Annotated in this window: 54 protein-coding genes and 2 other annotated features (1 of these 56 running past the window's edge); of the genes, 7 read left to right on the top strand and 47 right to left on the bottom strand. The window is 34.1% G+C overall.

Translation table 11 applies throughout. The annotated features are described in order from the left end of the window. The 9 genes from ABH961_RS04990 to ABH961_RS04950 all read right to left on the bottom strand — a co-directional run. On the bottom strand, positions 1-114 hold the 5' end (the start) of the coding sequence (locus tag ABH961_RS04990; RefSeq protein WP_098079467.1) for a response regulator transcription factor. It extends 576 nt beyond the left edge of the window; only the first 114 of its 690 coding nucleotides appear in the window; its start codon is at positions 112-114; the stop codon falls past the left edge of the window. 13 nt (positions 115-127) lie between these two features. Next, the gene (locus tag ABH961_RS04985; protein WP_046955000.1) at positions 128-1,375 is read right to left on the bottom strand and encodes a hypothetical protein; all 1,248 of its coding nucleotides are present in this window, start codon (positions 1,373-1,375) and stop codon (positions 128-130) included. A gap of 164 nt (positions 1,376-1,539) precedes the next feature. Next, complete coding sequence (locus ABH961_RS04980; RefSeq protein WP_000093639.1) at positions 1,540-2,541, bottom strand: LCP family protein; 1,002 nt, start codon at positions 2,539-2,541, stop codon at positions 1,540-1,542. 283 nt (positions 2,542-2,824) lie between these two features. Next, positions 2,825-5,128, bottom strand: coding sequence for a glycoside hydrolase (locus ABH961_RS04975; protein WP_404518983.1), 2,304 nt, complete (start codon positions 5,126-5,128; stop codon positions 2,825-2,827). A 213-nt stretch (positions 5,129-5,341) separates the two neighbouring features. Continuing rightward, positions 5,342-5,551: a DUF6366 family protein gene (locus tag ABH961_RS04970; RefSeq protein ID WP_098079463.1), complete on the bottom strand. Its 210-nt coding sequence runs from the start codon at positions 5,549-5,551 to the stop codon at positions 5,342-5,344. A gap of 112 nt (positions 5,552-5,663) precedes the next feature. Then, positions 5,664-6,557: a homoserine kinase gene (thrB, locus tag ABH961_RS04965; protein WP_098079461.1), complete on the bottom strand. Its 894-nt coding sequence runs from the start codon at positions 6,555-6,557 to the stop codon at positions 5,664-5,666. Beyond that, positions 6,554-7,612, bottom strand: a complete 1,059-nt coding sequence (gene thrC, locus ABH961_RS04960; protein ID WP_000276442.1) for a threonine synthase — start codon at positions 7,610-7,612, stop codon at positions 6,554-6,556. The genes thrB and thrC overlap by 4 nt, the downstream gene beginning before the upstream one ends. Further along, complete coding sequence (locus ABH961_RS04955) at positions 7,605-8,900, bottom strand: homoserine dehydrogenase (RefSeq protein WP_048543197.1); 1,296 nt, start codon at positions 8,898-8,900, stop codon at positions 7,605-7,607. Before ABH961_RS04955 ends, thrC begins: the two co-directional genes overlap by 8 nt. 154 nt (positions 8,901-9,054) lie before the next feature. Next, positions 9,055-9,288 (bottom strand) — a binding site (T-box leader). 115 nt (positions 9,289-9,403) lie between these two features. Beyond that, positions 9,404-9,635: a binding site (T-box leader), on the bottom strand. Between the two features lie 234 nt (positions 9,636-9,869). Continuing rightward, a complete protein-coding gene (locus ABH961_RS04950) occupies positions 9,870-10,508 on the bottom strand; it encodes a pyridoxamine 5'-phosphate oxidase family protein (protein ID WP_098642828.1) in 639 nt (212 codons plus the stop codon). 81 nt (positions 10,509-10,589) lie between these two features. On the opposite strand from ABH961_RS04950, the gene ABH961_RS04945 reads away from it, so the two are divergent. Continuing rightward, the gene (locus tag ABH961_RS04945; protein WP_048543199.1) at positions 10,590-11,198 is read left to right on the top strand and encodes an NUDIX hydrolase; all 609 of its coding nucleotides are present in this window, start codon (positions 10,590-10,592) and stop codon (positions 11,196-11,198) included. An 88-nt stretch (positions 11,199-11,286) separates the two neighbouring features. On the opposite strand, the gene ABH961_RS04940 is transcribed toward ABH961_RS04945, so the two are convergent. The 4 genes from ABH961_RS04940 to ABH961_RS04925 form a co-directional block, all read right to left on the bottom strand. Further along, complete coding sequence (locus tag ABH961_RS04940) at positions 11,287-12,114, bottom strand: peptidoglycan-N-acetylglucosamine deacetylase (RefSeq protein ID WP_048543200.1); 828 nt, start codon at positions 12,112-12,114, stop codon at positions 11,287-11,289. A gap of 117 nt (positions 12,115-12,231) precedes the next feature. After that, positions 12,232-13,104: an aminoglycoside 6-adenylyltransferase gene (locus ABH961_RS04935; protein ID WP_404518979.1), complete on the bottom strand. Its 873-nt coding sequence runs from the start codon at positions 13,102-13,104 to the stop codon at positions 12,232-12,234. A 131-nt stretch (positions 13,105-13,235) separates the two neighbouring features. Beyond that, positions 13,236-13,907 (bottom strand): O-methyltransferase, encoded by a 672-nt coding sequence (locus ABH961_RS04930; RefSeq protein ID WP_098642830.1) that lies wholly within the window; start codon positions 13,905-13,907, stop codon positions 13,236-13,238. Between the two features lie 149 nt (positions 13,908-14,056). Then, positions 14,057-14,776 (bottom strand): 3-ketoacyl-ACP reductase, encoded by a 720-nt coding sequence (locus ABH961_RS04925; RefSeq protein WP_000818985.1) that lies wholly within the window; start codon positions 14,774-14,776, stop codon positions 14,057-14,059. A 199-nt stretch (positions 14,777-14,975) separates the two neighbouring features. On the opposite strand from ABH961_RS04925, the gene ABH961_RS04920 reads away from it, so the two are divergent. Beyond that, positions 14,976-15,563: a DUF3139 domain-containing protein gene (locus ABH961_RS04920; RefSeq protein WP_048543204.1), complete on the top strand. Its 588-nt coding sequence runs from the start codon at positions 14,976-14,978 to the stop codon at positions 15,561-15,563. Positions 15,564-15,587: 24 nt separating this feature from the next. Here ABH961_RS04920 and hitS read toward each other — a convergent pair whose 3' ends face one another. The 3 genes from hitS to ABH961_RS04905 form a co-directional block, all read right to left on the bottom strand. Next, positions 15,588-16,661 (bottom strand): envelope stress sensor histidine kinase HitS, encoded by a 1,074-nt coding sequence (gene hitS, locus ABH961_RS04915; protein ID WP_404518977.1) that lies wholly within the window; start codon positions 16,659-16,661, stop codon positions 15,588-15,590. Next, the gene (gene hitR / locus ABH961_RS04910) at positions 16,658-17,335 is read right to left on the bottom strand and encodes an envelope stress response regulator transcription factor HitR (protein WP_048543206.1); all 678 of its coding nucleotides are present in this window, start codon (positions 17,333-17,335) and stop codon (positions 16,658-16,660) included. The genes hitS and hitR overlap by 4 nt, the downstream gene beginning before the upstream one ends. An 88-nt stretch (positions 17,336-17,423) precedes the next feature. After that, on the bottom strand, positions 17,424-19,184 hold the full coding sequence (locus tag ABH961_RS04905; RefSeq protein WP_404518975.1) for an ABC transporter ATP-binding protein: 1,761 nt from the start codon (positions 19,182-19,184) through the stop codon (positions 17,424-17,426). Positions 19,185-19,424: 240 nt separating this feature from the next. Here ABH961_RS04905 and ABH961_RS04900 point away from each other — a divergent pair, with 240 nt between their 5' ends. Next, positions 19,425-20,189 (top strand): alpha/beta fold hydrolase, encoded by a 765-nt coding sequence (locus ABH961_RS04900; protein ID WP_088063066.1) that lies wholly within the window; start codon positions 19,425-19,427, stop codon positions 20,187-20,189. 98 nt (positions 20,190-20,287) lie between these two features. Here ABH961_RS04900 and entFM read toward each other — a convergent pair whose 3' ends face one another. Continuing rightward, positions 20,288-21,568 (bottom strand): enterotoxin EntFM, encoded by a 1,281-nt coding sequence (gene entFM, locus ABH961_RS04895; RefSeq protein WP_000755539.1) that lies wholly within the window; start codon positions 21,566-21,568, stop codon positions 20,288-20,290. A gap of 710 nt (positions 21,569-22,278) precedes the next feature. Between entFM and ABH961_RS04890 the strand changes: the two genes are divergently transcribed. Beyond that, the gene (locus ABH961_RS04890; protein WP_048543210.1) at positions 22,279-22,449 is read left to right on the top strand and encodes a hypothetical protein; all 171 of its coding nucleotides are present in this window, start codon (positions 22,279-22,281) and stop codon (positions 22,447-22,449) included. Between the two features lie 41 nt (positions 22,450-22,490). Here ABH961_RS04890 and ABH961_RS04885 read toward each other — a convergent pair whose 3' ends face one another. Both ABH961_RS04885 and ABH961_RS04880 read right to left on the bottom strand, forming a co-directional pair. Continuing rightward, positions 22,491-23,093: a nitroreductase family protein gene (locus ABH961_RS04885; protein ID WP_404518972.1), complete on the bottom strand. Its 603-nt coding sequence runs from the start codon at positions 23,091-23,093 to the stop codon at positions 22,491-22,493. Positions 23,094-23,338: 245 nt separating this feature from the next. Beyond that, positions 23,339-24,292: a D-alanyl-D-alanine carboxypeptidase family protein gene (locus tag ABH961_RS04880; RefSeq protein WP_098079451.1), complete on the bottom strand. Its 954-nt coding sequence runs from the start codon at positions 24,290-24,292 to the stop codon at positions 23,339-23,341. 187 nt (positions 24,293-24,479) lie between these two features. On the opposite strand from ABH961_RS04880, the gene ABH961_RS04875 reads away from it, so the two are divergent. Further along, positions 24,480-25,481 (top strand): S66 family peptidase, encoded by a 1,002-nt coding sequence (locus ABH961_RS04875; protein WP_098681871.1) that lies wholly within the window; start codon positions 24,480-24,482, stop codon positions 25,479-25,481. Between the two features lie 89 nt (positions 25,482-25,570). Here the strand turns inward: ABH961_RS04875 and ABH961_RS04870 are convergent, their stop codons facing one another. From ABH961_RS04870 to ABH961_RS04800, 15 genes are all read right to left on the bottom strand, one after another. Continuing rightward, positions 25,571-26,017 (bottom strand): DUF6376 family protein, encoded by a 447-nt coding sequence (locus ABH961_RS04870; RefSeq protein ID WP_404518970.1) that lies wholly within the window; start codon positions 26,015-26,017, stop codon positions 25,571-25,573. 89 nt (positions 26,018-26,106) lie between these two features. Further along, entirely contained in the window at positions 26,107-26,328 is a 222-nt protein-coding gene (locus tag ABH961_RS04865) for a hypothetical protein (RefSeq protein WP_098847320.1), read from the bottom strand. Positions 26,329-26,426: 98 nt separating this feature from the next. After that, on the bottom strand, positions 26,427-26,981 hold the full coding sequence (locus tag ABH961_RS04860; RefSeq protein ID WP_404518968.1) for an acyltransferase: 555 nt from the start codon (positions 26,979-26,981) through the stop codon (positions 26,427-26,429). Continuing rightward, on the bottom strand, positions 26,974-28,104 hold the full coding sequence (locus ABH961_RS04855; protein WP_098049242.1) for a DegT/DnrJ/EryC1/StrS aminotransferase family protein: 1,131 nt from the start codon (positions 28,102-28,104) through the stop codon (positions 26,974-26,976). The genes ABH961_RS04860 and ABH961_RS04855 overlap by 8 nt, the downstream gene beginning before the upstream one ends. 19 nt (positions 28,105-28,123) lie before the next feature. Continuing rightward, positions 28,124-30,685: a glycosyltransferase gene (locus ABH961_RS04850; RefSeq protein WP_404518966.1), complete on the bottom strand. Its 2,562-nt coding sequence runs from the start codon at positions 30,683-30,685 to the stop codon at positions 28,124-28,126. A 115-nt stretch (positions 30,686-30,800) separates the two neighbouring features. Next, the gene (locus ABH961_RS04845; RefSeq protein WP_098847318.1) at positions 30,801-31,940 is read right to left on the bottom strand and encodes a hypothetical protein; all 1,140 of its coding nucleotides are present in this window, start codon (positions 31,938-31,940) and stop codon (positions 30,801-30,803) included. Positions 31,941-32,103: 163 nt separating this feature from the next. After that, positions 32,104-33,828, bottom strand: a complete 1,725-nt coding sequence (gene cydC / locus ABH961_RS04840) for a thiol reductant ABC exporter subunit CydC (protein WP_098847317.1) — start codon at positions 33,826-33,828, stop codon at positions 32,104-32,106. A gap of 2 nt (positions 33,829-33,830) precedes the next feature. Further along, complete coding sequence (gene cydD / locus ABH961_RS04835; RefSeq protein WP_048543218.1) at positions 33,831-35,546, bottom strand: thiol reductant ABC exporter subunit CydD; 1,716 nt, start codon at positions 35,544-35,546, stop codon at positions 33,831-33,833. Beyond that, complete coding sequence (cydB, locus tag ABH961_RS04830; RefSeq protein WP_000950075.1) at positions 35,546-36,562, bottom strand: cytochrome d ubiquinol oxidase subunit II; 1,017 nt, start codon at positions 36,560-36,562, stop codon at positions 35,546-35,548. Before cydB ends, cydD begins: the two co-directional genes overlap by 1 nt. Next, positions 36,549-37,952 carry a cytochrome ubiquinol oxidase subunit I gene (cydA, locus tag ABH961_RS04825; protein ID WP_404518964.1) on the bottom strand — a complete coding sequence of 468 codons (1,404 nt, stop codon included), beginning with the start codon at positions 37,950-37,952 and terminating at the stop codon, positions 36,549-36,551. Before cydA ends, cydB begins: the two co-directional genes overlap by 14 nt. Positions 37,953-38,568: 616 nt before the next feature. Next, positions 38,569-39,624 carry an LLM class flavin-dependent oxidoreductase gene (locus ABH961_RS04820; protein WP_098049247.1) on the bottom strand — a complete coding sequence of 352 codons (1,056 nt, stop codon included), beginning with the start codon at positions 39,622-39,624 and terminating at the stop codon, positions 38,569-38,571. Positions 39,625-39,707: 83 nt separating this feature from the next. Further along, the gene (locus tag ABH961_RS04815; RefSeq protein WP_098068217.1) at positions 39,708-40,151 is read right to left on the bottom strand and encodes a MarR family winged helix-turn-helix transcriptional regulator; all 444 of its coding nucleotides are present in this window, start codon (positions 40,149-40,151) and stop codon (positions 39,708-39,710) included. A 153-nt stretch (positions 40,152-40,304) separates the two neighbouring features. Then, a complete protein-coding gene (locus tag ABH961_RS04810; RefSeq protein WP_098122774.1) occupies positions 40,305-40,628 on the bottom strand; it encodes a carboxymuconolactone decarboxylase family protein in 324 nt (107 codons plus the stop codon). 1 nt (position 40,629) lies between these two features. Continuing rightward, positions 40,630-41,037, bottom strand: coding sequence for a tautomerase family protein (locus ABH961_RS04805; RefSeq protein WP_048543222.1), 408 nt, complete (start codon positions 41,035-41,037; stop codon positions 40,630-40,632). Positions 41,038-41,078: 41 nt separating this feature from the next. Beyond that, positions 41,079-41,627, bottom strand: coding sequence for a DUF4865 family protein (locus ABH961_RS04800; protein ID WP_000579910.1), 549 nt, complete (start codon positions 41,625-41,627; stop codon positions 41,079-41,081). A 120-nt stretch (positions 41,628-41,747) separates the two neighbouring features. Here ABH961_RS04800 and ABH961_RS04795 point away from each other — a divergent pair, with 120 nt between their 5' ends. Beyond that, a complete protein-coding gene (locus ABH961_RS04795; protein WP_404518961.1) occupies positions 41,748-42,536 on the top strand; it encodes a LysR family transcriptional regulator in 789 nt (262 codons plus the stop codon). A 92-nt stretch (positions 42,537-42,628) separates the two neighbouring features. Here the strand turns inward: ABH961_RS04795 and ABH961_RS04790 are convergent, their stop codons facing one another. The 11 genes from ABH961_RS04790 to ABH961_RS04740 all read right to left on the bottom strand — a co-directional run bounded on the left by ABH961_RS04790 (position 42,629) and on the right by ABH961_RS04740 (position 53,576). After that, on the bottom strand, positions 42,629-43,582 hold the full coding sequence (locus ABH961_RS04790; protein ID WP_141520038.1) for a branched-chain amino acid ABC transporter permease: 954 nt from the start codon (positions 43,580-43,582) through the stop codon (positions 42,629-42,631). A gap of 49 nt (positions 43,583-43,631) precedes the next feature. Beyond that, a complete protein-coding gene (locus ABH961_RS04785; protein WP_048543225.1) occupies positions 43,632-44,492 on the bottom strand; it encodes a branched-chain amino acid ABC transporter permease in 861 nt (286 codons plus the stop codon). 21 nt (positions 44,493-44,513) lie between these two features. Further along, a complete protein-coding gene (locus ABH961_RS04780; RefSeq protein ID WP_048543226.1) occupies positions 44,514-45,215 on the bottom strand; it encodes a branched-chain amino acid ABC transporter ATP-binding protein in 702 nt (233 codons plus the stop codon). Beyond that, a complete protein-coding gene (locus ABH961_RS04775) occupies positions 45,193-45,966 on the bottom strand; it encodes an ABC transporter ATP-binding protein (protein WP_048543227.1) in 774 nt (257 codons plus the stop codon). Before ABH961_RS04775 ends, ABH961_RS04780 begins: the two co-directional genes overlap by 23 nt. 90 nt (positions 45,967-46,056) lie before the next feature. Further along, positions 46,057-47,274 carry a substrate-binding domain-containing protein gene (locus ABH961_RS04770; RefSeq protein ID WP_098079437.1) on the bottom strand — a complete coding sequence of 406 codons (1,218 nt, stop codon included), beginning with the start codon at positions 47,272-47,274 and terminating at the stop codon, positions 46,057-46,059. A 181-nt stretch (positions 47,275-47,455) separates the two neighbouring features. Beyond that, on the bottom strand, positions 47,456-48,451 hold the full coding sequence (locus ABH961_RS04765; protein ID WP_098642836.1) for a 3-oxoacyl-ACP synthase: 996 nt from the start codon (positions 48,449-48,451) through the stop codon (positions 47,456-47,458). Further along, positions 48,451-48,867, bottom strand: a complete 417-nt coding sequence (locus ABH961_RS04760; protein WP_048543230.1) for a MaoC family dehydratase — start codon at positions 48,865-48,867, stop codon at positions 48,451-48,453. Before ABH961_RS04760 ends, ABH961_RS04765 begins: the two co-directional genes overlap by 1 nt. 4 nt (positions 48,868-48,871) lie before the next feature. Continuing rightward, positions 48,872-50,362: an o-succinylbenzoate--CoA ligase gene (locus ABH961_RS04755; RefSeq protein ID WP_098079433.1), complete on the bottom strand. Its 1,491-nt coding sequence runs from the start codon at positions 50,360-50,362 to the stop codon at positions 48,872-48,874. A gap of 14 nt (positions 50,363-50,376) precedes the next feature. Next, positions 50,377-50,982 (bottom strand): TetR/AcrR family transcriptional regulator, encoded by a 606-nt coding sequence (locus ABH961_RS04750; RefSeq protein WP_141520034.1) that lies wholly within the window; start codon positions 50,980-50,982, stop codon positions 50,377-50,379. 130 nt (positions 50,983-51,112) lie between these two features. Next, entirely contained in the window at positions 51,113-52,036 is a 924-nt protein-coding gene (locus ABH961_RS04745; RefSeq protein ID WP_000754944.1) for a CobW family GTP-binding protein, read from the bottom strand. A 103-nt stretch (positions 52,037-52,139) separates the two neighbouring features. Continuing rightward, entirely contained in the window at positions 52,140-53,576 is a 1,437-nt protein-coding gene (locus ABH961_RS04740) for a flavin monoamine oxidase family protein (RefSeq protein ID WP_098079431.1), read from the bottom strand. A gap of 201 nt (positions 53,577-53,777) precedes the next feature. Between ABH961_RS04740 and ABH961_RS04735 the strand changes: the two genes are divergently transcribed. Then, positions 53,778-54,722 carry an L-lactate dehydrogenase gene (locus ABH961_RS04735; RefSeq protein WP_000715320.1) on the top strand — a complete coding sequence of 315 codons (945 nt, stop codon included), beginning with the start codon at positions 53,778-53,780 and terminating at the stop codon, positions 54,720-54,722. Between the two features lie 85 nt (positions 54,723-54,807). On the opposite strand, the gene ABH961_RS04730 is transcribed toward ABH961_RS04735, so the two are convergent. Then, entirely contained in the window at positions 54,808-55,821 is a 1,014-nt protein-coding gene (locus ABH961_RS04730; RefSeq protein WP_048543233.1) for an AI-2E family transporter, read from the bottom strand. Positions 55,822-55,999: 178 nt separating this feature from the next. After that, complete coding sequence (locus ABH961_RS04725; RefSeq protein ID WP_098642838.1) at positions 56,000-57,610, bottom strand: amidase family protein; 1,611 nt, start codon at positions 57,608-57,610, stop codon at positions 56,000-56,002. Between the last annotated feature and the right edge of the window lie 61 nt (positions 57,611-57,671).

Below are 57,671 nucleotides of genomic sequence, written 5' to 3'. Positions count from 1 at the left end.
TAACGCCTCTTCTCCCGTACTAGCTTCTAACACATAAAATCCAGCACGTTTCAAATTCAAGACGATAAAACTACGAATAGGCATTTCATCTTCTAAAACTAAAATTGTTGGCATAATTTCCACCTCCCTACTCTTGTTGATAATCGGCTAGCGGTTTTACATATGCTTTCACTTTTTCAAAATGTGGTTGTTTCGGTACGGCATATACGTGAGAAGCCGTTTTGACTGCTGCCTCGTATCCTTTTATTTTGAACCATTCTTTCCGTTTAAATATATGAACTTCAAGCCATAGTTCATTTGTCGTAGTATCTATAAATTTTTGAATATCTGATGCTTCTTGCTGAACTGGAACAGTTATTTTTCCAATTAACGCTTGCGGGATTTTGACAAAATAACCTTTCTCTATATTTATATATCTTTCTTCTATCGGTTTAATTTCATCTTCACTCCACTGAATATAACGTTCAAACATCGTACTCTCTCCGTATGATACTTCTTCCCAACCTTTTGGACGCACTGTACGAACAAATTCAATAATGCCGTCTTCATTTATATCTTTGCTTTCGACTACATAATCATTGAATAAATCTTCTTTCCCATCTATAGGTAGTGGCTCATAATGGCCCTTATCAAATTTTGCTACATATGTTATCCCTGAATGAGCACCAACACCTGCGTCAATTACAACCGCCTTTAGTGATTCAGAAATGCGGCCCATTTGTATTCTTTGAATGCTATTTATAAATGGATCGAATGACGCTTCAGATAAAGTCTTAAATTGTTCCATGAACTCAACTGTCAATTTCTCATCTTTTTCATACGTAACAAGACTTATATCTTTCAGTCCATTTTTATTTAAATCCTCTATGAATAACTTCGTATAACTTCGATTATATATTTCCTTCATATCTTCATTTTCTTCCGAAAAAACATACATAACATGTTCTAACGATTCACGACTTACAGAAATTCCGATTAATAACTCTCGCTTCCCGTTCCCTGTAAAATCACCGACTTCAACGATATCTACATCTCCACCATCAAATCTGTGCGTGGACTTTACTTTCCATCCATTTCCGACTTCTTCATATACAGCTAAGTATACGCTATGATCTTCATTCGGCAATTTATAAAATAAGATGGCTTCTTTCTTATTATCTTGTTTAAAATCCATTGACCAAATCATCTGTTTATCTTTATTAGACATTGGAGTAAGCAATCGATAATTTACAGGCAAATCTTTATCTATTTGCTCTTTTAGTTCATTAATCCATTTCTCATTGGCAGGAGCACCCATTAAACTTGTTGGAGCTTCAGACATTTTACATCCAGTCAACATAAAAATGATTCCCATAATGCCTATCCATTTCTGCATATGATATCTTTCCTTATTACAGATTTTCATTATTTTTCTTTACTTTTTGCTTCTCCAATATTCTCATACATATGAGTATAAGTTTTCTAAAATAAAAAATCGTTACAGAAAAGTTACAAATCCATCTCGATAAAAAAAGATTGGCAAAGGCCAATCTTTTTTTATTATTCATTTCGAACTGGTTTTGGTGTTACACCTAAATGCTCATTTAATTTTTTCGAAATATCTTTTACATTTTTTTCGTTTGGAATGTAATAATAAATACCTCCGATACGTTTATCCGTACCTTCTATTTGCATTTTTTCCATTTCTAAATTAGATCCTGCCATATTTTTTGTAATTGCAAGCATATCATCGAAAGTTAAGTTCGTTTTCATATTTTTATCAACCGCATCAAGTAAAGAGCCCATTTTGCTAATTGATTGCACAGACATCGCTTTTTTTGCAATTGCTTCTATTACAAGTTGTTGTCTTTGTCCACGCATTGCGTCACTATCAATTTTACGCGTTCTTGCAAGTGCAAGTGCTTGTTCTCCATTTAAATGTTGGAAGCCTTTTTCTAAATGAATCATACCCGCTTGGTCTTTACTATCTTGCTCTGTGAAAGTAACAGGTACATCAATATCAATACCACCAAGTGAATCGACAATTTGTACGAATGATTCAAAGTTAAACTTCACATAATAATCAACAGGAACATTTAAAAATCTTTCCACCGTATCTCGTGTACTTTCAACACCACCAAATACGTGTGCGTGTGTAATTTTATCTAATTTCTTTCTAGATGGAATATATACACGTGAATCACGCGGAATACTTACTAATTTAACTGATTTATCATCTTTATTAATTGTTGCTAATAAAAGTGCATCTGTGCGAACAGCTTCACCATATTGACTTTTTCGCATTTCACTACCATCTACACCCATAATTAAAATAGAGATGTTATCCTTTAAAGGCTCAACTTCTTTATCACGTTTTGATGATTTATCAATTTGTGCATACGCATCACTTACAACAGCTTTTGCTTTATTATATATTAATGATCCATATCCTACTCCTCCAAAAATAAGTAGGAAAAATGGAATTAAAATGAACCATTTTATTGACCTTCTTTTAGAACGTTTTTTATTGCTTCTCGTATTTTGTTCTAATTCAGAGCTCATCTTCATTCGCCTCTCTTTCTCTTTCCCTAGTATAATGTATGTCTAGTATTCTTCATATTGAATTTCCTTTCAAACACCTTACATTTTTGTAAGGTTACATGATGAATCCAATATGTATTCCATTTCACATTATACTCTCGTGCTTATTTTTGGCAAGTCACTATTTTTCAACTTCAAATATTTAACACTTCGCAACATTCGAAATTATAGATTTATAAATTTATTCGTTTCGAATCCTTCAATTTTCACCTGAAAAATTAGTAATGCAACAATACATTTCATATTATCTCTCAAGCGGTGTATACATTGTTTTCTTCCCATGATTATTAATGAAAGCGGATTTTGCTTTTAGTTTCGTCTTTTCTATTTCTATATCTTCATTCGAGAAATTCACAATAATTTTAATATCTTTTCCATAAGAAGCAGATTGAACTAATTTATCTTCTGACAAATATACAAAGTTCGTCATTTCTTCTTTTACTGCCTTTTCATGAACGTCATTCCAAACTTTCAGGTGCTGTGTAATTTCTTGTTTATGCTTATTCCACTCTACTTCATCTAAATGGTACAACGGAGGAACATTATACAATAATTCGTATAGCATACGGTTCCCTACCTCATCTTTTACTTTCAAACTTCCCCATTCCCAGTGGTGCGTTGTAATTACAGAATCATTGTATACTAATTTATATAATGGTACTGAATATACAGGGTTTAAATACACTTGTTTATATTCTTCTTTTAACGGTACTTGTTTTGCATATTTTTCTGGAACATTTTGATTCGGTGACCAATATCCGCCCACATAATACGGACTTGTTTTATTTTTCCTCATATCTTCATCGTCCCATTTAATAACCGGTGTTTCAATACCGTGAGCAAATGCAATCGTGCTACTTGCAAAGTCATTTCCTCCTTCTGAGCCAACTACCATACTTTTTTCTTGCGCAATATAATCCATTCGTTGCAATCTTGCTTTTAAATCTTGTTCTTGTGTCGTTATATGTTTGGCTGAATAGTCATCATAAATTTCACCTGTTGCATCACAATCAATAAACCATGAATTATATTTAGGTCCATTTTGTAAAATATCGTTCATTCGCTCTTTTACACTAGGAAGAGATAAAGTTGGATTTAACTTTCGCCCTCTACCTAAAAATCCTTGTACTTTTTCTCCATTTTTCTTCGTCACAGTTGCCTCTTCATATAACGATGGATCCTGAAAAGAAGCTGTATTCCAATTTTTATCAGCTTTTTCGTGAATAGAATGATAAGAATCATACGGACCAACTAAATATCCCATTTTCTTAGCTTCTGTCACGAAATCAGGCTGCATATACCCTTGTTCCCAGTTCGGTAACCCAATCCACGCTTTGTCTATTCCTGATTCTTTCATTTTCTTTATAATATCCGTTCCATCTGCGTTACCCCATTTACTTACTTCTTCAATCGCATCACCGAGCGCCGACTTTAATACATGCTTATTTAAGTTATATAACTCCATCTTCGATAAGTGATCTACCCCTTTGTTTAATAACTCACTAGCGTTCTGATCAACCTTTTGAAAAATATCATCTTTATACAATTCCTTCATTGATAATACTTCATTTACATAACGCAAAATAACATTTTTTTGGTACTTATCAATGAAATCTTGTTTACTTACTTGCTCAAAGACACTCAGTTCTCCAGGCTCCGAACTATTCTTTTGAATAAGCCCTTTTATATGACTAAATACAGGACTATTTATTTGCTCTCTTATTTTAGGCCAATTTACGTTACTGTCAGACAAACCATTTTGATTCCAAAAATAAAAATGAGCAGCACCATAAAGTTTTTCAATCTCTTTATTTTTTCTAGCCTTTTCTTGTAATGTTTTAAATTCACCTTTTTGAGCAATATTATCCTTATACAGTTTAGCAATACTGACTGCATCATTATTTGTCACATATAATTGAAATCCATATGCTTTATTTTTATTTATACTCGGGAATTCATGTATAAAATCAAATCCTATTTTCGGATCCGAATGAAATTTCAATTCATTATTAAATATATTGTTCGCAATAAATACAATTGAATATTTCGAACCATTTAACGCAAAAAACTTCATAGAAAATGATTCAGCAAATGAATATGCATCATCCTTTAAAAACTTCTTCCAATTTTCATCATTACTCGGAATTTGCTTACCTTCCCATAACGGAAGTGTATAATTTTCAGCTTGTACTTTCGGCCACGTAAAGCTTTCTGCACCAGTCGACTCCACTTCAATATTTAAGTGATCTTTTTTCTTTTCTAGATGCACTTTTACTTTTTGATCTGGATATTCCCAAGATGTTCGATCCTTGTCTTTTTTTACATTCGACACCTTCATTTTCGGTAACGGCTGTGACGCCTGTTCCTTTACACCATCATGTTCTACAGTTAACATGAAAGTCTCTGGATTTACATCGTAAGTAAACTCTTTATACGTCGCTTTCTTTACTTTAGAATCTTGTACAGCCTTGTTACCTTTTACATCACACCCGACTAAAGTCGAAAATGACATCGTTGTAAGAAGACATATTGCTATCATTTTTTTCATCTTCTGCACCTCCACCACTGAATATACAGGGGCTTTGTTACAGGAATGTGGCAAAAAAATAGAACTAGCATAACGCTAGCTCTATTTTGAGTATTATAAATAAGTGTGTATGAACAACTATAATCTGCTTAAAGTATATGTAGCACAATAACCGTGTTTTTTCATCCCCACTAAATATAAAAGCAAATAATTCATAACTTTAATGTGCATTTCTTAACTAAAAAAATAAGTGTATATAATATAGCCTAAAACTAGCACTAAAATTACTAGCGCTGTACCTTTCCAATTCATACCACCTGTCATATCAACTGGACTACCGCATTCAGCTCTGTTTAATCCATCCTTTAAAGAACCGGTAGGATTATTTTCCAATTCACTTTGCCTTATACGTTCTCTTTTTTCTTCTGGTGACTCTTTCTTCATACGATCACCTCCAAATGAATACACGCTTTACTAAATTATAAATTATTACTTTTCTTTTATATGAAAACTGAAAAGATATTTACAACAAAAAAAGCTAGCAATGCTAGCTTTTTCATAGCCCTATATGTTCTTCTTTATTTACAGAAATTCCTCTATGATCAATTTCTAGCTCGCACACTTTCATAGACGTAAATACTCTCGCTAATTGCTCAGCAATTTCTTGACGCTTATCATATGGCGTTAATATAAAAATGGATGGGCCTGCACCACTAAGCGCTGTGCCGTATGCTCCAAACTCTTTTGCACATTTACGAATTGAGGGTAATAGCGGTACGAGTTCTAAACGATACGGCTCGTGAAAATGATCTCTTTCCATCATTTCACCTACAACTTCCCACTTCTTTTGACAAAACGCAGCTACTAATACGTTGCTGATTGCACTAGCCTTAACTGCTTCATGAAACGGAAACACATCTGGTAATACAGATCGGCTTTCCTCTGTATTTAACTCTTCATTTGGAATAAGAGAAATTACACCTAATTCCTTACTTTCAATTCTTACAACCGAAACATTCTTTCCATCAAGTGCTCCGATTACAGTTCCTCCTAATATAGAAGCCGCAACATTATCTGGATGCCCTTCAAAATTTGTTGCAATTTGAACTTTTTGATCAGTCGTTAAGTTCAAATTGCCAAGTTGATTCGCAAGCTCTATCCCTGCTACAATTGCTGATGCACTACTTCCTAGTCCCCTTGTAAGCGGGATATTACTAGTAACTTCTATTATGTGAGGTGATAAAGAAGGACATACTTTACATGCCGTGCTAACGATTAAATTTTTATCGTCTGTCGGAATTGATTCTTCAAAGGAATGGATTACTTGCCATCTATCAGCTTTTTCTTTTACCACCACATCTAAATATAATGACAAAGCTATTCCTACTGAATCAAATCCTGGTCCAACATTCGCTGTACTAGCAGGAACACGAATACTTAATGGTATCACGACATAATCACCCCTTTAATATGCTCTTTAATTTGTTCTATATTATTTGAAACACTTGCAATGTCTAATGTATTAGAAGAAATTGCGATATCAGGATCTTTCAAGCCGTTTCCAGTTAAAACTGCAACAACTGTCTCTCCTTTTTTGATTTTTCCAGATTGAACATGTTTAATTACACCTGCTAATGAAGCATTTGATCCTGGCTCAGCGAAAACCCCTTCCGTTTTTGCTAATAATCTATACGCATGTAAAATTTCTTCATCTGATACCATATCTATTTCACCGTGAGACTGTTCTGCAGCCTCTACTGCATATGACCAACTTGCGGGGTTACCGATACGAATCGCTGTTGCAATTGTTTCAGGTTCTTCAATGACATGTCCTTTTACAATAGCAGCTGCTCCCTCCGCTTCAAATCCGTGAATTCTTGGCTTCTTATAGCCTTTTTCTTTCTCATATTCACAGAAACCTTTCCAGTACGCTGTAATATTCCCAGCATTCCCAACAGGAATCGCTAAAACATCTGGTGCACTTTGCAACTGGTCACAAATTTCAAATGCTGCTGTCTTTTGCCCTTCAATTCGATAAGGATTCACTGAGTTTACTAATGTAATCGGCTCTTCCGCAGCAATATTTCTTACAGCCTTAAGTGCATCATCAAAATTTCCTTCTATTGAAATGATTTCAGCTCCGTAAGCGACTGCTTGCGCTAATTTTCCATGTGCAATCTTTCCTTCCGGGATTACGATTATACATTTCATTCCAAGGCGTGCCGCGTATGCTGCGGCCGATGCCGAAGTATTACCTGTTGATGCACAAATAATTGCCTCCGAACCTTCTTCTTTCGCCTTCGCAACAGCCATTACCATACCACGATCTTTAAATGAACCTGTCGGATTCGCTCCTTCATACTTACCATATAATTGAATTCCTAATTGTTTTGATATATTTAATAACGGAATAAGTGGTGTATTCCCTTCCATTAAGCTAACATCAGGTGTATTTTCATTGACCGGTAAATAAGAAGCATACTGTTTTAATAATCCTTTATACATATTGTTTTTCCTCCTCAATAATGTAGTAACTGTTTATTTCACTTGCGACATCTTCTATCGCTCCTAAAACTCGTTCAAATTGATACTTTGAAGTTTGATGTGTTACAACAACAACTTCTGCAAGTTCACGATTTAAAGGTAACTGAATAACTTCTTTTAAACTTACAGAATAATTAACGAAACATTCTGTTATTTTCTGTAACATCCCAGGTTCATCTCGTAATGAAATACGTAAGAAATATTTCGAAATGACTTCTTCATCTCCTTGTAACTCGTATGGCTCTGGTTCTTTTAACGCACTTTTATTTTTCGGGACTTGATTCATATTTTTAACGATTGAAATAATATCACTTACTACAGCAGAACCAGTTGGTAACTTCCCAGCTCCAGGCCCGTAAAACATTACTTCTCCTACCGCTTGACCGTGAACATATACTGCATTAAATTCATTATTTACATTTGATAATGGATGATGGCTTGGTAAAAGTGTCGGTTCTACACTTAAATGAATGGCTGACCCTTGTTTCTCTGCTTTACCAATTAATTTCATAGTAAATCCTAACTTTTCAGCCATTTGTAAGTCTTCTTTTTCGACCTTTCGAATCCCTCTTACTTGCACATCATCTAAAGAAACATTCATCGAAAAACCTAAGTTTGCAAGAATGGCTACCTTTCTCGCCGCATCTAACCCATCTACATCCGCTGTTGGATCCGATTCTGCGAAACCTAATTTTTGTGCTTCCTGTAAAGCTTCTTCATACGACCATCCCTTTTGACTCATCTTTGTTAACATGTAATTTGTTGTTCCATTTACAATTCCCATTATTTTTTCAATTTGATCTGAAGCTAATCCGTCTGTTAATCCCCTTAACACCGGAATACCGCCCGCTACACTTGCTTCATAACATAGATCACAATCATTTTCGTTCGCTAATTGAAGAAGTTCTGCACCGTATACAGCCATTAAATCTTTATTTGCTGTTACGACATGTTTCTTATTTCGTAAAGCCTTAACAATATGCTGCTTCGCTTCTTCAATTCCGCCCATTACCTCTACTACAATATCAATATTTGAATCATTTAGAACTTCATCGACATGACTTGTTACTACGATTCCATCAATACAAACATCACGTTCTTTTTCTAAATCACGTACAACGACTGTCTTCACCTTCACTTCATACCCTGTATCAAGTGCAATTTTTTTATAATGTTCTTTCAAAATATGGACAACACCACTTCCGACCGTACCTAATCCTAACACCCCAACATGAATAACGTTATTCATTTTCTAATCTCCTCCTACAATTTTATTTTTTATCTCTATCAATCACCTTGCTCTGCTTTTTAATCATGCAGGTGGTGGTTATTTCCGTACGTACAAATCGTTTCATGTTACTGCACCTCCTTTCAAAGTAATAAAAAAACACACCCATCCCTAGGAAAGGGACGAATGTGTTTTCGTGGTTCCACCCTTGTTCCAATCTAGAAACGCACTTCCTCCTAGATTGCTCAAGTTCAGATAACGGCTGATTCCGTCAATAATTACTAGATTACTCGTTCACTATTGAAGTTCAAAGGTGGTAAAATCATTTCTCGTGTTAGGAAGCTCACACCCTTGACTTCCCTCTCTGTAAACCGTAAAAATGATTTCGTGTCCTTATCGTTACTTTTTCGTTCATGTTTATTTGTTAACTCATTATACTCGCATAAAAAACAAAATCAATAACATTTTTTAATTATTTTAAATTTTCAATCTGTAAATTCATAAAAAAACACATTCATCCCTAGGAAAGGGACGAATGTGTTTTCGTGGTTCCACCCTTGTTCCAATCTAGACGTATTTCTCCCTAGATTGCTCAAGTTCAGATAACGGCTGATTCCGTCAATAATTACTAGATTACTCGTTCACTATTGAAGTTCAAAGGTGGTAAAATCATTTCTCGTGTTAGGAAGCTCACACCCTTGGCTTCCCTCTCTGTAAACCGTAAAAATGATTTCATATCCTTATCGTTACTTTTCGTTCATGTCTATTTGTTAACTTATTATAGTTATCAACTTTTTAAAAAGCAAGCCTATTTTTACTAACTATTTTCAAAATCATTTTTTATTATATTTCACAATAACATTTTACAATTGCCGCCCGATTTACCTATTTTGTTATTTCTTCATTTTGTAAATCCACAGTTCATATATAAATATCCCATTCTAAAATGCGTAAATATCCACCTTACAAAGATATATTAATAAAGTTTTTTTAATACAATCTTTTCGTATAACTTTCTTCTAAAGAACGTGCAACATCTTCTTCTGAAGCATTCACTTTTGCATGCTCCAGCAACATTTTTGCTGCTGAAGGTAACTCTTTTTTATTTAGCCATGACTCTGAATCCCACATTTTTGAACGAATAAAAGCTTTCGCGCAATGAATATAGCATTCCTCTATTTCAACAACAATTCCAAGTAGCGGATTGCGTCCATTTACCTGCATTTTTCGCAAAATTTCTTCGTCGTTTGTTATATACGCTCGGCCATTTATTCTGAGTGTCTCCCCAAGACCTGGAATGAAAAAGATTAATCCTACACGTGGATTGGAAATAATATTCAAAATGGAGTCTATACGACGATTTCCTGGTCTTTCTGGAATGATAATTTTTTTATTATTGAGTACGTATACAAATCCAGGTGCATCTCCTCTCGGCGAGGCGTCACACTCTCCTAATTTATTTGCCGTAGATAATACTAAAAAAGGAGATTTAGACAGAAAGTCTACGCAATGGTGGTCTAATGATGAAATAACTTTTTTTAAAGCTCGTTCACTTGGTTGCCCCAATATTCCCCGTAATTCTTCCTCTGTTGAAATAATCGATTTTATTTTCTTACTTTCTATTCCCACTAATAACGACCCATTTTTCTTTATTTTCCCAAAATTCAATACGATTATTGTATAATAAAATTTGCAGAAAGGGGAATTAAAATGACAGAGTGGTTAACAATATTTGATTCTGAAAGAAATACACTTGGGAAGAAATTACGTGATGAAGTGCACCGTGACGGTGATTGGCACGAAACATTTCATTGTTGGTTTGTAGAAAAAGATGATGAAGATATGTTCTTATATTTCCAATTACGCTCTAAAAATAAAAAAGAAGCTCCATGTATATGGGATATTACTTCAGCTGGACATATTATGCATGATGAAGATGTACAAATTGGTGGCCTTCGTGAAATTGAGGAAGAATTAGGGCTTTCCTTTCAAACTACTGATCTAGCATACAAAGGAATCTTTACAATAGATTATGAAATTTCAAATCTTACGGATCGCGAGTTTTGCCATATGTATTTTCACAATGTCATCAATCCACTTCCATTCGCACCAGGTGAAGAAGTAGATGATGTGATGAAAGTACATGCAACTTCTTTTCTACAACTATTAAAAAGAGAGATTTCATCTTTTACAGCTATTTCTGTTTTAAACAATAAGCCGATAACGATAAAATTTGAAGATATTTATCCATATGATCTTGCATACTATGAATTCGTTGTAGAACAAGGAAAAGAATTACTAAAAAATAATAGTTTATAAACAAAATAGGACTCCCATTTTAAAATACTTGGGAGTCCTATTCTTAATAGTGGATGATTGACAATACCCGACTGATTTAAACTCCACTTCATTTTCTCTCTTTCGATGTTTGAAACATACTTGGCAGCGTTACAAAGCGTGCCCCTTTCGTTTTTAACTGCGGAATAAATTTATCTAGCGCCTCTACAGATCCTTGTAAATGCCCACCTGGGGTTGAATGCTGAAGGATGACACTGCCAGGAAATGAATTCCCTAACACATTATTTGTAATCGTATCAGCGCTTACTCCTTTCCAATCAACCGTATCAACACTCCACTGTACAATCATAAAGTTTTGCTCTGTCGCCCATTTCAATTGATTTTCAAGTATTTCACCGTACGGTGGACGTATAAACTTCGGTGCATAACCAGCTAAACGATTTAATATTTCTTCTGTTTTTATAATTTGATTACGGTACTCAGCATCAGTTACTTTCGCTAAATTCGGATGGCTATACGTATGATTACCAATTACATGCCCTTCATTCGCAATACGTTTTACTACATTCGGATACTTTTCTGCGTTTTCACCAAGCAAGAAGAAAGTCGCCTTCACATTATGTTGTTTTAACTTATCTAAAATTTTCGGCGTAAATTCTAAATCTGGTCCATCATCAAATGTAAGAGCTACTTCCGCTTTATTGTACGGCCCTGAAAATGCGTACGCATATTTTTCGACCCATGAAAATGGTGTCCACGATCCACGCTCATATGCTTTCATTTGTACTGTATAGTTTTGAGGGATATATGCGTATGGCAATGAGCTTATATAGTCTCCATAATAAAATGAGTTATATGGCATATAGGCGTACGAAACATCTCGTTCTAGTCCCCATTCATATGGGGCAAACATTTCTGACGAATAAAAATAATACATGATAAAAACCTCCCTAAAATTTCATATGTGATTCATCTGCACTTTGTTAGAGAAATTATTATTCATGAACAAAAATAAGACTGTCCATAATTTGGACAGTCTTACTGCTTTATACAATTAATAAATCGATGCACTATCTTTCGGCAAAGCTTTTACATGTTTTAAATAGCTCGTCACTCTGTCATCATCACCTTGCGGGTATTGATATCCATATGTGTTAGCAATTTCATTCGCTACTTCCCTAAATAAATTACCCATGATAAAGAATGACTCCCATATGTTTTCATATTCTGCATTAGAAAAAGTTCTTTTAAATTGCTCCCACATATCTTTTTCAATATATTGCTCGAAATGCTTCCCAAACTTTCCTGCATTACCTGTAAAGTCTGTTTTCATACCAATATGCCATTCTAGCATTACGATGAACATATCTCGTACTGGACCATCAAGCATCCCTTTCGCATAAGAAAGTTCTTCTCTCCATAGTCCTTTCCCTACATTCGTACTACACCACCAAAATTCATTACAGCAATCTAAAAACTCTTTTTCTGTAGGCTTTTTTATTAAGTAGTCCCTATCGCTTGCTGGTGGAAATTCGTTAATACAATTATCTTTATCAAGAAGCAGTTTACTTAAACTATCTTGCCCAACGAATATATGTATCAAATCAACGGGAACTAACGTTAAATCAATTCGGTTTCCATCCATAAACTGCATTAAATACGGAAATTTCCCGTCTTCATCTGCTGGAACTAATGACATTTCTTCCGGCATTTGTACAATCATTATTTCTCCAAATCTCTGAATCCAATTATGATTAGACGTAAAAGATTGTATATCATTTACAACATACATAATATCATAGTCTTGAAAACAATCTTTTTTCACATTTGGATTTGCACGTGACCCATTCATGATGACAGCCCGAATTCTTCCATCCTCTTTTGCTGTACTAATAATTAAGTCTAACATTTCTTTTTCAGTTCTCATCTATTCCTAACCTCCAATTTTTATATAAACTTATATTTCCAAGTATGTTGGAGGTCCACGAGCTAGCTGTGTTGTACACGATACATGTTATAATTTTTGAAACATCTTTTTCATCTTTTTACCACCTTTCGTCATTCTTTTACGACTACCATTACAAACCCATCGTATCCTTTACTTCCGACAGTTTGAAGCGCAGTAGCACTTACACGTGGCTCTGCAGCTATTAATTCATAGAAGCGACGTATCCCTTGTACGCGAGGATCGTTACTCGTATTGTCAATAACTTCTCCTTCACGTACTACGTTATCACCAATAATTATAGTACCAGGGCGTGATAGTTTCAGTGCCCATTCAAAATAAGTAGGATTATTTTGTTTATCGGCGTCTATAAAAATAAAATCAAATGGTTCATACTTCTCATTTGCGATTTGCTGTAAAGAATCTAAAGCTAATCCTGTTCGCACTTCAATTCTATTATTCAAATTGGCACGCTCAATATTGCTACGTGCAATTTCAGCATGCTTTTCACTTGCCTCCAATGTAACAACTCTGCCTCCAGTTGGCAATCCCCTTGCAAGCCATATCGTGCTATATCCGCCTAGAGTACCAATTTCCAAAATGTTTCGAGCTCCTTGAATTTGTACTAATAGTTGCAAAAACTTCCCTTGCGTTGACGATACATCATGTGCTGGTAAATTAGCTGCAGCGTTTGCTTGAAGAACTTCTTCTAATGTAGAATCTTTCGGTATTAATACATCACTCACATATTGATCAACAGCCGTCCATTTCTCAATCGTACTCATGTAAATACCATCCCCTTCAATTTCTCAATGCTTTTCTACCATTTACTCTTAATTATACCGAAAATTACGTCTCATACACAAAAAATAAAGAAGGGACATCTACTCCATTACAGAATAAATATCCCTTCTTTTGTTTATGAATTTATCCCTTACGGATTAGTAGACCAAAGTCCTGCTGATTTAATAAATGTACGTTTATTTAATTTCAGCTGCGCTACAATAAACTCTGCAATATCTTCTGCTTGCATTACTTTATCTGGGTTTCCATCAGTTAACCCTAAATCTACAGCCATATCAGTAGCTACTGTACTTGGAGTTAAAGCTGTTACACGAATGTTATGTTTGCGAACTTCCATCGCTAACGATTCTGTTAAGCCAAGAACACCAAATTTAGAAGCGCTATATGCACTTGTTACAGGTGCACCTTTTTGTCCTGCTGTAGATGAAATGTTAATAATATCACCAGATTGTTGTTCAATCATGCTTGGTAAAGCTGCACGAGTTGCATAGTATACACCCATTAAGTTTACTTGAATGATTTTTTCCCAATCAGCAACATCTAGTTCTAAAAACTTACCGAATTTAGAAATACCAGCGTTATTAATTAAAATATCGATAGATCCTAAACCATTTTTTAACGTTTCAATTGCAGTCGTTACCTCTTCATATGAAGATACATCAGCAGTCGCAATAACAGCTTTTACGCCTTCTGCTTCTACTTCTTTCGCTACAGCTTTTAAATTTTCTTCTGAACGAGCTAAAAGACCTACATTTACGCCCTCTTTCGCTAATGCGATCGCTACAGCACGACCAATCCCTCTACCTGCACCTGTAATTAAAGCATTTTTACCTTGTAATAATTCTGCCAAGTATAACACTCCTTAATCGTCTCAGTTGTTTATTATTATATTAAAAGTGTAACTATATTTATGTAAAAAGGCAATGATGCACTTTCATGTGCGTAGGTTACTTGTAGGTAACTATGGAAAGTTTTTATTGATAAGTCTCATGTTTTTGCCATAATTCATGTAAAATAAAAATAAATCCAGCATAGGAGAGTGTATGTGTATGAAAAGAAAAAAATGGTTCTGGTCACTAACTGCAGTCGGACTATGTATCATATCGTTTGCGCTGTACTTTATATTTGGTAATCCACTACATTATAAAGTAATAGAAAAAGATACTAATGAATATCTCCATACTATAAAAGGATATAAGCAAAAAGACATACAAAGCATAACCGGAAAATATACTCCTCTTTATAATATCGGCTATTATGCAGATGTAGTATTTACAAACGAACCTTATTTTACATACTCTTATACGTACGATAATAATAAAAAAATAATACAAGACAACGGGATTTTAGGAAGACATACTGAGTCATTTGAAAACCTTCATTTAAACTGGTCATTGTTTGACGAGTTAGTAGACGGGATTCATACAAACTTGCAAGAAAAAGGTTTAAGTGAACAGAAAGATTATTCTATACGTAACGTTCAATTCATTGATATAGATGATGATAAAAGTGGTGCAGAAGCATACGTTGACTTTACAAAAGATAAAGAATCACATTATTCATACCGTATGAATAACGAAGGAAAAGCTTATCAATATAGTTGCAGTAACGGGAAATGTATTTTTAAAGAGAAATAGTGTTAGAAGAATCTCCTCCTAACACTACTTTTCTTCATATTTAAGAATACAAACAATAAATTCCGTACCATTCCCTTCCTCACTCTCGACTTTTATTTCTCCTTGATGTAGATCGACTACTTTTTTTACTATCGCTAATCCTAAACCACTTCCTCCATACGCACGATTTCGTGAAGAATCAGCTTTAAAAAACCGTTCAAATATATGTTGTTTTTGTTTTTCAGATATACCAATACCCGTGTCACGAATACGTATTTCTACGAATTTCTCATGTTCCTGTAACTGGATTGTAATTGTCCCACCACTTGGAGTAAATTTAATACTATTATGAATTAAATTAATCCAAACTTGACTCATACTTTCTTGGTCAGCAATTATATGCACTTTTTCTAAATCAAGTTCTAATTCAATTTCTTTTTCAGCCCAGAGCGGTTCACTATTTAATACAATTTGCTTTAACTGTTGATCTAATCGATACGTCACTTTTTCTGGTGTATACTCTTCCGATTCTAAAAGAGTTAGTTTCAATAAATTTTGACTTAGTTTGGATAATCTCGTCGTTTCTGTTTCAATAATGGTAAGATAATGCTTTCTTTTTTCCTCGGAAAGATTATCGTCTTGTAGCGCTCTAGCAAAACCTTTTATAGATGTTAATGGTGACTGTATTTCATGTGAAACATTCGATACAAATTCCTGACGCATTTTCTCCATCGCATTCAGTTCATCTGTCATATCATTTATGCTTTTTACGAGCACACCAATTTCTCCATCATACTTCTCTTCATTTCGTATTTTTACGGAGAAGTCTCCTTTTGCAATTTTTTGTATCGGTTCAATAATAGTCCAAATCATTGCCTCTCGCTTCGGTCTCATTAATACTCCAATCAATACCCAAATAAGAACAATAAATACAAAGCCGACCATATCACTAATTAAAAAAGTAATAAAAGGCGATACTTGTATTTCAAGAGCATTCATTACACTTGATGATACATAAAAGGCTATAGACCAAATTATAGTGAGAAAAGAAAAGAGAGCTATTATCGCTCCAATTACTTTCAGTATCTTCACCTTATTCATTCGCTCTCTTCTTCTCATTTACTTACCTCTAAGCGATACCCTAAGCCTCTTATCGTTTTAATACTAAATTTCGACTTCTCTTCTCGGAACTTCTCACGCAAACGATTAATATGAACATCTAGTGTACGTTCATTTCCTTGAAAATCATATCCCCATACATCTTCAATTAATTGTTCTCTTGAACATGTCCTTCCCGCTTTAGAACCTAAAGTAAATAGCAATTCGAATTCTTTTAGCGGTAACGTAACTGTTTGTTCTCCGGTTGTAACTTCAAATGTTTTACGATTTAACAGTACATTTCCAACTTGAATCGATTGCGATACTGTAATTTGGTAACGTTTCAATAACGCCTTAACTCTCACTACTAGTTCTATCGGATCAAATGGTTTTACAAGATAATCATCCGTACCAAGATGAAACCCTTTTACTTTTTGAGATGTTTCTCCTTTAGCAGTTAGCATCAAAATAGGGATATCATAGTATTTTCTTAATTCAAAACATACATCAAATCCATCCATATTCGGCATCATGATATCAAGAATAACCATATCAACTTTTACTTCGTCTATTTTCTGAAGTGCATCTAGTCCATCAATTGCCTCATATGTTTGAAAACCTTCTCGTTCTAAAAATACAGAAACAAGTTCCCTAATATGCGGATCATCGTCCACTATTAAAATGTTAGGTATCAAAGAAACCATTTCCTTTCTAATTCGCATCCTTTATAAAACTTTTAAAAATGAATCATTAGTGGAGTAAAAACCCCACTGATGATTCATTTTATAATGCGCCCTCTTTAATTTTCAATTGTTGCGTTGCAAACTCACGATACATGTCATGTGTCTGTAATAATTCATCATGTGTACCGCTTCCTGTAAGATTCCCTTTTTCTATAAAGATAATTTTATCTGCATCCACAACAGTAGAAAGTCTATGTGCAATAACTAATGTTGTTCTGCCTTTCATTAAGTTATTTAACGCTTTCTGAACGACAGACTCTGATTTACTATCTAGACTGGAAGTTGCTTCATCTAACATAAGAATTTGTGGATTTCGAAGTAACGCTCGAGCAATCGCAATTCGTTGTCTTTGCCCTCCTGAAAGCTTCACGCCACGTTCTCCAACTTCTGTTGCGTATCCGTTTGGCAAATCATGAATAAATGCATCAACATATGCCATCGCTGCTACTTTTTCAATTTCTGCATCTGTCACTTCACCCTCAACACCGTAGCAAATATTATCACGAATTGTCCCATCAATTAACGGACTATCTTGTGAAACGTAACCAATTTGACGTCGCCATGATTGCAATGAATAACTCGTAATTGAGTCTTTTCCTAATTTAATAGCACCGCTAGTTGGCTCGTAAAAACGTTCTAATAGTGAGAATAACGTCGTTTTCCCGCTACCACTTGGTCCTACGATTGCTGTTACTTTTCCTGATTCAATTGTGAAATCAATATTCTTTAAAACTTTCTCTTCTTCGTTATACTCGAAATGTACATTTTCAAGAACGATCGACTGCTTAGCATTTGTGACTTTCACACCAGTTTCATGATCTTCTACTTCATATTCTAAAATTGTATTAATTCTTTCCGTTGCACCAATCGCCTTTTGAAATTGTGTAAAGAACATAGATAATTGACTCATCGGCATTATAATTTGAACTAAATATAAAATAAACGCTACTAGTTCTCCTGTTGTTAATGCACCGCTAGAAACTCGCATTCCACCATACCCTACGATAATAACAAGCAATGCCATTAAAACAAACGACATAACTGGTGAAATTAACGCTTGCACTTTTCCCTCTTTCAAACCAAATTGTAATAGCTTTTCAATACCTTTATTTCCAGTTTCATATTCCTTTTTTTCTGTGTTCGAAGATTTCACTAAACGAATTTCTGATAACACTTGTGTTAATACACTAGTAAAAGAAGCCGTTTCATCTTGAAGTGCTTTTGAAATCTTATACATTTTTCGTCCAAGTGGAACTAAAATGAGTACTGATAATGGAATAACCGTTAAAAGTAAAAGTGTCATTTTCCAATCTAAAACAAATAATACAATTAATGATCCAACAATTGAAATACCGCCTGTTAATAAATTTGACAAATGCTCAGAAATTAACGTTTTCACAACTCCTGTATCATTTGTCATGCGACTAATTGTATCGCCTGTTCTATTTTGATCATAATAAGTTACCGGTAAAATAAGCACCTTTTTCCACAAACGTTCTCTCAGTCCAGCTACAATTTTCTGTCCAATATAATTTAATAAATATATAGACAATCCTGCAGCTATAGTTTGCATAATAAAGAATGCAACTAGCCCAACAATTTGCCCTGTACTAATTGAAGAAAGTGAAAAATTATCTACTAACCCCTTCGTTAACATCGGAATAAATAAACTCGCTCCCGTAGAAAGCAAACTCATTAATAATGCAAAAGCAAGAATCCCTTTCGGAGGATTTGTATCTTGAATAAGGCGTAAAAACTGCCTCCAGCTCCCTTTTTTCTCCATCTCATTTCTAACTTCCATTTTTGTTCATCTCCTCGTGTTCAACCAAACTGTTCTTTCTAAAAGCAGATTACTATACAAATGTAAACTGAATGTAAACACACTTTTTCTGTTTTTACAAAATATACATACAAACGCATCTTTACAACAGATATAAATATCTGATATTATTACCTGGTACTTAATATTATTCTATGTGAATTATAGATAACTAATTTACAATACTGTATAAATCTCCCGTTATTGAAAGGAGTATCCTTTTTGCAAACAAATATACATTCCGAAAAGGAAACAATCATTTTTATTCATGGATTAGTCGGCAATCGTCGTGCCTTCAAAAAAGAGCATAAGCGATTTTCCGCCTCTTACAACATTATTACTTATGACTTATTAGGTCACGGCGACGATAAAGGAGAAGCTATCGAATTTTCATTACAGCGCCTCGTAGATCAACTATTGAAATTATATGAAAAAGAAGGTATTACAAAAGCTCATATTTGCGCTCTAAGTTATGGCTGTTATATCTCTACAATTTTTGCACAAATGCACCCAGAAAAAGTATTAAGCATTTGTCATATTGGTGGACATTATAATAATCCATCCCTTTTATATAACGTATTTCAAAAATTTTGGGAGAAGCGCGGAGACGAATACTCTAAATGGCTCTCTCAATATGCAAATACCATTTTTCCAAGTGGCATATTAAAGGCAAATCCGTTCGCAGTCATTTCAAGAAATATTTATTACCGTTTCGGATTGCAATTACATTCATCAATTATTTCCCAATCATTACGGCATCGTTTAGAATTCGATTTAAAATCTAAATTAAAATCACTTCCCCACCCTATATTATGGGTAATGGGTGAACATGATCATCTCTATAAATCTTGTCTTTTTGATTTAAAGTCCGTTCTTCCTAACGTTTTATATAAAGAAATACCGTTAGCAGGACATGCAGCAAACTTATTTCGTCCGAACTACTTTCATGACCTATACGCTCGATTTTTAAATGGGAAGTTACAGTAAAAACTACTACATTCCCAATTTACTCAACTATAAAAAGGCTTCCCAAGTTTCCCTGGAAAGCCTTTTCTCTATACGAAAAGTATATAAACTACTTTTTCTTAGTATGCTTTTGTGTAACCTAACATGTGCTTGCTCCAGTAAGAGTTACTTACAGAACTAATACGTACACCAGTTGCATCAGTTTCTGCACTAATGAACTGACCGTTTCCTAAGTAAACACCCATGTGAGAAGGACCTGATTTATAAGTATTTTGGAAGTATACTAAATCACCTGGTTGTGGATTGCTAGTTTTTGTTTTAGAGCTCCAGTATCCAGCAACTGTTTGACGAGCGCCTTTATGACCAGTTTGATTTAATACGTAGTGAATGAATCCACTGCAGTCAAAACCAGCAGGTGTTGTACCAGCAGTTCTGTATGGTGAACCATTTAAAGATCTAGCGAATCCAGCGATTGAAGATGTATCTCCACCTGTTGTTGGTTTTTGTACGTCTTTACCTGGTTGTTGAACGTTATTTGTAACGTTATTGTTATTTGTAACGTTGTTTACTCCGCCTTTTACAAACTTAACGAAGTCTGCACTTACGTAACCTGTACGGCCGTTATGGTTAATTTTGTACCAACCATTTTCAGCGCCAGTAACGTTTAATACTTTACCTTGTGTTACGCCACCAATTACAGCGTTGTATGTAGCTGGGCCTGTACGTACTTTTAAAGCACCAGTGTTAACAACATAAGAACCACCAGTTTGAACTGTAGTAGTATTGTTGTTTGTAGTTGGTTGTTTTGTTTCGTTAGATACAGCAGAACCACCTTTTGTTACGAAGTCTTTGCTTACGTATCCAGTTCCACCATTGAAGTTGATTTTAAACCAATCTTGTACTTCTCCAACAACTTGTACTGTTTTACCTTTATTTACAGAGCCTAATACTGTATGAGATGTACTTGGGCCTGTACGTACGTTTAGTGAAGAAACGTTTACTGTGTAAGTACCAGTTCCTTGTTGAACAGTAGTTCCTGTTTTACCACCAGTCGTTACGAAGTCACCACTTACATAACCAGTTTGACCGTTTACAGTTACTTTGAACCAACCGTTTTCTTGTCCAATTACTTGTAGTACTTGACCTGATTTCACTTTAGAAATAACGTTATGTCCTGTACCAGCACCTGAACGTACATTTAATACATCAGCTGTTACCGTGTATTTTAATTCAGAAGTTGTTTCTACCTTTTTTGTTTCAGTTACAGTCGTTTGAGTTTGAGTTTGTCCATTAATTTCTTTTAGCGCCTCATTTGAAACTTGTGCCTGAGCAGAATCCATACCTGGAACTGCAACACCTACTACAGAAGCTGCTGCTAAACCTGCAATTACTTTTTTCATAAGTTGTCTTTACTTCCTTTCCCTACTATCCTCTTAAAAAAACTTATAAACTTAATACATTACAATATTATCAAAGTAAAATATTCATTAAGTTCCATTTTTTAACAAGAGTTTTATTTTTCACACAGAGTTCATTTTAAACGAATGAAGTGAATTCCGTGTGAACTTCATGTGAACTTTACCATTAAACTTAGTATTTTTGCAATGCTTTTTTCAATTCCCTTATATATTTCAATGAAAATTCGACATTTCATTCATTATCTTAATATACATTTTCTATCCACTTTGAAAAACTCTATTCATCTAATCCAATGCAAAGAATGTATTTCCTAGTAAGTTCCTTCCATGAAGCATACTCTTATCATGACAAAAAATACTTTTTTTATCAATAGTATAATATTTTTAGAAAACTATTTTTGATACTATCTATCGCTTTTAAAAGATTTGACGATTTGTAAGATTTAACTTCAAAAATTCTGTTCTAATTTGGCGAAAATGTACATTCCACTAACTATTTTTCACTGCATATGGAATTTTTAGGATATTTATATTATCATATATATAGTGGTATCTTAATCTATACAAGTTTTATCCACCCTACCCGGAAACCAATCGAAATTTTACAGGTCGGTATTCTCCACGTAGTATCGAATTTTGAGAGGGAAGTCTTATTGCCCGCAAATATTGGGATTAAAAAAGGAGGTATATTTATGAAAAACATAATAGATGATCCTATAAATAAAAATATAGAATTGTACTCTGCTTTTTTTCAATTCGTTTCAATTATTACTTTACAAAAAATATCAACTATTGAAACACGTAAAAATGAATTAAAAGATCAGATGAAAAATTCCTATCAAAAAAATCCTTATTACTTATAAAAGGTGAACAGGTTGTATCCCTGTTCACCTTTTATCTCGCATTATTTATAAATTTTTACACGATTTTCTAAAGGTTGGTATTCTTTTTCACCTGCAGGTACCACCGGTTTACCAAACGGCATTTGCGCAGTGAGTTTCCAGTTTTCTGGAACTCCCCATTCTTTTCTTACTTCTTCATCAATTAATGGGTTGTAATGCTGCAATGTAGCACCAAATCCTTCAATTTCTAAAGCTGTCCAAATTGCAAATTGTAACATTCCTGAGGATTGCTGTGACCACGTTGGGAAATTCTCTTTGTATAATGCAAAGTTTTCTTGCAATTCTTCCACTACTTGACTGTCTTCAAAGTATAAAACCGTTCCATAACCACTTTTAAATGCATTCATTTTTTCTTCAGTAGATGCAAAGCTATTTTCAGGTACAATTTTTCGTAACGTTTCTTTCGTAATATCCCATAACTTATCATGTTGTTCTCCTAGCAAGACGACAACGCGGGCGCTCTGAGAGTTAAAAGCTGAAGGTGTATGTTTTACAGCATGATAAATCACTTCTTGAATTTTTTCATCAGAAACTACTTGCTCTTTACTAATCGCGTAAATAGATCTTCTGTCTTCAATTGCTGTGTAAAAATCTTTTACCATCATAATTCCCTCCAATTTTCATTTGAGTCTTTTTCATATGTATACATCATGTTCCGCCTCTTAAAACTTATCATTAATAAGTTTCTAACTTTATACTATCAACAAACAATAATAAACTCAAATAATAACACTCACATTTTTTACCTTTTCACTTCCTAATACTAACAATAAAAAGGCAATTTATTGTTACCGATAATAAGTAACAACAAATTGCCTTGCTTATATGATGATCCAACTCAGTATTTCACTTAATTAACTAAGCCAAAAGCATAAGACATTAGCTTGTTCGTCTCTGTAAAACGCTGCGTTTTACCTTTCGTTCCCATTACAACAGTAATAATACGAGTATCACCTTGTTTTGCTGTACCCGTAAAACAATACCCCGCGCTATCTGTAAATCCTGTTTTTAATCCGTCTATTCCTTCTATATATAAAGCTTTATTATTTTTGTTTAACATATCATTTGTACTTATAACATTAATATTATTAAATGCTAACTGACTTTGACGTAAGTGAGTCACTTCTAATATTTCTGGATAGTCTTTTATTAGATGATACGCCAAGTTTGCTACATCAGCAGCCGTCATCTTCGTCTCACTTCCATCAGGTTCTTGTAGTCCTGATGCATTTGCGAATTTAGCATAACCCGACATTTTTAACTCCTTCGCTTTTGCATTCATAAGCTGAACGAAATCTTTCTCCGTCTTAGCCATATGTTCTGCTAAAGCTACAGCCGAATTATTTGCCGATTCAATCATTAATGCATGGTACAAATCTTTAACAGTCAATGTGTCATTCACTTGGACTGGGATTCTCGCACCCTCTGTTTGTGCCGCTTTCGTACTCATTTTCACCGGATCTTCCCAGCGAATTTTCCCATTATGTACATTTTCTAATAGAAGATACGCTGTCATCATCTTAGACATGCTTGCTGGTGCAAAAGCTTCTTTTTCATTATGTTGATAAATAACTTCTCCATTACTCGCATCAATAATCATAGCTGCTTTTGCATCAATTTTCGGTGGTATGTACTTTGGTGGCACTACTTTTTCAGCTAATCCTGTTTTAGGTAGTTCTGCCACCTGTAAAGGTTGTCCCTCTATATTTGTTGCACTCTTTTGAGTTCCTTGGAATAAGAACCAACATATCCCTAAAATAATGACTACTAGGATCGTCAGCCTTCCCCATTTTAACCGCTTCATTTCAAAACTCCTTTAGCAAACCTTTTATACACTCACGTTTAACCATAACAATAATTACTTTATATCGTCAAGGTAAAAAGCATATTTATTCATCTAATACATTTATGTTACACTAATAATACCGAAATATAAGAATATTCAATGATAAATATTAGAAACTCATAATTCAATAGAAAGGATTCTTACGATGCTACTTCCAAAACCATTAAAATACGGAGACACAATCGGCATTTATTCGCCCTCTTCACCAGCAACCTACACTTCTCCTAAAAGATTTGAACGAGCGAAATCTTATTTACAAAAGAAAGGATTTCACATATTAGAAGGTTCACTAACAGGTCGATATGATTATTATCGCTCCGGCAGTATACAAGAGCGTGCCGAGGAACTGAATGCTTTAATAAGGAATCCTAATGTATCTTGTATTATGTCAACAATTGGCGGTATGAATTCCAATTCCTTATTACCTTATATTGATTATGATGCTTTTCAAAATAACCCTAAAATAATGATTGGCTATTCAGATGCAACAGCTTTATTGCTAGGGATTTATGCCAAAACAGGAATCCCTACATTTTACGGTCCGGCACTCGTCCCCTCCTTTGGAGAATTTGAGCCTTTTGTAGATTATACATACAATTATTTTGTAGAAACATTACTACATGATCAATCGCTTCCTTACAACATAAAACAGCCTTTATTTTGGTCAGATGAATTTATTAATTGGGAAGTGAAAACGAAAGAAAAAGAACTTAAACCAAATAATTGGATTTCCGTAACAAATGGACAAGCTACTGGACGTATTATTGGAGGGAACTTAAATACAATAGAAGGAATTTGGGGTAGTCCTTATATGCCATGTATTCAAAATGGGGATATTTTATTTATTGAGGATAGTTCAAAAGATGCAGCTACTATTGAAAGAAGCTTTTCATTACTTAAAGTTAACGGCGTATTTGATAAAGTTTCAGGTATTATTCTTGGAAAACATGAGCAGTTTGATGATTGTGGTACAAATCGCAAACCTTATGAAATATTATTAGAAGTACTACAAAATCAAAGAATTCCTTTATTAGCTGACTTTGATTGTTGTCATACCCATCCGATGATCACTATGCCGATAGGTGCTCAAGTGAACATGGATGCAACTAATAAAACAATACATATTTTAGAGAAATGGAAGATTTAAAAAACGCTTATATTATAGGAAGAAAATATTATAAACTTTCCATTAGAAAACAGAAAAAAGCTCCGTTCATCACAAACGGAGCCTTTTTATTATTGTCCTAAATTTTGAACCTTGTCTTTCAAATCACGAACTTGATCTATCGTCTGCATAAGCTCAGAGTTTTTAAATTGCTCTACATCCACTTTCCCTTCTTCTATCTTTGCCATCGCCGTATCAATTAATGTGTTTAACTTTTCGTTATATCCGACCATTTGCTGATGAAGATCCTTTGCTACATCAGGTGGTGTTAATTCATTGAAAGCGGGTATATCTTGTTTAATTTCACTAAGCTTCTTTTCTAATTCTTTTCGAGCTTCGCTATCATTAACGGCTTTTTCAGCTAATGCTGGTGCATCATTTGCAAATGCACTTATTTCATTTACGTAGTCTGTCGCTTTCTGAGCATAATCTAAAGAGTTCTTTCCTTGCTCTACTAGTGAACATCCCATTAAACCAATTGAAACTATAAATACTAATAAAATTGATTTGATTTTCATTTTAGACTCCCTTCGTCTTTATAATTGTCTACAATTTTCTCTATCATAACTTCTAGCCAAATTGCCTATCCCCTTTTTCAAATGACTATCTAGACTCTTACATGCCCTATTATCGTTACAACATCTATTTCTATATGTACGCTAATAATATCTTCAATTATATCCATATATCCTTGTCCTATAGCTGTTCCATAGTGTAATGTAAGCCCCTTCTTTTCATACACTGACTTTGGCACGGAAAAAATAAACCTCCTCAAGTTACTTTCATCAGCTGGTTCCATAATTAAAACAATCCCATCCTCATCAAACATATATGCTCGCCCTCCAACTTTACATTCACTATGGCTCAGTATTGCCTTTGTCAGCTAAATTTAAAACATAATAAGTTAAGATACAACTTTGCTGTATCCTAAAAATAAAAAGCATTTTCTGACTCTAGCATCTTTTTTTGACGAGGTTTTATTTTTTTTACGGGAACTCCAGCATAAATATACCAATCATCTAAACTCTCTTTTACCATACTCATCGCACCAACTGCTGTGCCTTCTCCTACAGTTACATTTGGAAAAATAATAGAATCAGCACCAATAATCGTATGCTTTTTTAAAATAACTTTTCCTGTTTTCACATTCCTATATTGATTCGGGACAGTTGGCCCCATTAATGTATTTCCACTGAAATCATCTAGTACTGCATATACGATTGTTTTAGCTGAGATATTTGCAAAGTCATACATTTCAATCCCAACTTCCCCTCCATATAACGCTGTATACGCTGATATATGCGAATAACTTCCAATTGTGATTTTACCACTTAAAATACAAAAATCATCAATTCTTACATTATTACCAACTGATATAACACCTGGATTATATATACTTGCTTTTTTACTAATCAATACATTTTTCCCAACAGATAAAAATCCAATTTTCTTTAGCTCTTCTTGACTATAAAAACTATTCATCTGCCGACACCACCTTCTGCCTTAAACAGATTACAATTTGTTCTACTATTTCTTTCGTCATTCCTTCCCATAAAGGTAAACTTACTATTCGTTTGGCTATTTTATTCGTTTCTATTAAATCTGTAGACTTATAAGTTCTAAAAAGAACTTGTTGGTGGCATGATGGTGAAAAGTATAATCTAGCTTCTATTTTCTGTTTTTTCAGTTCTTCTATTACTTGTATGTTGTGAACCTCTTCCGGACAAAGAATAGGCATAAATTGTTGAATAACTGCTTCTGTCTTTTGGAGTTTCCATCCTTTTTTCATTAATCCATTACTTTGTAACAATTGTTTATACCATTCAGAAATACGGGTGCGTTCTTTTAATTTTTGATTCCATTTTTTCATAGTCGCAATCCCAACAGCTGCCGCATATTCAGACATTTTACAATTAAACCCCATCATCGTACATTCACGATTTTTATCAAATCCGAAATTACCCATTCTTTTAATACGTTGTATATCTTCTTCCTTTTTACTATATATGAGCCCTCCTTCACCAATTCCGAACGGCTTTGTTGCATGAAAGCTATATACGATCATACCACTAAAATCCTGACCGTAATGCATACTTCCATTCATTAACCCAAATCCCGGTGCCGCATCTACGACAACCGGAATACCCTTTTTCTCTAATTCTTCATATTTTTCTAAGTCCATCCATGATCCAAAAGTTGCGTACGGGACAACAATAGCAACCTCTTCTTTTAATTCTTCAATCTTATCCCAAAGTACTGTTTTATCCATATACCAATCATCTATTGAAATATCAATAAAATACGGTTCCAATCCACACCAAATAGCCGCTAATGGAGTCGCAGGGAATGTAAAACTAGGCATGAGGGCATATTTTCCTTTTCTTCTTTTCTTAAGTTGAATAGCGGCCATTAACCCTAACGTTGCGTTTGCCACTGTTGTAACAGCGCCCCTGTTCTGAAAAAATTCCGACATAATTGTTTCTTCAAAACGTTGATTTATAGGTCCATAATTCGTATATATGTGAGATGTATCAATTTCCTTCAATTCGTCCAAATACTCAATTACAGGTACAGTTGAAGCACGCAAAAAAGGAATATTCTCCATATCTATCTATTCCTTCCTATCATTTTCGGACAATATAGAGCGTACCTGTCTCAGATAATCCAAATTTCCTAGCACTTTTCATTCCTTTTCTTTCAGCTACGTTATATAATTCCACCTTAAACCCTGCATTCATTAATCGTTGAATGAATCCCGATTGATTATAAATTCTCACATGATCTTCTTGACCAAAAGCTAATTTTCTCAATTGTGGTGTTACAATTAATTTATTTTCTATAATAGAATCTACATTCATTACGATTGGTACTTGAATAATTCCCCATCCATTTGGCTTTAATACTCTATATAACTCTCGCATTGCTTTGTCATCGTCAAGAACGTGTTCTAATACATGGCTACATAAAATTACATCAAAAGTATTACTATCATATGTAATGCTTGTAACGTCAATTTCCTTCATTAATGGATCCTTTGGTTCTATATCCCCACATACATACGTAATATTTTTATACTCGTTAAACCAATCTCTTAACTTCTCTTCAGGTGCAATATGAAGCATAGTGTATTCTCTACTTAACAAGTCCGTTTCCATTTCAATGTACGCACGATACAACCTTTCACGATCCATTGAACTACAAACTGGGCATATCCCTGTATCTTTATTCCACATCTCAAATTTATATTTCGGAAAATCATAATGTGCTGGCCAAGGTGAAAATTTTTCAAATTGCTGATTACAATATTGACAATAACAAGATTCTTTCTCAAACATATGAGCGACTAGCTTGTTTAACCCTTTTTTTATCTTTTCATTATAAATTTGATCTAGTTCCCCATTTCTTACCGCATCCTTAACTATAAATCCCGCATTTTCTAAACAATAAGATAAACTCTCTTTATAATCTCTCTCAGAACTTAAAAATCCACTATTATACGCATCTATAATTAATTCAATCCACTCTTCAATTGTCATTAAAATAAAATGTGTTTGTTTTTGATTTTGTCCACTATGTTGTCTAAAATAACTAAGAGGTTCTTGTATATAAACTACTTTTCCTTTCCTCATCATATCTAGCCAAGTTGCAATGTCATTAATAGAAGAATAAGCCTTTCCTTTAAAATACCCAAACTTCCCTTCAAACAAATCTCGATTAAACAGAACAGTTGTCGGCTCACCAACTATATTTTTTAAATTTTTTAATATGTAATTTCCTAATTCTTTTCCTTCAAAAAGTGTAGTTTCTTTCGCAATTTTCATATTCAATGTTGAGGGTGGTAATATCTCTCCATTCTCATCAATCAGTTCACGATATGACGTCACAAATGAAATATTTTCTAACGTCAAAAAGTATTTCATCATTCTCTCGATCTTTTCATGATGAAATAAGTCATCATCTAATAAAAAGTTTATATAATCCCCGTTCGCAAGTTCTATACACTTATTAAAGTTTTCAGCAACTAACGGAGTTTCATTTTTAGCATATGTAATACACTCATATTCACGTAAATACGGTTGAATCATAGCATTAACTTCATTATTTGTACTGTCGTCAGAAATAATAATTTCAATATTTTCATATGTTTGATTCAGTGCGCTATTGAGCGCTAATTCCAAGTAATAAGGTCTATTGTACGCGGGAATAAGTATACTTACTTTTGGTAAAGGAGAATTATTATTTATATGTTGTTTTTTCTTTTCTATGTTTATTTTCTTTCTCCTAATTTTTTGATAATAGTCTAATGTATACAATATCGATGATGGAACTATCCTTCTTGCATAATCTAGAAAACTAGTTATCGCTTTGTCTAATTCTTTTTCGTCGGATAAGAAACCATATTTTTTTCCTGCTATAATACTATGTGAAAAATCTTCTAACCCATCCATCATTTTATTAGATTCATTTAACTGTTGATCTGGATGTAATCGAAAGTAACTAAGTGTCTCTGCTATATATACTGCTTTTCCTTTACTTAATAAAGATAACCATGAAGCTATATCTACGTTACATAGATACCGCCTCTTATCAAAAATCCCATACGGTTCTTGTAAATCATTTTTACGAAATAAAACTGTTGTCGGTTCTCCAATATAATTTTTTTGATCCACAATTACCCTATTTGCTAATTCTATTCCCTCTATAATCGTATCCTCTTCAAATAAACGGACAGTTGAATAAATATGTCGTAGTTCTTTCCCTTTATCATCAATTACTTGGCGATGAGATGTTACAAGCTTAATTTCATTATCTAGATCATTCAAAAAATACTTCATCATTTTTTCAATTTTATTCACGTGAAATATATCATCATCCATTAAAAAATTTACATACTCACCGTTCGTTTCATTAAATAACATTAGCGCATTTTCAAATTGTCCGAGAGTTGACCTGTTTTTTATATAAATAATATTTGAATGATTACATAAGTATTTTTGTAACACCTTTTCTGTTTCGTCATTCGTACTATCATCTCCAACTATAATTTCTATATTAGGATACGTTTGTTCTAACACACTACATAATGCCTTTTCAAAGTAGCGAGGTCGATTATACGTAGGAATTAACACACTTACCAACGGAAGTTGATCTACCACCTCTACAGTTCTTTCAATACGCGTTCTCATTTTACTCTCTCACCTCTTCGCATATTAATTGTATACGCGATGCAAAAATCACATTACTTTAACTGTATGGAGCCTATATACTTTTATGCAAATATGAATCGAAATATCATACTTTTCATTCCTGAATAAACATATTTAATAACGCGGACATTTTATTTGCACCTTTTTTATTCATATGATCACTATCATAAAAATCTTCATCACAAAATAATGGTGAATCAAATAAATCTATGATTTGAAAAGAATATTGTGCTTGAAAATCATTTATAACTTTATAAAAATCTTCTTTTAATTTCTTACTACTACAATTGAAATAATGTGAAGTAACAGGGAAGACAACAATTAGTGGCTTTATATCATTTTTTAACAGTAATTCTAAATATGTTTTAAAAATCGTTTTATTTTCAATTAAAGTATGAGGATACGACAATTTAGCATGTGAAGCTGCTCTCATTTTCCCATGTTCTTCAAAAGGAATATGAAGGGGAGTAGTATTCCATTCAGCATTTATCCAAGGTAGTATCAATGATTCATCTTTTAGTTCGTCTAATAAAATATATTCAAAATGCAAAATAAAAATAGAAAAAAGTGGTTTCGGACTATCTAGATGTGAGAATCCATCAGTAGGTAGAGGAGAATGAACTACAGTATGATGACCGTCTTGAAACAATGGATAATATACTTTGTGAATTCTATATGCTTCAGATGATAACGACATGTCAAAGTAAAAAGAGAAATAGGCTATTCCTATCAAACAATATTGAAATGAATGATCGTTTGATAGAAGTTGTGACGCTATTAAATAATCATAGTATAGATCTTGCGATGGAAGTGTTAATTTTATTGACTTTTTTGAGAGGAGCTCCGTACTTATGCCACAATGCGGATAAGACAAACCGGTAGCAAACAATTCATATGTGGGATCACTCTTTACTTTTTTCATAGACATGTATAAAAACATAAGATCCGGATTTATTTGATATATAGAAATTAATTTATTCCTCCATTCATACATGTATTTTGTTAAATTAATAATTTTTTTACTTTGCACACCCTTGTTTATCAATTCATTTGTAAGTTTTTCTGCGTCCACTCTCCAAATGACTATATATTGAAAAGAATTTTCTATACGGACAATAGTTGAAACGTCTACAACATGAACTATTGTTTTACATTTATTTTTGTCTAATGCATTTTGAATCCTTACCCCTAATACTTCATCACTTAAAACAATAATTTTATACTGCTCCTTCATGTATATCCCCCTCCATTATATGTATAATATGAAATTCATTTTTCATTCATAATGATCATATACATCTGCAATCCAACATTAAAAAAGAATAGAATATTCATTTCAAAACAAAAATAGCTCCACCATTTGGCGTAGCTATTTTTACAATTATTACTTATTCAAACTATATTCCTTTATCTAACTCATAAAGCTTTCGATACTTCTCGTTTTCTTTCAGAAGTTGTTCATGACTGCCTTGCATCACAATTTGACCACGATCAAGGAATATAACTTCATCTACATGTTCAATTCCTACAAGATGGTGTGTAATCCAAATAACAGTCTTTTCTTCTGTTGCAGAAAACATTGTTTCTATTAAAGATAGTTCTGTCTTTGGATCTAAGCCGATCGTAGGTTCATCAAGTACAATAATTGGAGCCTCTTGCATTAGCGTTCTAGCAAAAGCAACCCGTTGTCTTTCTCCACCAGAAAACCTTTTTCCCATTTCATGCATTTTTGTTTGCAATCCATCTGGAAGAGAAGCTATATGCGAAGCTAATTGTGCTTTCTCTAAAGCTGTCCATATCTCTTCATCCGTAGCCTCTGGTTTACCGATTCGTACATTATTTCCAATTGTCGTATCGAATAAATGCGGCTTTTGATTCAATACAGAAATATATTTTGATAAAAGATTCGTATGAGCATGTTCACTATGCAATAAAACTTCACCATGTAACGGGCTTAGCGCACCTGCTAACAATTTTAACAAAGTAGATTTTCCTGTTCCACTTCTTCCTAAAATGGCGATTTTCTTTCCTGCCTTTATTTGCAGTGATACTTCTTTCAATACAAACTCATTACTATCTGGGTAACGATACGATACATTATTTAATTCAATGTCTATATATTTTGATGCAACATAATCTTTATCCTCATGTAATTCCTTTTCATCCTGTAAAACATCATTAGCTTCTACTTTATTTAGACGATGAGCAGATTCTACATATGATGGAATTCGATCGATAGCATCTGAAAATGGAATTAACGCATTTGTCACAGATAACGTCATTAAGACGAAAGCCGCAATAACGGTAGGTGCAATCTGTTCACTTGCTGCCTCATTTCCAGTCCATATGATCATTGAAATAACTACGATCCCCACTACTAATTGAATGATACTGTCCCGAATATGATTCCAGCGCTTCATTCTTTTTTCCGTTTTTAACAACTGAGCATTTTGCTCTACATACTTATCAATGAATTCATCTTTTCTACCACTTGCTTGCCAATCAGATAACCCAAAAACAGCGTCTGTTAGTTGTTGATACAAACGGCTTCTTCCTTGCTTTAAAGTAACATGATGTTGCTTCATTAAGAGTAATGATACAAACGGAAGAAGAAAAACGATAATAGCCAACATACATGCTGCAATAAGTGCAAATACTACGTCAAATGCTCCGATAACAAGTACGAATATGCTATATACAACTAATGCTAATAGACTAGGAAATATTGTACGTAAATATAGGTTTTGCAAATGCTCTATATCTTCGGATAATATACCTAACATATCGCCCGTTTGAAATCGTGAACGGAAAAATAACGCCTGCGGTTCTACTATTCTGTATAGTTTCGTTCTCATCTTTTCTAATATGCGTAGTACGACATCGTGTCCAACTAAACGCTCTAAATAATGAAATACCGCTTGTCCAATACTAAACGCACGTGTTGCAACGATAGGAACATATACAGCCATTACATTTTCTGGTCTAAGAGCAGATTTAGAGATTAAATAACCTGAAATGAAAAGTAACATCGCACCTGAACTAACTCCAAGAAGACCAAGGAAAATAGTTAAAGTCATTCTACCTTTATTTTGCTGTATATAAGGTTTAATCCAGTTACTCATCTCTATCCCCTCTCTTTCCTTTGAAAATGTAATGCCTCATTCTTTAAAAGTTCTTCATACGTGCCGCTTTTTATCATTTCCCCTTTATTTAAAATAAGAATATGATCCATCTGTTTCATCCAGTGAAGACGATGTGTTGCAAGAAATACTAGCTTACCTTCAAACAGACGTAACATCGCTTGCTTTATTTCAAATTCAGTTTCAATATCAAGATGTGCTGTAGGCTCGTCTAATAAAATAATTGGCTTTTTGCTTAGAAGTGCACGCGCCATAGCGACACGTTGTTCTTGCCCGCCACTAAGCATACGTCCACCTTCTCCAATTCTTTCATACATCCCGTTCGGAAGCGATGTAACGAGTGAACGAAGACCAACTTCATTAATAACTCTTTCCACTTCTGCATCAGCTGTATTTGTTTCATAGAAACAAATGTTATCTTTTAATGAAAGCGGGAAAATATAAGGTTGCTGCGGAATATAAGCAATATTCTTTTGCCAATCTTCTCGAGTAGACCCGTCAATTTTCACACCATTTATTATCAGATTTCCACCCGAAGGAGTTAAAAATCCTGCTAATACGTCAATTAACGTCGATTTCCCTGCCCCACTTTCACCAATTACACCTATAGCGCCGGTGCCTTTCCAAGTAAAATCAATTCCCTCTAATATAGCTTTTTCAGATTCATTATTCTTTACTTTTACATCTTGTAATTTCAAGTTACTAGAGGCATTCCATATTAAACCTACATTAGATTCTTTCGTTCCTATTTCTTTTTGTTGCTGTAAAATCTCTTCTATTTGCTCCATTGCAAGTTGTCCATCTAACGTAGCATGATAATTCGCTCCAACTTGTTTAATTGGCAGAAAATATTCCGGAGCTAAAATTAAAATCGTAAGGGCTGGCAATAGTACAATTGTCCCATCTATTAAACGGATCCCTAATCCCACCGCCACAAATGCGATGGATAAGCTCGTAAAGAAATCTAATGCAAAAGAAGAAAGAAAAGCAACTCGCAAAGTACGCATCGTTGCTTTTCTATACCTTTTACTTACTTTTTCAATCTTTCCTTCGTGTTGTTTACTTTTCCCTAAATACTTTAATGTTTCTAATCCTTTTAACGTATCTACAAAATGATTAGAAAGTACTCGATATGTTTCATATTGGCTATCCGCCATTTTCTGCGCTGCTAATCCTAGTAGGATCATAAATGTAATTACGATAGGAATCGTTACAACTAAAATGATTCCAGACTCAATATCTAACGTAAAAACATATAGTACAATTAGTCCCGGTACGATACTACTTCTAATCATTTTAGGGATTGTTAATTCAATATATGTTTTAAATTTCTCAATACCTTCAATCGATAAGGTAACCAGATGACCTGTTCCAGCAGTTTGAACATATCGTGGACCTAATGTGAAATACGCCTCTATTAATTGTTTTCGCAGTAGCGATCCTGTTTTTTCAGCGAAACGTTCCACTAATATTTGCGAAATTCGAACTAGCATATGACGTACTGCAAACGTGATTCCAAAATAAACCGTTTCATTTAACACAGATTGCACTGTTTCTCCTTGAAATAAAAACGTAATAGCCCGTGCTAAAAACACTGTTTGCCCAATAATACTTATAGCTTCTAAAATGCTAATGATTGTTAACACTACATATAAAACTCGGCTACCAGGATACGATGGAAGTCCTCTTTTTCTTTTCATTAGTACTCCAAATCTTTATCTGACTTAACAGGTTGTCTAAACACATAGAAACTCCATATTTGACTTCCCAAAACAAATGGCAATATAGCAATTGAAAAATACGTCATCAGTTTTAGTGCATAATCTCCCGATGCTGCATTATAAATTGTTAAATCGTATATTGACCCTAACGAGCTAATTAAGACACGTGGGAACATGCCAGCAAACACACTCGCACTTAGTAAAATGATTGTTAAACTTGTCATAACGAAAGCCCAACCATCTCTTCTTCTTTTATTTAATAATGTTGACGCACATAATGCTACAAAAGCTCCGATCGGAACCATAATCCACTCTGTACCATGACCAGTGAATATATCTGTTTTCCATAACCCTACACCGGCAAAAATAAGAAGTGCTATAATTGCAAGCGGTGCAATTTTCAACGCAGCAATACGTGCACGTTCTCTTAACTTACCAGTTGTACGTATAGTAAGGAATTGCAATCCGTGAACAATACAGAGCAGAAGGAACATAACTCCTCCAAGTAATGCAAATGGATGAAGTAATGGTAAGAATCCACCTACAGCATTTTTCGTTTCATCAATTGGAATACCTACCATAAAGTTAGCAATTGCAACTCCCCAAAGAACAGGCGGTAGTAAACTTCCTAAAAACATACCCCAATCCCAAAAACCTTTCCATTTATGATTGTCTATTTTCGCACGGAATTTAAAGGAAACCCCTCTTATAATTAAAGCAAGAAGCATAAATACAAACGGAATGTAAAACCCGCTAAATAAAGTTGCATACCAGTGCGGGAATGCTGCGAACATAGCCCCACCTGCACAAACAAGCCATACTTCATTCGCGTGCCAAAATGGACCAATTGTATTTAAGTAAATTCTTTTCTCTAAATCGTTTTCCCCTAAAAACCTTGAAACTATACCTACACCGAAATCGAAACCTTCAAGTACAAAGAAGCCTACGAATAAAACTGCAATAATGATAAACCACAACTCATTAAGAGATAACATACTCTTCCTCCTTATCAAATGGATCATGGCTTTGAGAATCCGGTTTCGCTTTCTTATTCTCATGTCCTTTAATAATACGAACGAATAAGTAAATAGTGATTCCACCTATAATTAAATATAGTGATGTGAATGAAACTAAAGAGAATAATACTTCTCCGAACGTAACATTTGGAGATACAGCATCTTCCGTTTTCATAACACCGAAAACTACCCAAGGCTGACGTCCCATTTCAGTCATAATCCATCCTACTGTATTACCGATAAACGGTAGTGCAATTGCATACACCATTAATTTTAAATACCAAGTTTTTTCAGCTAAACGATCTTTTCTTGATAAGAACCATCCGTATGCTCCTAGAAGAAGCATAAATGTTCCACTCATTACCATCGCTCTAAAACTCCAGAACATAGTGTGTACTGGCGGTATATAATCTCCAGGCCCATATTTTTCTTCATATTGTTTTTGAATTTGATTCATCCCTTCTACTTGACCGCTAAATTTATCATATGATAATAGACTTAGCATATAAGGGATTTGAATTTCAAACGAATTTTCTTGCTTCTCTGCATCAATTTTCGCAAATACTGTAAATGGCGCTGGATCCTCACTCGTATTCCATAACGCTTCAGCTGCTGCCATTTTCATTGGATGCGTCTTAATTAATTGTTGTGCTTGCGCATGACCGAAGAATAATACTAGCGCAGTTGTAAGTGTTCCAACAATGATAGAAATGCGGAACGATTTTTTAAACACTTCAGTTTCTTGAGATTTCGTTATTTTCCATGCACTCACACCTGCAATAAAGAAGGCACCAGTTGCAATCGCCGCTGTAATTGTATGCGGGAATTGTACCCATAATTGTGGGTTTTGAATAATCGCTAAGAAATCATTCATTTGTGCACGTCCATCTGCTGCCATTTCATATCCTACTGGCGATTGCATAAATGCACTTGCAGTTAAAATCCAAAATGCTGATAACATTGTTCCAATTGAAAGGAGCCAAATACATAACAAGTGAATTCGCTTCGATAATTTGTCCTCACCGAATACCCATAAACCTAGGAATGTAGACTCTATGAAAAATGCTAATAAGCCTTCAATTGCAAGTGATGGACCAAACACATCACCTACGAAACGTGAATATGTTGACCAGTTCATGCCAAACTGGAATTCTTGTAAAATACCAGTTACTACACCTACCGCAAAGTTAACTAGGAATATTTGTGTCCAAAACTTCGTCATCTTCTTATAAATTTCTTGTCCCTTTACCACGTATAACGTTTGCATTAACGCAATGATAAAAGCTAAACCAATAGACAGCGGAACAAAAAAGTAATGGAAAATCGTTGTTGATGCGAATTGTATTCGTGCCAATTCGAGCGTTTCCATACTACAATCACTTCCTTCATAATTTTTTATATCGTAATTTCAATTGAGTTGTATGAATAAAACAACTCAAATCTTAGAAATATAGAAAGATAAATTTGTTTATGTACTTTTAGAAAATATAATTTTTCAGTTTTCAAGATAATTACAAAAAAATTTCTCATAAAATTTACCTTTTCACTATTTCAGTAGTGTTTTATCCGTTAATCGAATTGTATAATATACCTGCATAGTAAATTCAGCTGATTTTTGACGTATTATTGACATCATTTTGTCTGAAATATGTCTTTTGTAATTTTTTTGAATTAGATTTTTCTCATTACTAAAATGTATTTTTTTAATATAAGACTTACTTTCGTATCAATAAAACAATCATTTCTCTCTACATACACTTGACTTTTTCATAAAAAAATGTCCTCTTTACCAATGAAGAAATCAGTTATTTTTTTGTCAAGAGAAAAATGCATTTCTAAAATTCAAACACAAAATAATGTTATTCAAAAATAGAAAATCCCTTCCCTCTTTCCAGACTAAAAATTCATTTTTTTGCCATTTTTTCAAACTAAATTAATACATAAAAAAATACCGAGAATCGATTAGACTCTCGGTATTTTTCAAATTATTTTGCTGTATGTTTTCTAATAGCCGGTAAAATTTCAGTAGCAATTAATTCAATGTTTTTCTCAATTTTATTAAGTGGTACGCCACCAAAATCAATTTGTGCCATAAAACGTTGTTGCCCAAATAATTCATATTGGTAAAGCATTTTTTCAATAATTTGTTGCGGGCTACCAACCATTAATGCGTCACGGTAATCTACTGCATTTGTGAATTGTTGCTTCGGATACCCACCACCGCGCAGTGTAAGCATACCAGCATTAATATGAGGATAGTATTCACTAAATGCATCTTGTGAATTTTTTGCTGTATAAAATAAACTCGTTGTTGCAACTGGCAAACTTGCTGGATTAAATCCACTTTGCGCCGCAGCCTCTCGGTAAGCATCTACCGATCCTTTAAAGTTAATAGCTGGGCCACCTAGTGTTGTTATCATCATTGGTACACCCGCACGTCCCGCTTTAATCGCACTAGCTGGTGGGCCACCAACTGCACGCCAAATTGGTAAGTTATTATTTTTCGCTCTCGGAATAACCGATGCATGTGCAAGCGGCGCTCTGAACTGTCCGTTCCATGTTACATGTTCCTCTTTATTAATTTTTAATAAAAGATCCATTTTCTCTTCGAATAATTCTTCATAATCATTCACGTCATAACCAAGTAAACTATATCCCCCAATACGAGATCCACGACCAGCTACGATTTCTGCACGTCCATTAGAAATTAAGTCAATTGTAGCAAAGTCCTCATATACTCGTACCGGATCAGATGTACTTACTATCGTTGCTGAACTTGCAATTTTTATATTTTTCGTAGCTTGTGCAATAGCTCCTAAAATAACTGTATGAGCTTGTGTTGTAAAATGCGTTTGATGACTTTCACCGACAGCAAATACATCAAGTCCAGATTCATCCGCTAACTTTGCTGTTTCAATTAATTCATGAATTCTTTGTTCTGCACTAACTTTTTCTCCGTTATGTGGATTTAAAACATGATCCCCAATTGAATATAATCCAAACTCTATTCCTTTACTTGTATCCATACGGTATTTTTCCATAGTTGCTCTCTCCTTTAATTCAGTCGTATTCATTTTCTTCAATCACCTGTCACTTGATTAGTCAATTGATGGTGTAAAAAAAATTACTCTTGCGGCAATTCTTTTTTTTCACTATGCTTATGAACTCTCGTCATCAGCTCGTATAATATTTTCTGCTCTTCTTCATTTAATACATCATCAAAAAACGATGATTGAAATGCAAGTTGCTCTGGCAATGCTCTCTCTAAAGCTGATTCCCCTTGCTCTGTAAGACTAATTGTTTTCGTTTTCCAGTCTTGTTTTCGCACAATATATCCTTCTTTTTCAAGACGAGTTAACATTCGAGAAATACCGCCTTGTGTAACAGTTACCTTTTCAGCTAACTCCATTTGCGTTAGTGGTTGATACGTACGTATTTGCAAAAGCACATCGAATTGAGCTGTCGTTAAATCAAAACGTTTTAAAAACTCATTTGACATCTGATTACTTTGGTTCGTAAATCGTATTAAACGTAACCATATTAATGATCCTATCGTATTATCACGCATATTTGATCACTTCCTATCGTGAATCTTACTATCACTTTACTACGCAAGTGATAAAAAAGCAAGAGAAAAAGTGAAAAATATCTCATTAGAGTATTGCATAAATAACGATAAGAAAGAATTCATATTTAAATGAATTCTTTCTTATCGTTATTCTTAACTTTCCATTTCATTCATTGCTATATTTAAAGCTCCCACTGCTTTGGGCCAACCAACATAAAAAGCCATATGTGTTATTAATGCGATCATTTCATTTTCTCCAATTCCATTTTGTTTGGCCAGTCGCAAATGAAATGGTAATTGTTCTATATGACCAAGACTGATTAATACCGACACTGTACATAAACTTCTTTCTCTTAATGTTAAAGTGTCATCCCGCCACACTTCCTCGAACAATATCTCTTCACTATAATGAGCAAATGCAGGTGCCATTTCTTTCATTCTCTCTTGAATACAATATTTAATTGATTCATTCATCATTTCACTCTCCCTTCACTTTTACCAATTGTGCCAATCCTTGACCAAATGACCAATTTTCAGCAGATGTCTCATTTAGCGTAATAAAAATATCTGCACTTTTTATACTAGAACATTCAGAAACCTTCGAGGATATCGACTGATACAGATCACTTTTCTGTTTTATCGTTCTTTCCGGTCCACATGTAATAGAAATATAAATCATATTCTCTGTTCTCTTTTCTCCTCTTTCTAATAAATAATATGGATTATATAAAAAGTGATTTTGTTGATAAGGTAAAAACAGTTGAAAATAATCATTTTCAAGGATGTTAAAATGTTCAATTAATGACAGATGAATACATTCACCTATCTTTTTCAACTCTTCTTTATTTAATATATTTTCATGATAATAAACGTTCACAAAAGGCATACATATTCATTCCTTTTTCCTAATTTAACTTCAACAAATTTTCATCGTGAAATGTGCAAAATCTCATATACTGTAACACCTTTATTTGTTACCATTTCAGGCTTTTCTTCATAAAAATTAAACTGACTATACCTCCATTTATCTGGATTATAAATGATTACATTTCCTAAACACTTTTCTATATTTTGTACATATTCATTCATAGTTTTTAATTGAGTCTCCCTCAGTGAATTACTTTGAGAAATACTCCCTACATATTCAACCACATACTTACATTTCTTAAAATCATCCTTTAGATTAACAACTAATGGAGCACCTATATTTATTTGTTGCCACCCAAAAGATTGTAAAATATTATCGTAATACCCTTCAAAGATAAATTTGTTCATTCCTTCATGGCCATTCCAAATATATAAAGGTGCATAACAGTTATAGAAATTCCCATGCTTACCTGCCTCAGTCATTAAATATGCTTTGAAATTCAATTCTTGAAAACCATCCGTTTTATACCCATTATCCTTTACCCTTTTCTTAATAATCTCCATATCATAATCTTTTGGCAAAATGACCTTATATTGCATTCCAATCATGTTTATCACTCACTTTCCATCTTATATACACAATGATAAGGCGATGATTGACTAACGTAAAATAGGTATAAATTATGTTTGGTATCATTTATAATGATATCGTATAAGGGGCTGTGATAAATGGAAATAAATGATCTTATTATATTCAAAACTGTAGCTAGCGAAGGTTCTATTAGTAAAGCTGCGAAAGAGTTAGGGTATGTTCAACCAAACGTAACTGAGCGAATCAAAAAATTAGAACAAGAGTTAGAAACACCTTTACTACATAGAGATAACAAAGGCGTTTCCTTGTTACCTTCTGGTGACATTTTATTAGACTACACGAATCAAATATTAACTCTAGTAGAAGAAGCAAAAGATAAAATTAAAACGAATGGTTCTTCTTATATAATTGCGACGTCACAATCTATTTTGACTAATTATGTAAGTAAGCGTATTAAAGAAAATTTCAGGAATTATCAAATATATGTAGAAAATAGTAGTCATTTACAAAAATTATTGCAACAACAAAAGGTTGATATGGTCATCACTTATGAGGATGATCCCAACGCAGCTTTTAAAAAAGTATTTACTACTTCAATGTCTGTAGGCTTATTAAAAGCGAAAGAAACACGAACCATTGACTATTCAAAGGAACTCTTCTTCGTTAGTAATGACAAAAAGTGCCCTTTTAGAAATAAGACGTTACAATTTCTAAAAGAAAATCATTTATCTCAGCGTCAACTTCAACAATTAGATTCTTATTCGCTTATGGAAGAGTTTATTCAGGATGGAAAAGGAATAGCCTTTTTGCCGATTAGAAATGATACATTGGTACCAATTGAAAATGTTCCAATTGAGAAATTAGCTGTTCATTTTTTTACAAATCAAAACTCTTTAAAACAAATCCCTGATGAACTATTTGATTAATATAATAGCTATAAACTAATTACATACACTAATAAAAATCCCTCCTTTACGAATTTAAAAGAGGGATTTTTATATTCTATACAATTGATTTTTCACACATTTTGCTCCACTTTTGCACTTTTCTCCTTCTTACTCTGTTTCACATTCTTCAGTCTCTTAATCGTGCCAACTAATCCTTTCGGAAAAACTAACAAGACGATAATGTACAATAAACCAAGAATAATTGTCCATCTTTCAAAAATCGGATACGCTGTGGCTAGTTCTGATAAATAATATTTCAGTGATTCAATAATTCCAGCTCCAGCAATTGCTCCAATTAACGTTCCAACGCCTCCAATCATTGTCATCAATAATGCATTTAATGTCATTTCAATTGAAAATACAGTCGTATTAACAAAGCGTAGTGTGATAACAAATAAACCACCGCTAATTGTAGCAACTACTCCTGCAACAATACTAGCAATAATTTTATAATGAAGAACTTTATATCCTAATGCTTCAACACGTTGCTCATTTTGTGAAATTGCCTTTAATACTTTTCCAATAGAAGATTTTGTGAAAAGACGTAACAGAATAAAAATGACAATTAAACATATAAGTGTTACATAATAAAACGTAAAACGATCACGGAATAAGTCTGGTACACCAAATGTAAAACCGTCTCCTCCGTGAGTAAGCCCGCGCCACTTTTCAGCAAGTACGAAAAACAACTGTGAAATAGCAAGTGTTAACATTGCATAAAAATGACTTTTCAGCCGTAACGAAAGCAAACCGATTATATAACTAACAATTGCTGAAATGATAATTGCAGCTACTATCCCTATTAAAAAGTTCGTTACGGATACTCCTTGCCGATCAAATAAAAGTGCTACCCCATATGCTCCTATACCAAAGAACATACAATGGCCGAACGATACAATTCCTGTATACCCAAGCAATACATCAAAACTCATTGCAAAAATAGCAAAGATGAAGATTTGAGTGAACAAAATTAACAAGCTCCGTGAATCATTTACGAATGGAAATACACTTAAACAAATGAGCATACATACTCCGAAGTATACTTTAATTCGATTTGATGTGCTGTTCACCATTTCACCCCTTTTCACTAACAAGTCCATTTGGCTTCACTATTAAGAAAAATAGTAACATTAACATATTGATTGCAAGTGATAAATCCGGTATAAAATACGCTGTAAAGGCACCCGCTAATCCGACAATTAAAGATGCGATTGCTGAACCTTGTACGCTTCCTAATCCTCCAATGATTACTACTATAAAAGCTAAAATCGCATACTGCATACCCATCTCGGCGAAAATAACACCTGAATACGGTGCTAATAAGAAGCCTCCCAACGCTGCCATCCCTGCTCCTAATAAAAAGACGAAAGAAAATATTGCTTTTACGTTAATACCGAGCGCTTGAACCATCTCTTTATCCATTACACCTGCGCGTATCATTAGACCTATCTTTGTTTTTTTGAGCAATAATAGTAAGGCAATGTAAATGATGATCCCAATTAAAATAACGAATAGACGATATTTAATTAATATAACGCCTTCAAATGTATAACTACCTTGTAACCATAACGGTAATTTAGCACCAATTGGATTTGGCCCCCAAAATACTTTAATACATTCACTAAGTACAAGCATTCCTCCAAGCGTCACAAGAAGCTGGCGAACATGATTTCCATATACCGGTCTAATAAGAAATCTTTCTAAAATAAATCCAAGAAACATCCCCATAGCAATTGCTCCAATTAACGCTAATACATAACTACCTGTCATATTAAATAACCAAACACCTGTAAACGCTCCCCAGGCAAATAAACCACCATGTGCGAAGTTTAGAACGCTCATTAAACCGAAAATAAGTGAAAGTCCTGATGCTAATAAAAAAATGAGCATCCCTGTTGAAATCCCATTTACAAATAAATTGATTAACACATCCATCCTTCTCACCTCGGATTCATGTTAAGAGATTCCTAAATATTTGTGACACATTTCCTTATCCTCTTTTAATTCATGCATAAAACCGTTATGAACAATTTTTCCGTTATCCATAATATAAAAGTAATCACCAATTTGACTAGCCATCATAAAGTTTTGTTCAACGAGTAAAACTGTTGTTTTCTCCTTCATTTTCAAAATGGCTATCATTAATTTTTCTATCATAATAGGGGACAAGCCTTTACTCGGCTCATCAATAAGTAATAAACCATCACTATTAATAAATGCTCTTGAAATTGCTAGCATTTGTTTTTGTCCTCCGCTTAAGAGTCCACTTTTTTTGTGCCAAAACTGCTTTAAATCTGGAAATAGTTCAAGCATCCACTCAATTTTCTCTTCCGCTTCTTCTCCCTTACCTCTAGCAAGAGCGAATGTTTCTTCTACTGTCAGATCGTTAAAAATACCTTGATTTTCTGGTACATAACCTATTCCTTTCCTTGAAATTAAATGTGTAGATAATCCATTTACTTGTGTACGATCATAATAAATTTCACCATGTGCGATATGGTGAAATCCCATAACCGAACGTAATGTCGTCGTCTTCCCTGCCCCATTTCTTCCAAACAGTACAGTAATCGTTCCTTTCTCAACAGCAAGAGATACCCCTTGTAAAATATGAAACTGATCTAAATACGTCTCTATATTATTCACTTGTAATAGTGCCACTATATAATCCCCCTAAATAAGCACTTTGTACACGCTCATCTTTCATCATTTCTTCGGGCAAACCTTCAGCCAATAACTCTCCATGGAACAAAACGATAAGATGGTCTGATAAACCTAGTACCATATCCATCTTGTGTTCAATTAGTACAATTGTACTTTCTGGATGTTTCTTAATATTTTCAATCACTTGTAAAATAGCCGGTACTTCCTCAACTGATATACCTGCGGTCGGCTCATCAAGTAGTAATACATCCGTTTTTAAAGCTAATAACATCGCAAGCTCTAACTTTCGTTTTTCCCCATGTGCTAAATCTTTCGCTAATACATGTTCTTTCTCGTGAAGTAAGACTGTTTTTAAGAAACGTCTCGCCTCTCCCACTTGTTGCTTAAATTTTGCCGAACTCGGAAAAAAACTATAGTAATCTTGAACAAATGATTGAACACTTAAACGAACATTTTCAAGTACCGTTAACTCTGGGAATATATTTGTAAGTTGAAAAGAGCGACCAATTCCTAATCGAGTGCGATCCGAAATTGATAATTTTGTAATCTCTCGTCCTTTAAAATATACTTCACCTTTCGTTGGAGAAATTTGTCCACTTAGTAAATTAAATAACGTTGTCTTTCCTGCACCATTAGGTCCAATAATGGAAATGAGCTTTCCTTTTTGTACTGTTACATTCACATCTTTAATAACATGATGCTCGCCAAAAGATACGCAAAGATTTTTCGTTTCTAGCAAATTTGTCACAATACCCCTCCCTTTAAAGCTTTAAGTATGAAAGAAATACATATAAAGAGGGTGTGCCCCTCTTTATACAAAAACAACAGAAAATTCAGTCTATTTATTTTGAACTGGTGGTTCTGTCTCTTTCATCGTTAATTCTCGCTCTAATACTGGCACTGGATAATCAACACCATCCTGCTTTTTCAATGTGATAGAATACAGTGTCTGCATCGCTTGGTGATCCTTTTCTCTAAACTTCATCTTTCCTTTCGGTGTATCAAATTCCATTCCTTCCATTTTCTTAATTAATGTATCTACATCTGTATCACCTTTTGTTTTCTTTAAAGCTTCTACAATTGAAATTGCCGCTGACATTCCTCCTGCTGTAAATAAATCTGGCACCGCACCATTAAATCGTTTTTTATGTTCTTCCACTAACCAATCATTCACCTTATTTTTCGGGAGTGTATGATAATAAACAGAAAAACCTTGCATTCCTACTAACGCATCCATCGTTTTTAATGCCGGTATATCTGGTGCACCGGTAGAAATTTTAATACCTTGTGCTTCCACATTCATATCTTTTAACTGTTTCCAAGGTGAGTTTGCCCCTGCCCAAACGATAAATAAATAATCTGGTTTTGAGCTAATGATATTTTGAATATTTGCAGTAAAGTCAGTCGAATTTGTATCAGCATATTGCTCGTTTACAATATTCGCACCTAATTTCTTCGCTCCAGCTTTAAATGCCGCAATTCCTTCACGACCGTAAGCATTATCTTGTGCTAACGTTGCTATTTTCACATCTTTTTTAGCAATTGCTGCAGCACCAGCGACTGCATCTTGAGATGAATTTCTTCCTGTTCTAAAAATATATTTATTCCAGTTCTTTCCGGTAATACTATCAGCTACTGCCGGTTCAACAACCATAATTTTTTCATATTCTTCAGCTAATGGTAAAACCGCTAATGTATCACTTGAACTAGACGATCCGACTAAAAAATCGACTTTCTCTTCTTCTAATAACTTCGTAGCTTTCTTCACTGCTACATCAGCTTTTGTTTCCGTATCTTCTACAACAAACTTAATCTTCTTCCCTTCCACCTTCCCAGTTCCACCCGTCGCATAGTCTAACCCTAATTCAAATCCGTTCACTGTTTGTTTTCCATATGATTCTAATGGACCTGTTAATGAAGCAAGAACCCCTACCTTAATCGTCTTTTCATCCTCTGTACTTGTTTTCTTTCCTGAACAAGCTGCCGTTATTAATAACGAACTTAAAACACAACCAGTAGCCATCATTCTTAGCCATTTACGTTTTTTCATCGACATTGTGATCCTCCCCATACTTTAATTTCTGATAGAATCAATCTCGCCAAAGTTAACCACCCGTAATTATGACTTTTTCTTTGAATCATACAAACAAATCTGTTTTAAAAATTTAATGAAGTACCTTTACATTCGCCGCCTCTTTCCAAATACCTCCATTTACCATATATTCATCTAGTATTTTTCACCACCTAATTACAGTCGCTGCCCACGTATACCCAGTCCCGGCACTAACTACTACTGCAATATCTCCAGGCTGTAATTTTCCCTGTTCATTTGCAAAGTGAAGACCAACGCAAGGATCAAGCGCTGACATATGTCCATAATGATCTAAATATACAACTTGTTCTTCTTCTAGCCCTAGTCCCTGTATCAATTCTATTAACATAGAACGTTTTGTATGCAGTGGTAACAATACTTTAATATCTTTAGGAGTTAACCCACTTTTTTTTAACGCCTCTCGAATAACCTTTTCAAAATTAGGGATTGAAACCCGATCTAGACGTTCTTTCATACTATTAGGATCTATTACATCAATATAATGTTGCCGATTCTCAACTGTATCATAGCTCGCAACCTGCTTTGATCCACCTGCTGGAATACGTACATCTTCATGAAATGAACCATCTGTTATAATCGCACTTCCTAATATTTCACCTTTTCTAGCGTCCTTTTTCACTAAAGCTGCACTTCCGCCATCAGCGAAATTAAACATAAAACGTGAGCGTGGATTATCATAATCTACAATTTGAGATTCTTTACATCCACCTACTAATAATATATTTTCAATTGAGTTATCGGAGTAAAGCATATCTTTTGCGACTTTGAGAGCAATAGGAAAGCAAGAACTAACATTCATAATTTCAAAAGCATAAGCATTTTTCAATCCAAGTTCATGCTGAATTTTTGGGGCACTTGACCATACGTGGTAATCTTTATGTGGACTGCCAAAATAAATGACTACATCAATAGATTGAGGATCTACTTGTAATAATATTGGCTTTGCAGCAGCAATAGCTAAATCTGATGCATGCATCGTTTCATCTGCGACATGTTTTTCATATAATCCAAACTTTTCTATAATAATATTCTCAGGGATACCTGTTTTTTGAGATAGGTCTGCCGCCGTCTCTACGTCTTTTGGGAAGAAAACACCAGTCGCTTCAATCCCAATATTCATTAGACTATTCCTCCTTCTTTTGGCACCATCATAGTAGCTACACCTGTTAATACTAGATCTCCTTTTTGGTTATGACACTCCGTTAACAATTTCAAAACTCTCTTTTCTATCATAAATTCTTGTACTGTAGCCGTAGCTGTAATTGTATCTCCTATAAAAACTGGTGCTGTAAATTTAATAGTTTGTTCCATATAAACGGATCCTTTTCCAGGTAAATGAATACCAAGCAATTGTGATAAAAGACTAGAAGTTAGTAAACCATGTGCTATTCTTTGGTTAAATCTAGTTTGCTTTGCATACTCATGATCAATATGAATTGGATTAAAATCCCCACTTAACCCTGCAAATAATACAAAATCCGTTTCTGTTATTGTTTTACTACATGACGCCTGTTGACCCGTGCTATACATCGTCATCTCTTCACCAACTTTTCAATTGATTTGCTAACTGTGCTTTTTGAATTTTACCAGTTGCATTTTTAGGAAATTCTTTTAGAAAAATAATCTCTTTCGGTATTTTATATTTTGCTAGAAATAAACAACAATGCTCAATGACTTCTTTTTCAGTTAATATACTGCTACTCTTTTTCACAATAAAGGCGATTGGAATCTCTCCCCACTTTACATGTTGCCTACCAACGATCGCTACCTCATATACCCCAGAAAGCTTATTAATGACTTGCTCTACTTCAAGTGGATAAATATTTTCACCACCGGAAATTATCATTTCTTTTTTTCTACCTACAATGTATACAAAACCATCTTCATCAACTCTAGCTAAATCTCCCGTATATAACCAACCATCTTGAATCGTTTCTTCTGTTGCATCTGGCCGATTCCAATACCCTTTCATTACATTCGGTCCTCTTATAAGTAACTCTCCAACTTCACCAATATCAACTTTATTTTTGTTTTCATCAATAAGTACATAATCACAAAACAGAGCTGGTTTCCCAATTGACCCTACTTTACGTCTTGCATCTTCTTCTGAAAGCATAAATACGGTTGGTGATGTTTCAGTCATGCCAAAGCCTTGACCAAATAAAAATCCTCTATCTATAAATTCTCTCATCAACTCTTCTGGACATGGAGCACCGCCGTTATAAAACCAGCGAACTGATTGTAAATTTGTAGTTTCAAACTTTGGGCAATTAATTAATGCTTGATGAATTGTAGGTACTCCCATCACTACGGTCACTTTATGTTTTTCTATCATGGAAAGAGCTGTGGTTGGTTCGAATTTTCTTGGAATAATGATTACGCCACCTGCAAATAAAGTTGGAAATGCGAATAAACCAATTCCACCAATATGAAATAAAGGTAATAATACAATAGAGCGGTCGTGCATAGTTAAGTCAATCGCAAATGTATTGTTAAGCGCATTCCAAAACATATTTTCTTGTGTAAGTACGGCTCCTTTCGGTTTTCCAGTTGTCCCTGATGTATAACATATAATAAAGGATGCGCTTTCATTTATCTCTTCAAAGTTGTCAATTTTTCTATCTTCTATTTCTTTTAAACTTGTGATCGAAATAACTCTTTGTACATACGATACCTTCTGCATTGACAATGCCATATTGTGAAATGTTTCCTCTACAAATAAAGCTATAGTTCCACTATCTTTCAACTGAAATATAAGTTCATTTTCTGTTAACCTTATATTTAGTGGAACAGCAATACATTCTACCTTTGCTATAGCAAACAAAAGCACAATATATTCCAAGCTATTTTGCGATAAAATAGCAATCCTTTCTCCTTTTTTCACATTTAATTCGTAAATTAAATATGCGGCTACTTTACTTACATACTCATGTAACTGCTTATATGTCATTTCCTCCTCTTCTGTAATAATGGCAATGCGATCTGGATGTAAATAGGCCCGTTTTTCAATCCAATAAGCAATGCCTTGCATATGTTCCCCACCCCTTATCTCTTTCTCAATCCTTCAAATATTAATGACATCGCTGCTTCAAATACATCTTCCGGAACATCTTTCTCTTCCCAATAGCCCCATCGCATTCCTAGAAATTGCCCAATTGACATAAGACAATACGCAATTGTTTCTTTATCAAATTGTTTAAACTCTCCCGCTTCCATACCAGCCGATAAACTTTTTAAAAATCCATTTGCGAGCTTTGCATAGTACCATCTATATAAGTTATCATCAACAACTACTGCCTGTTGTACAATGTTATATAGATTAGGACGATCTTTCACCCACCGAAAAAACGCCTGAAAACCTCTTCTTTGTGCCTCTTCATAACTTGATATTCCCTTCATTTCTTCTTTAATAATTAAGCGTAACTCACGGTTCAATCTGCAAATCAATTCATCAAATATATCTTTTTTAGATGGAAAGTAATTATAGAAAGTTCCGTGCGCTACCTTTGCTTCTTGTGTAATATTCACGATAGAAGCCTCGTAATATCCTTTACTACCAAACACCTCTTCTGCAGCACACAATAATTTCTCTCTCGTTTCTAATCCTTTTGTTGTTAAGTTTTTTACATCCATTATTATTTTTTCTGACACCTGAATCACCTCTTAGATTTGATTATAAATATATTTCTGAATTTTACAATTATTTTCATTAGACAAAATCCGCAAGCGTTTTTCTACATATAAAAAAGGACTAACTTAATTTGAAGTTAGTCCTTTAATCTTAATTAGAATTAAGTTCTACTTTCTCTAATCCTTCAGCCAATTGTTTCTTATCTAGCCCTTCTCCTATTACAACCAAGTTCGTCGGGAAACCGAAATCTTGTTCCAGTAAAGTTGGTACCCCAAATGAATATTGGAATAAGTGCGGGTATTTATCTCCATGGAATTTCACAAATCCTTTTACACGATAAATACTATCTGGTAAATTCGAAAGCCATTCGTATAATTTATCTTGATCAATCGATTTCGTAAATTGATATGTCATCGTTTGTATATGTAAATGCTGTTTTACATGTAGTGTCTCATGTTCCCCATCATTCGTAAATTCAGCTTCTTCTATGTCTTCTAAAGATATATTACAATATTTTGTTTCAAACAATTTCGCATGATTATTTATTGCTTTCACTTCTTCAATTACTTTGTTCTTATCCGCATCTGTTAGTAAATCTGATTTATTAATTAAAATGTGGCTACCAAACTTCAGTTGCTCATGCAATAATTGCTGAACGTTTGCACTTAATACTCTTCGATTTAACCACCTTACTGCATCTAAAACCACGACAATTGATTTCACTTCTAGGAAAGGTGCTAAAATTGGTGATACACACGCATCTAACACTTCAATTGGATGTGCAACACCTGTCGTTTCTATATAAATGACATCTGGTCTTTCTTGCTGATATAACGAATGTAATTGTATTTCAAGCTCTTCTTTTAGCGTACAACAAATACATCCTTTCAGAAGCTCTCTTAAAACATTCTCTTTTCCAATAATATCTGTATCTACCGAGTATTCACCAATTTCATTCATTAATACTGCAACTTTTCTATTCTTCTTTTTCTCCGCTAACAATAAATTTTGTAATAATGTTGATTTTCCACTACCTAAAAAGCCACCTAATATATGAATTTCTACTTTTTTCATTTGATCGACCATCCATTTCTTTATTTCAAACGTATTCAAAGCGTAATAATTACGATTTATATTAATCATTTTATTAAAAGAATAGTGATTTGTAAATATATCTTCACTGTTCGTTTACTTCATAAGCAACTCGAATTCCAGACTCTATTGCTCCTTGCATCCATCCATGTGTTAATGTCGTATGCTCTCCTGCAAAGTGTACTTTGCCAGCTGGCGGCGTAATATACGGAAATAACTCTAACTCTTGACCTGGTTCGAAAGCCGTAAATGCGCCGCAAGAATACGGATTTTGGCTCCAGCTAAAAGTTGTTCCAGTAACAAACTCACTATAGACGATGTCGCCGTATATTTCCGCTAAATTTTTTAATGCGTAACGAATACGATCTCTTTGCGTGAGACTATCCCACGTTAACGCCTCATCTGCCCACGTATAACTCGCTAAAACGATAGCTGCCCCTTGTTTATGAATACCATAACTCGGATAATATGTAAATCGTATAGGTAAATCTGTAATAGATTTACCGCCACACTGTCTCGCTTTCTCCCAAAATTTACTTTTAAACTCTATCGCAATTTTAGTTGCAGCAATATAATTCAATTCACGAATTGCTCGTCTTTTATAATAAGAGAATAAATGATACGGCCGAACTTCTACAAATCGTAACGCTGAAAATGGAATTGTGATAATAGCAATGTCGCCTGTTACCATAAATGGATGTAACGTTTGTTCATTTGTTACTTGCATCATCACTTTATTATCTTCCTGTATAATTTTTTCTACTTTATACGACATAAAAATATTTTCTTTTAACCCGGGTAAAAATGAATTTGGTAATGTATCCATTCCGCCCGTTATTTCATAATATTTTGTCGTTGAAGTAAAAAAGATCATTTCACGTAATACTTCAATTAAAGACATTCCCATATATGCTTCCATATCTAGAAGTACCCCAATCATATCTATTGCTCCATCTGAATAATACTCACTTAAAAATGATCCGAGCGAATATGTTTTATACTTTGTTTCAACGATGATCCAGTTTTTATTAGAATCTTTTTTTATAAAATTAAGTATTGGTTCTAGCACTACTAACATTAACTCTTCTGCCGTTTTCCCTTTTTCATTCTCTAAAATTGGATATCCAAGTATACTTGGATTTTTTTCAAATACGCTCAATCTCGTTTTAATATTATTCGTATAAATAATATCTGAAGCGGTTTTATTTATAAAAAGATTTAATGGTAATTTAAATTTACGAATGTAAGCTAAAGTTAACTCGTGTGTTTCAGGAATTCGCATTGGCCCTGCATTAAAATATAAGCCTCTGCTAAACGGTTCACGGATCGTATATATTCTTCCGCCTATTCGGTTATTCGCTTCTAAAATTGTTATGCTATGCCCTGATTCTTTCAATAACGATGCTGCAACTAATCCTGAAATTCCTGCACCAGCAATAATAATTTGCTTTGGATTCTTCGTTTTTACGAGCCCCACATTAATAATATGGAGCATTCTTTCCATCGTTAATGGCTGCATCATGCCCTTTTCCCCTTCTATAAAGGATTTTATTGCATTATATTCGGTTCACTTACTTCCTATGTTTCGTGCAAGAAATTGCACGGATACATTTTCAAATACTTGAATATCTTTTATAAAATGTAATAAACTAGATATGAATCTATAGAAGTACGACGTATTATCTTACATAATAAAATCAATGAAATTGCGAGGAATTTTAAAATGAAAAAAGGGATTAACCGTGTAGTATTAGTAGGAACAGGAGCAGTTGGATGTAGTTATGCTTACTGCATGATTAACCAAGCTGTAGCTGAAGAATTTGTTTTAGTTGATGTAAACGAGGCAAAAGCTGAAGGAGAAGCAATGGATTTAAGTCATGCTGTTCCTTTTGCACCAGCTCCAACTAGAGTATGGAAAGGTAGCTACGAAGATTGTAAAGATGCTGATCTTGTAGTCATTACGGCTGGATTACCACAAAAACCAGGTGAAACGCGCCTAGATTTAGTTGAGAAAAACGCGAAAATCTTTAAACAAATCGTTCGTAGTATTATGGATAGCGGATTTGATGGTATCTTCTTAATCGCAACTAACCCTGTCGATATTTTAACTTACGTAACTTGGAAAGAATCTGGTTTACCAAAAGAACGCGTAATCGGTTCTGGTACAACTCTTGATTCTGCTCGTTTCCGCTATATGTTAGGTGAGTATTTCGATATTGGTCCACACAACATTCATGCTTATATTATCGGAGAACATGGTGATACGGAACTTCCTGTTTGGAGTCACGTATCAGTCGGTATTCAAAAACTACAAACGCTTCTTGATAAAGACAACACATACACGCAAGAAGATTTAGACAAAATCTTCATAAATGTTCGTGATGCAGCTTACCATATTATCGAGCGAAAAGGTGCAACTTACTATGGTATTGGTATGTCACTTCTACGTGTTACAAAGGCGATTTTAAACGACGAAAATAGCGTATTAACAGTATCAGCTTACTTAGAAGGCCAATACGGTCAAAAAGATGTTTATATCGGCGTACCTGCTGTTTTAAATCGCGGCGGTGTTCGTGAAATTTTAGAAGTGGAATTAAGTGAAGAAGAAGAATTAAAATTCGATCACTCTGTTCAAGTATTAAAAGAAACAATGGCTCCAGTTCTTTAATCGTGCATGCAAAAAAGCAATCCAATTTATTTTGGATTGCTTTTTTGATTATTCCTTGAAAACATCAGTTATTTTCTATCATTTCCTATTTTTTAAACTGTTCCTCATTGTTTACATCAAGTACATCTAATAAGAAAATGAAGATTGGTATACCGATAATAAGCCCCCATATTCCAAGGAAATGTTCTGAGAAGATGAGAATCATAAATGTATAAAAGATTGGCAAATTCGTTTTCGCAGACATAAACTTCGGATTTAAAAAATAACTTTCAAGAGCATGGATTACTGTAATGAACACAAGTATGTATACAACGTACATTACCCCGCCTACGTTATAAGCAATAATACAAAGTGGAAACAAAGAAATGATTACACCGGCAACAGGAATCAAACCGAGTAGAAAGACCATGACGGCCAATACAAGAAGCTGCGGAAATCCTAAAATCACAAGTGCAATTACAGTTAGTACACAATTGACAACCGCAATTAAAAACTGTGCTTCAATTACTTTACCGAACGATCTTGCAAACCTTTCACCAAAATAAGCAATCTCCTCATAAAAAACCTTCAGATTACTATCTTTAAATTTCGAAGTAAATGATATTATGCGTTCTTTTTCTAACAAGAAAAATAAACTTAGAATAAGAGAGAGTAGTATTTGCAAACTGACTTTTCCTATATTTGCAATTGATTGATATATGACATCTACACCTTGTTCTATATATTTTGATACTTCCATCCCATTAATAGTTGACAGTGCATATTTAATGATCTCATTATCAGGTGGATTTTGAAAAAACAACCTAAACTGATAAATCAATTGGGAAATTTGTATCGTTAGCACAGGTAAATATTTATATAATGTTGTGCCGATAAACGTAACTAATATTATATACAAACATGCGATAACAATTTTCCGATTCACTTTCAATTTCTTTGAAATAAAACGTTGAAACCGATCCATTAAAAATGTCAGTATGAACGTAATTAATATTAAATTAATCATACTTTTTAATCCATATAATACAAGCGCTACTATTATTAAAACGAGAAACCGTTGGAACCCTCTACTTCGAAAGAAATTTTTCACTTCATTCATTAAGATTTAACCTCCCCCTTCAATGGATGGAAATTGAATATATTACATTTTATGAACTTCTATAGACAATCTTTCTTATTAATTGAGAAGAATCCTTTTTTTCTTTTTATATTGTTAGATTCTTTTCATATTAGCCTACCAACATATTTCAGTGGAGCTCTATTTTTCGTTTACCCTTTTACAGTTTTGGCGATCTTCTATTTTTAGACTGTTGCTCATACGCATATCCCATATTGAAGAGTTCCTTTTCACCAAATTGCTTCCCGACAAACACTGCACCTACTGGCTCTCCATTGTTATCATATCCTGCTGGCACCGCTAATTCTGGATAGCCAGCTACAGCTGATAGAAGAACTTCTTCGTTGTTAATCATAACTAAAGCATCCAAACCTTTTTCTACTAAATATCTATCTAGCTCTTTTCTTGCATTTTCTTGACTCGATCGCACTATTTTTTCAAACTCATCTTTCGTTATAGCAGATTTTTCAGATCCCTCAATTAATGTTTGTCCGTATTTTATTCGTCTATTACTATCCTTTTTATTAAACGCTATAATCTCTTCTAGCGATTTTACCGTTACATTTTTTTGCTGTGCAAGATAATCGTTAACATTATGTTTGAACTCATATTCTAATGTTTGCAAATTATCTACTCCCCCATCGTTTAACTGAATATCATCAGTCAATATCGCACCTGCATCTTGAAGGTCTTTTCTAATCTTTTCTGCTACTTTTTTTCTATTCTCATCTTGTCGATCTATTGAAAAAAGAACTCCTACTTTTTTCCCTTTCAATCCGTCTATTGATAAGTCCTTCGTATAATCAATTCTTTCTTTATCTTTCATTTTTTCTGTCATAGCATCTTTTTCATCATAACTTACCATTATATTAAATAACGTTGCCGCATCCCTCACCGTTCTTGCCATCGGCCCTGCTATATCAAGTGTTTCAGCTAACGGAATAATGCCAGATCTACTCACCATACCTAGTGATGGACGTAATCCAACTACTGATTGCTGCGTCGCGGGTGCTACAATTGACCCAGTCGTTTCCGTCCCGATTGCAAGTGGTGCAAAATCTGCCGCAACTACTGTAGCAGATCCAGAACTTGATCCCGCTGTATCAAACGTAATCGGACCGTATGGATTCAAATTTTGTCCTTTTTTCCCGCTATATCCGCTAGGCATTGTAAAGGATAAATAATTTGCCCACTCAGACATATTCGCTTTTCCTAAAACAAAAGCACCTTCTTCTTTCAACTTCTTCACTATCGTCGCATCTTCATCTGCAATCCAATCTTTTAACACATAAGTGCCCGCGCTTGTCGGCATCACATTTTTCGTTTGTACATTATCTTTTACGATAACCGGCATGCCGTATAAGTTCGATTTCTTATTTAAATCCCTCTCTTTGTCTAACTTTCGCGCTTCTTCCATTGCATTTGGATTTATCTCTGTAACAGCATTTAATGTTATTCCATTTTGATCATGTTCTTGTATTCTAAAAAGATATATACTCGTTAATTCTTCATATGATAATTTCCCATCATCAATCATTTTTTGAAACTCATCTACAGTCGCATTTACGACTTCTTTTTCTTTTATCTTTACGTTTTCTATGTTAATTCCTTTCAACTGGTTATGTATCGGTTTTAACACTCTATCTTTATCGTATACGATACGCTCAGGTTCCTTTGGAAAATAGTTTTTATACATGTAATATCCTCCGGCACATGCCAATAGGACAATACCTCCAGCAATTGACAGCGTTATCTTTACCCACTTCTTCATGTTGTTCCTCCACTCTAAAAGTTGCTCAATTGTATTGAAAAAGAGAGTTATCCTTATAACC

The organism is Bacillus sp. RC251 (assembly GCF_044908765.1).
In the GTDB taxonomy this organism is placed as follows: domain Bacteria; phylum Bacillota; class Bacilli; order Bacillales; family Bacillaceae_G; genus Bacillus_A; species Bacillus_A wiedmannii.
This window is presented reverse-complemented; position numbering and strand designations above follow the sequence as displayed.

Excerpts from the sequence above, each read along its gene's own strand:
- ABH961_RS04845 (WP_098847318.1), bottom strand. The coding sequence starts at position 31,940 with ATGAAGGAGCAGTATAAAATTATTGTTTTAAGTGATGAAGTATTAGGG.
- ABH961_RS04865 (WP_098847320.1), bottom strand. The coding sequence starts at position 26,328 with ATGTTTGATGAGGATGGGATTGTTTTAATTATGGAACCAGCTGATGAA.
- ABH961_RS04730 (WP_048543233.1), bottom strand. The coding sequence starts at position 55,821 with ATGAATGAAGTGAAAAATTTCTTTCGAAGTAGAGGGTTCCAACGGTTT.
- cydA (WP_404518964.1), bottom strand. The coding sequence starts at position 37,952 with ATGGAAACGCTCGAATTGGCACGAATACAATTCGCATCAACAACGATT.
- ABH961_RS04765 (WP_098642836.1), bottom strand. The coding sequence starts at position 48,451 with ATGAATATTGGGATTGAAGCGACTGGTGTTTTCTTCCCAAAAGACGTA.
- ABH961_RS04740 (WP_098079431.1), bottom strand. The coding sequence starts at position 53,576 with ATGATGCAGCCATTAACGATGGAAAGAATGCTCCATATTATTAATGTG.
- ABH961_RS04785 (WP_048543225.1), bottom strand. The coding sequence starts at position 44,492 with ATGGATGTGTTAATCAATTTATTTGTAAATGGGATTTCAACAGGGATG.
- ABH961_RS04800 (WP_000579910.1), bottom strand. The coding sequence starts at position 41,627 with ATGATTGGAATGCAATATAAGGTCATTTTGCCAAAAGATTATGATATG.
- cydC (WP_098847317.1), bottom strand. The coding sequence starts at position 33,828 with ATGAGTAACTGGATTAAACCTTATATACAGCAAAATAAAGGTAGAATG.
- cydD (WP_048543218.1), bottom strand. The coding sequence starts at position 35,546 with ATGAAAAGAAAAAGAGGACTTCCATCGTATCCTGGTAGCCGAGTTTTA.
- ABH961_RS04870 (WP_404518970.1), bottom strand. The coding sequence starts at position 26,017 with ATGAAAATCAAATCAATTTTATTAGTATTTATAGTTTCAATTGGTTTA.
- ABH961_RS04850 (WP_404518966.1), bottom strand. The coding sequence starts at position 30,685 with ATGAGAACGCGTATTGAAAGAACTGTAGAGGTGGTAGATCAACTTCCG.
- ABH961_RS04970 (WP_098079463.1), bottom strand. The coding sequence starts at position 5,551 with ATGAAGAAAGAGTCACCAGAAGAAAAAAGAGAACGTATAAGGCAAAGT.
- ABH961_RS04975 (WP_404518983.1), bottom strand. The coding sequence starts at position 5,128 with ATGAAAAAAATGATAGCAATATGTCTTCTTACAACGATGTCATTTTCG.
- ABH961_RS04725 (WP_098642838.1), bottom strand. The coding sequence starts at position 57,610 with ATGAAGAAGTGGGTAAAGATAACGCTGTCAATTGCTGGAGGTATTGTC.
- ABH961_RS04905 (WP_404518975.1), bottom strand. The coding sequence starts at position 19,184 with ATGGAAGTTAGAAATGAGATGGAGAAAAAAGGGAGCTGGAGGCAGTTT.
- ABH961_RS04745 (WP_000754944.1), bottom strand. The coding sequence starts at position 52,036 with ATGAAAAAAGTAGAAATTCATATATTAGGTGGCTTTTTAGGTAGTGGA.
- ABH961_RS04940 (WP_048543200.1), bottom strand. The coding sequence starts at position 12,114 with ATGTATTATTTTTATTCGTCAGAAATGTTTGCCCCATATGAATGGGGA.
- ABH961_RS04935 (WP_404518979.1), bottom strand. The coding sequence starts at position 13,104 with ATGAGAACTGAAAAAGAAATGTTAGACTTAATTATTAGTACAGCAAAA.
- ABH961_RS04770 (WP_098079437.1), bottom strand. The coding sequence starts at position 47,274 with ATGTCGATGAAAAAACGTAAATGGCTAAGAATGATGGCTACTGGTTGT.
- ABH961_RS04795 (WP_404518961.1), top strand. The coding sequence starts at position 41,748 with ATGGAAATAAATGATCTTATTATATTCAAAACTGTAGCTAGCGAAGGT.
- ABH961_RS04810 (WP_098122774.1), bottom strand. The coding sequence starts at position 40,628 with ATGATGAATGAATCAATTAAATATTGTATTCAAGAGAGAATGAAAGAA.
- ABH961_RS04735 (WP_000715320.1), top strand. The coding sequence starts at position 53,778 with ATGAAAAAAGGGATTAACCGTGTAGTATTAGTAGGAACAGGAGCAGTT.
- ABH961_RS04920 (WP_048543204.1), top strand. The coding sequence starts at position 14,976 with ATGAAAAGAAAAAAATGGTTCTGGTCACTAACTGCAGTCGGACTATGT.
- hitS (WP_404518977.1), bottom strand. The coding sequence starts at position 16,661 with ATGAGAAGAAGAGAGCGAATGAATAAGGTGAAGATACTGAAAGTAATT.
- ABH961_RS04930 (WP_098642830.1), bottom strand. The coding sequence starts at position 13,907 with ATGAGTACGATTGAGAAATGGACGGCTGTTGATCAATATGTGAGTGAT.
- ABH961_RS04790 (WP_141520038.1), bottom strand. The coding sequence starts at position 43,582 with ATGCTCATTTGTTTAAGTGTATTTCCATTCGTAAATGATTCACGGAGC.
- ABH961_RS04880 (WP_098079451.1), bottom strand. The coding sequence starts at position 24,292 with ATGAAGCGGTTAAAATGGGGAAGGCTGACGATCCTAGTAGTCATTATT.
- ABH961_RS04985 (WP_046955000.1), bottom strand. The coding sequence starts at position 1,375 with ATGCAGAAATGGATAGGCATTATGGGAATCATTTTTATGTTGACTGGA.
- thrC (WP_000276442.1), bottom strand. The coding sequence starts at position 7,612 with ATGTATAAAGGATTATTAAAACAGTATGCTTCTTATTTACCGGTCAAT.
- ABH961_RS04945 (WP_048543199.1), top strand. The coding sequence starts at position 10,590 with ATGACAGAGTGGTTAACAATATTTGATTCTGAAAGAAATACACTTGGG.
- ABH961_RS04755 (WP_098079433.1), bottom strand. The coding sequence starts at position 50,362 with ATGCAAGGCATTGCTTATTGGATTGAAAAACGGGCCTATTTACATCCA.
- cydB (WP_000950075.1), bottom strand. The coding sequence starts at position 36,562 with ATGTTATCTCTTAATGAGTTGTGGTTTATCATTATTGCAGTTTTATTC.
- ABH961_RS04760 (WP_048543230.1), bottom strand. The coding sequence starts at position 48,867 with ATGACGATGTATAGCACGGGTCAACAGGCGTCATGTAGTAAAACAATA.
- ABH961_RS04860 (WP_404518968.1), bottom strand. The coding sequence starts at position 26,981 with ATGAATAGTTTTTATAGTCAAGAAGAGCTAAAGAAAATTGGATTTTTA.
- ABH961_RS04955 (WP_048543197.1), bottom strand. The coding sequence starts at position 8,900 with ATGAATAACGTTATTCATGTTGGGGTGTTAGGATTAGGTACGGTCGGA.
- ABH961_RS04885 (WP_404518972.1), bottom strand. The coding sequence starts at position 23,093 with ATGATGGTAAAAGATTTTTACACAGCAATTGAAGACAGAAGATCTATT.
- ABH961_RS04805 (WP_048543222.1), bottom strand. The coding sequence starts at position 41,037 with ATGCCTTTTGTGAACGTTTATTATCATGAAAATATATTAAATAAAGAA.
- ABH961_RS04855 (WP_098049242.1), bottom strand. The coding sequence starts at position 28,104 with ATGGAGAATATTCCTTTTTTGCGTGCTTCAACTGTACCTGTAATTGAG.
- ABH961_RS04820 (WP_098049247.1), bottom strand. The coding sequence starts at position 39,624 with ATGGAAAAATACCGTATGGATACAAGTAAAGGAATAGAGTTTGGATTA.
- ABH961_RS04875 (WP_098681871.1), top strand. The coding sequence starts at position 24,480 with ATGCTACTTCCAAAACCATTAAAATACGGAGACACAATCGGCATTTAT.
- ABH961_RS04980 (WP_000093639.1), bottom strand. The coding sequence starts at position 2,541 with ATGAGCTCTGAATTAGAACAAAATACGAGAAGCAATAAAAAACGTTCT.
- ABH961_RS04815 (WP_098068217.1), bottom strand. The coding sequence starts at position 40,151 with ATGCGTGATAATACGATAGGATCATTAATATGGTTACGTTTAATACGA.
- ABH961_RS04890 (WP_048543210.1), top strand. The coding sequence starts at position 22,279 with ATGAAAAACATAATAGATGATCCTATAAATAAAAATATAGAATTGTAC.
- entFM (WP_000755539.1), bottom strand. The coding sequence starts at position 21,568 with ATGAAAAAAGTAATTGCAGGTTTAGCAGCAGCTTCTGTAGTAGGTGTT.